57 protein-coding genes (2 of these 57 running past the window's edge) are annotated in these 55,981 nt (G+C 57.3%); 24 read left to right on the top strand and 33 right to left on the bottom strand.

The genetic code is table 11. From position 1 onward, the window contains the following. Both pgm and seqA read right to left on the bottom strand, forming a co-directional pair. Positions 1 to 1,122 carry the 5' portion of a phosphoglucomutase (alpha-D-glucose-1,6-bisphosphate-dependent) gene (gene pgm, locus H598_RS0106850; protein ID WP_028112357.1) on the bottom strand. It extends 522 nt beyond the left edge of the window, so only the first 1,122 of its 1,644 coding nucleotides appear in the window; the start codon lies at positions 1,120 to 1,122; its stop codon lies off the left edge, out of view. Between the two features lie 55 nt (positions 1,123 to 1,177). Continuing rightward, a complete protein-coding gene (gene seqA / locus H598_RS0106845; protein WP_028112356.1) occupies positions 1,178 to 1,741 on the bottom strand; it encodes a replication initiation negative regulator SeqA in 564 nt (187 codons plus the stop codon). A gap of 135 nt (positions 1,742 to 1,876) precedes the next feature. Between seqA and H598_RS0106840 the strand changes: the two genes are divergently transcribed. The 4 genes from H598_RS0106840 (at position 1,877) to fldA (ending at position 3,840) form a co-directional block, all read left to right on the top strand. Further along, a complete protein-coding gene (locus H598_RS0106840) occupies positions 1,877 to 2,653 on the top strand; it encodes an alpha/beta fold hydrolase (RefSeq protein ID WP_035415568.1) in 777 nt (258 codons plus the stop codon). Between the two features lie 100 nt (positions 2,654 to 2,753). After that, complete coding sequence (locus tag H598_RS0106835; RefSeq protein ID WP_028112354.1) at positions 2,754 to 2,975, top strand: DUF2788 domain-containing protein; 222 nt, start codon at positions 2,754 to 2,756, stop codon at positions 2,973 to 2,975. 13 nt (positions 2,976 to 2,988) lie between these two features. Next, positions 2,989 to 3,276, top strand: a complete 288-nt coding sequence (ybfE, locus tag H598_RS0106830; RefSeq protein WP_028112353.1) for a LexA regulated protein — start codon at positions 2,989 to 2,991, stop codon at positions 3,274 to 3,276. A 42-nt stretch (positions 3,277 to 3,318) separates the two neighbouring features. Further along, on the top strand, positions 3,319 to 3,840 hold the full coding sequence (fldA, locus tag H598_RS0106825) for a flavodoxin FldA (protein WP_028112352.1): 522 nt from the start codon (positions 3,319 to 3,321) through the stop codon (positions 3,838 to 3,840). A gap of 47 nt (positions 3,841 to 3,887) precedes the next feature. Here the strand turns inward: fldA and H598_RS0106820 are convergent, their stop codons facing one another. After that, positions 3,888 to 4,367 (bottom strand): DUF4442 domain-containing protein, encoded by a 480-nt coding sequence (locus H598_RS0106820; RefSeq protein ID WP_028112351.1) that lies wholly within the window; start codon positions 4,365 to 4,367, stop codon positions 3,888 to 3,890. 291 nt (positions 4,368 to 4,658) lie between these two features. On the opposite strand from H598_RS0106820, the gene H598_RS0106815 reads away from it, so the two are divergent. Together H598_RS0106815 and yfbR are read left to right on the top strand one after the other, a co-directional pair. Continuing rightward, the gene (locus H598_RS0106815; protein ID WP_028112350.1) at positions 4,659 to 5,873 is read left to right on the top strand and encodes a pyridoxal phosphate-dependent aminotransferase; all 1,215 of its coding nucleotides are present in this window, start codon (positions 4,659 to 4,661) and stop codon (positions 5,871 to 5,873) included. Between the two features lie 99 nt (positions 5,874 to 5,972). After that, positions 5,973 to 6,572, top strand: a complete 600-nt coding sequence (gene yfbR / locus H598_RS0106810) for a 5'-deoxynucleotidase (protein ID WP_028112349.1) — start codon at positions 5,973 to 5,975, stop codon at positions 6,570 to 6,572. A gap of 440 nt (positions 6,573 to 7,012) precedes the next feature. On the opposite strand, the gene H598_RS23575 is transcribed toward yfbR, so the two are convergent. Beyond that, entirely contained in the window at positions 7,013 to 7,873 is an 861-nt protein-coding gene (locus H598_RS23575; protein ID WP_035415566.1) for a cobalamin-binding protein, read from the bottom strand. Between the two features lie 193 nt (positions 7,874 to 8,066). Here H598_RS23575 and H598_RS23570 point away from each other — a divergent pair, with 193 nt between their 5' ends. Then, on the top strand, positions 8,067 to 9,311 hold the full coding sequence (locus H598_RS23570; protein ID WP_051252522.1) for a DUF2325 domain-containing protein: 1,245 nt from the start codon (positions 8,067 to 8,069) through the stop codon (positions 9,309 to 9,311). On the opposite strand, the gene H598_RS0106795 is transcribed toward H598_RS23570, so the two are convergent. Then, positions 9,308 to 10,951 carry a patatin-like phospholipase family protein gene (locus H598_RS0106795; RefSeq protein WP_156896953.1) on the bottom strand — a complete coding sequence of 548 codons (1,644 nt, stop codon included), beginning with the start codon at positions 10,949 to 10,951 and terminating at the stop codon, positions 9,308 to 9,310. The two genes, H598_RS23570 and H598_RS0106795, sit on opposite strands and share 4 nt — an antisense overlap. 198 nt (positions 10,952 to 11,149) lie before the next feature. Between H598_RS0106795 and H598_RS0106790 the strand changes: the two genes are divergently transcribed. From H598_RS0106790 to H598_RS0106775, 4 genes are all read left to right on the top strand, one after another. Next, positions 11,150 to 12,484: an anti-phage deoxyguanosine triphosphatase gene (locus H598_RS0106790; RefSeq protein WP_035415565.1), complete on the top strand. Its 1,335-nt coding sequence runs from the start codon at positions 11,150 to 11,152 to the stop codon at positions 12,482 to 12,484. A 60-nt stretch (positions 12,485 to 12,544) separates the two neighbouring features. Further along, complete coding sequence (locus H598_RS0106785; protein WP_028112346.1) at positions 12,545 to 13,060, top strand: phage regulatory CII family protein; 516 nt, start codon at positions 12,545 to 12,547, stop codon at positions 13,058 to 13,060. 303 nt (positions 13,061 to 13,363) lie between these two features. Next, positions 13,364 to 14,191, top strand: coding sequence for a PKD domain-containing protein (locus H598_RS23565; protein ID WP_051252518.1), 828 nt, complete (start codon positions 13,364 to 13,366; stop codon positions 14,189 to 14,191). 9 nt (positions 14,192 to 14,200) lie between these two features. Further along, positions 14,201 to 15,532: a YfaP family protein gene (locus H598_RS0106775; RefSeq protein ID WP_156896952.1), complete on the top strand. Its 1,332-nt coding sequence runs from the start codon at positions 14,201 to 14,203 to the stop codon at positions 15,530 to 15,532. Positions 15,533 to 15,620: 88 nt separating this feature from the next. Here H598_RS0106775 and gltS read toward each other — a convergent pair whose 3' ends face one another. From gltS to ahpC, 3 genes are all read right to left on the bottom strand, one after another. Continuing rightward, on the bottom strand, positions 15,621 to 16,844 hold the full coding sequence (gene gltS, locus H598_RS0106770) for a sodium/glutamate symporter (RefSeq protein ID WP_028112344.1): 1,224 nt from the start codon (positions 16,842 to 16,844) through the stop codon (positions 15,621 to 15,623). 835 nt (positions 16,845 to 17,679) lie between these two features. Then, positions 17,680 to 19,272 carry an alkyl hydroperoxide reductase subunit F gene (gene ahpF / locus H598_RS0106760; protein ID WP_028112342.1) on the bottom strand — a complete coding sequence of 531 codons (1,593 nt, stop codon included), beginning with the start codon at positions 19,270 to 19,272 and terminating at the stop codon, positions 17,680 to 17,682. A 100-nt stretch (positions 19,273 to 19,372) separates the two neighbouring features. Further along, positions 19,373 to 19,930 carry an alkyl hydroperoxide reductase subunit C gene (gene ahpC, locus H598_RS0106755; RefSeq protein WP_028112341.1) on the bottom strand — a complete coding sequence of 186 codons (558 nt, stop codon included), beginning with the start codon at positions 19,928 to 19,930 and terminating at the stop codon, positions 19,373 to 19,375. A gap of 502 nt (positions 19,931 to 20,432) precedes the next feature. Between ahpC and H598_RS0106750 the strand changes: the two genes are divergently transcribed. Beyond that, on the top strand, positions 20,433 to 21,125 hold the full coding sequence (locus H598_RS0106750) for a M15 family metallopeptidase (protein ID WP_051252514.1): 693 nt from the start codon (positions 20,433 to 20,435) through the stop codon (positions 21,123 to 21,125). Between the two features lie 75 nt (positions 21,126 to 21,200). Here H598_RS0106750 and H598_RS0106745 read toward each other — a convergent pair whose 3' ends face one another. The 9 genes from H598_RS0106745 to H598_RS0106705 form a co-directional block, all read right to left on the bottom strand. Further along, positions 21,201 to 22,115: a DUF7281 domain-containing protein gene (locus H598_RS0106745; protein ID WP_028112339.1), complete on the bottom strand. Its 915-nt coding sequence runs from the start codon at positions 22,113 to 22,115 to the stop codon at positions 21,201 to 21,203. Continuing rightward, entirely contained in the window at positions 22,116 to 23,360 is a 1,245-nt protein-coding gene (locus H598_RS0106740) for a hypothetical protein (protein WP_028112338.1), read from the bottom strand. Further along, positions 23,360 to 23,989: a condensin complex protein MksE gene (locus H598_RS0106735; protein WP_245595565.1), complete on the bottom strand. Its 630-nt coding sequence runs from the start codon at positions 23,987 to 23,989 to the stop codon at positions 23,360 to 23,362. The genes H598_RS0106740 and H598_RS0106735 overlap by 1 nt, the downstream gene beginning before the upstream one ends. After that, positions 23,986 to 27,699, bottom strand: a complete 3,714-nt coding sequence (locus tag H598_RS0106730) for an ATP-binding protein (RefSeq protein WP_028112336.1) — start codon at positions 27,697 to 27,699, stop codon at positions 23,986 to 23,988. The genes H598_RS0106735 and H598_RS0106730 overlap by 4 nt, the downstream gene beginning before the upstream one ends. Positions 27,700 to 27,869: 170 nt before the next feature. Beyond that, the gene (locus tag H598_RS0106725; RefSeq protein ID WP_028112335.1) at positions 27,870 to 28,229 is read right to left on the bottom strand and encodes a putative quinol monooxygenase; all 360 of its coding nucleotides are present in this window, start codon (positions 28,227 to 28,229) and stop codon (positions 27,870 to 27,872) included. A 141-nt stretch (positions 28,230 to 28,370) separates the two neighbouring features. After that, positions 28,371 to 28,889, bottom strand: a complete 519-nt coding sequence (locus tag H598_RS0106720; RefSeq protein WP_028112334.1) for a DUF4823 domain-containing protein — start codon at positions 28,887 to 28,889, stop codon at positions 28,371 to 28,373. A 161-nt stretch (positions 28,890 to 29,050) separates the two neighbouring features. Then, positions 29,051 to 29,794: a spermidine synthase gene (locus H598_RS0106715; protein ID WP_028112333.1), complete on the bottom strand. Its 744-nt coding sequence runs from the start codon at positions 29,792 to 29,794 to the stop codon at positions 29,051 to 29,053. Between the two features lie 113 nt (positions 29,795 to 29,907). Beyond that, positions 29,908 to 30,345: a tellurite resistance TerB family protein gene (locus H598_RS0106710; RefSeq protein ID WP_051252511.1), complete on the bottom strand. Its 438-nt coding sequence runs from the start codon at positions 30,343 to 30,345 to the stop codon at positions 29,908 to 29,910. A 43-nt stretch (positions 30,346 to 30,388) separates the two neighbouring features. After that, complete coding sequence (locus H598_RS0106705; RefSeq protein ID WP_084144360.1) at positions 30,389 to 31,309, bottom strand: LysR family transcriptional regulator; 921 nt, start codon at positions 31,307 to 31,309, stop codon at positions 30,389 to 30,391. 117 nt (positions 31,310 to 31,426) lie between these two features. Between H598_RS0106705 and H598_RS0106700 the strand changes: the two genes are divergently transcribed. After that, positions 31,427 to 32,065: an NAD(P)-dependent oxidoreductase gene (locus tag H598_RS0106700; RefSeq protein ID WP_028112330.1), complete on the top strand. Its 639-nt coding sequence runs from the start codon at positions 31,427 to 31,429 to the stop codon at positions 32,063 to 32,065. Between the two features lie 7 nt (positions 32,066 to 32,072). On the opposite strand, the gene H598_RS0106695 is transcribed toward H598_RS0106700, so the two are convergent. Then, positions 32,073 to 32,393, bottom strand: coding sequence for a cupin domain-containing protein (locus H598_RS0106695; RefSeq protein ID WP_342663224.1), 321 nt, complete (start codon positions 32,391 to 32,393; stop codon positions 32,073 to 32,075). A 272-nt stretch (positions 32,394 to 32,665) separates the two neighbouring features. Here H598_RS0106695 and sstT point away from each other — a divergent pair, with 272 nt between their 5' ends. Together sstT and H598_RS0106685 are read left to right on the top strand one after the other, a co-directional pair. After that, the gene (sstT, locus tag H598_RS0106690) at positions 32,666 to 33,892 is read left to right on the top strand and encodes a serine/threonine transporter SstT (RefSeq protein ID WP_028112328.1); all 1,227 of its coding nucleotides are present in this window, start codon (positions 32,666 to 32,668) and stop codon (positions 33,890 to 33,892) included. Between the two features lie 118 nt (positions 33,893 to 34,010). Then, positions 34,011 to 35,159: a GNAT family N-acetyltransferase gene (locus tag H598_RS0106685; protein ID WP_028112327.1), complete on the top strand. Its 1,149-nt coding sequence runs from the start codon at positions 34,011 to 34,013 to the stop codon at positions 35,157 to 35,159. On the opposite strand, the gene H598_RS0106680 is transcribed toward H598_RS0106685, so the two are convergent. Then, positions 35,156 to 35,752: a DUF938 domain-containing protein gene (locus H598_RS0106680; RefSeq protein ID WP_028112326.1), complete on the bottom strand. Its 597-nt coding sequence runs from the start codon at positions 35,750 to 35,752 to the stop codon at positions 35,156 to 35,158. The two genes, H598_RS0106685 and H598_RS0106680, sit on opposite strands and share 4 nt — an antisense overlap. Positions 35,753 to 35,881: 129 nt before the next feature. Between H598_RS0106680 and H598_RS23560 the strand changes: the two genes are divergently transcribed. From H598_RS23560 to H598_RS0106660, 4 genes are all read left to right on the top strand, one after another. Continuing rightward, complete coding sequence (locus H598_RS23560) at positions 35,882 to 36,295, top strand: hypothetical protein (RefSeq protein WP_245595564.1); 414 nt, start codon at positions 35,882 to 35,884, stop codon at positions 36,293 to 36,295. 101 nt (positions 36,296 to 36,396) lie between these two features. Continuing rightward, on the top strand, positions 36,397 to 37,014 hold the full coding sequence (locus H598_RS0106670) for a peroxiredoxin-like family protein (RefSeq protein ID WP_028112325.1): 618 nt from the start codon (positions 36,397 to 36,399) through the stop codon (positions 37,012 to 37,014). Positions 37,015 to 37,085: 71 nt separating this feature from the next. Next, positions 37,086 to 37,439: a DUF952 domain-containing protein gene (locus tag H598_RS0106665; RefSeq protein WP_028112324.1), complete on the top strand. Its 354-nt coding sequence runs from the start codon at positions 37,086 to 37,088 to the stop codon at positions 37,437 to 37,439. Between the two features lie 30 nt (positions 37,440 to 37,469). Beyond that, positions 37,470 to 37,907, top strand: coding sequence for a PaaI family thioesterase (locus tag H598_RS0106660; protein ID WP_028112323.1), 438 nt, complete (start codon positions 37,470 to 37,472; stop codon positions 37,905 to 37,907). Here H598_RS0106660 and H598_RS0106655 read toward each other — a convergent pair. Then, positions 37,904 to 38,269 carry an acyl-CoA thioesterase gene (locus tag H598_RS0106655; protein ID WP_028112322.1) on the bottom strand — a complete coding sequence of 122 codons (366 nt, stop codon included), beginning with the start codon at positions 38,267 to 38,269 and terminating at the stop codon, positions 37,904 to 37,906. The two genes, H598_RS0106660 and H598_RS0106655, sit on opposite strands and share 4 nt — an antisense overlap. Before the next feature lie 175 nt (positions 38,270 to 38,444). On the opposite strand from H598_RS0106655, the gene H598_RS0106650 reads away from it, so the two are divergent. Beyond that, on the top strand, positions 38,445 to 39,242 hold the full coding sequence (locus H598_RS0106650) for a CLCA_X family protein (RefSeq protein ID WP_028112321.1): 798 nt from the start codon (positions 38,445 to 38,447) through the stop codon (positions 39,240 to 39,242). A 170-nt stretch (positions 39,243 to 39,412) separates the two neighbouring features. Then, positions 39,413 to 40,069: a DsbA family oxidoreductase gene (locus tag H598_RS0106645; protein WP_028112320.1), complete on the top strand. Its 657-nt coding sequence runs from the start codon at positions 39,413 to 39,415 to the stop codon at positions 40,067 to 40,069. Between the two features lie 73 nt (positions 40,070 to 40,142). Here the strand turns inward: H598_RS0106645 and H598_RS23555 are convergent, their stop codons facing one another. The 6 genes from H598_RS23555 to H598_RS23545 form a co-directional block, all read right to left on the bottom strand. Next, on the bottom strand, positions 40,143 to 40,772 hold the full coding sequence (locus H598_RS23555; protein WP_051252507.1) for a NapC/NirT family cytochrome c: 630 nt from the start codon (positions 40,770 to 40,772) through the stop codon (positions 40,143 to 40,145). A 3-nt stretch (positions 40,773 to 40,775) separates the two neighbouring features. Then, the gene (locus H598_RS23550; protein ID WP_035415558.1) at positions 40,776 to 41,222 is read right to left on the bottom strand and encodes a nitrate reductase cytochrome c-type subunit; all 447 of its coding nucleotides are present in this window, start codon (positions 41,220 to 41,222) and stop codon (positions 40,776 to 40,778) included. A gap of 47 nt (positions 41,223 to 41,269) precedes the next feature. Next, positions 41,270 to 43,762, bottom strand: a complete 2,493-nt coding sequence (napA, locus tag H598_RS0106630) for a nitrate reductase catalytic subunit NapA (protein ID WP_028112318.1) — start codon at positions 43,760 to 43,762, stop codon at positions 41,270 to 41,272. Between the two features lie 26 nt (positions 43,763 to 43,788). Beyond that, complete coding sequence (locus H598_RS0106625) at positions 43,789 to 44,031, bottom strand: chaperone NapD (RefSeq protein WP_028112317.1); 243 nt, start codon at positions 44,029 to 44,031, stop codon at positions 43,789 to 43,791. Further along, on the bottom strand, positions 44,024 to 44,512 hold the full coding sequence (gene napF / locus H598_RS0106620; protein WP_028112316.1) for a ferredoxin-type protein NapF: 489 nt from the start codon (positions 44,510 to 44,512) through the stop codon (positions 44,024 to 44,026). Before napF ends, H598_RS0106625 begins: the two co-directional genes overlap by 8 nt. Before the next feature lie 431 nt (positions 44,513 to 44,943). Further along, positions 44,944 to 45,225 (bottom strand): hypothetical protein, encoded by a 282-nt coding sequence (locus tag H598_RS23545; protein ID WP_051252506.1) that lies wholly within the window; start codon positions 45,223 to 45,225, stop codon positions 44,944 to 44,946. Between the two features lie 173 nt (positions 45,226 to 45,398). Between H598_RS23545 and H598_RS25940 the strand changes: the two genes are divergently transcribed. Together H598_RS25940 and H598_RS0106605 are read left to right on the top strand one after the other, a co-directional pair. Further along, complete coding sequence (locus tag H598_RS25940; RefSeq protein ID WP_028112315.1) at positions 45,399 to 45,737, top strand: DUF1904 domain-containing protein; 339 nt, start codon at positions 45,399 to 45,401, stop codon at positions 45,735 to 45,737. Positions 45,738 to 45,837: 100 nt separating this feature from the next. Continuing rightward, a complete protein-coding gene (locus H598_RS0106605; RefSeq protein WP_028112314.1) occupies positions 45,838 to 46,161 on the top strand; it encodes an antibiotic biosynthesis monooxygenase family protein in 324 nt (107 codons plus the stop codon). A 55-nt stretch (positions 46,162 to 46,216) separates the two neighbouring features. On the opposite strand, the gene H598_RS0106600 is transcribed toward H598_RS0106605, so the two are convergent. Then, positions 46,217 to 46,519, bottom strand: coding sequence for a hypothetical protein (locus H598_RS0106600; RefSeq protein ID WP_028112313.1), 303 nt, complete (start codon positions 46,517 to 46,519; stop codon positions 46,217 to 46,219). Between the two features lie 238 nt (positions 46,520 to 46,757). Between H598_RS0106600 and H598_RS0106595 the strand changes: the two genes are divergently transcribed. Next, positions 46,758 to 47,801, top strand: coding sequence for an energy transducer TonB (locus tag H598_RS0106595; protein WP_028112312.1), 1,044 nt, complete (start codon positions 46,758 to 46,760; stop codon positions 47,799 to 47,801). 249 nt (positions 47,802 to 48,050) lie between these two features. Here the strand turns inward: H598_RS0106595 and sucD are convergent, their stop codons facing one another. From sucD to sdhA, 6 genes are all read right to left on the bottom strand, one after another. Then, the gene (gene sucD, locus H598_RS0106590) at positions 48,051 to 48,923 is read right to left on the bottom strand and encodes a succinate--CoA ligase subunit alpha (protein ID WP_028112311.1); all 873 of its coding nucleotides are present in this window, start codon (positions 48,921 to 48,923) and stop codon (positions 48,051 to 48,053) included. Beyond that, positions 48,923 to 50,089 (bottom strand): ADP-forming succinate--CoA ligase subunit beta, encoded by a 1,167-nt coding sequence (gene sucC, locus H598_RS0106585; RefSeq protein ID WP_028112310.1) that lies wholly within the window; start codon positions 50,087 to 50,089, stop codon positions 48,923 to 48,925. The genes sucD and sucC overlap by 1 nt, the downstream gene beginning before the upstream one ends. Before the next feature lie 94 nt (positions 50,090 to 50,183). Beyond that, entirely contained in the window at positions 50,184 to 51,389 is a 1,206-nt protein-coding gene (gene odhB / locus H598_RS0106580; RefSeq protein WP_028112309.1) for a 2-oxoglutarate dehydrogenase complex dihydrolipoyllysine-residue succinyltransferase, read from the bottom strand. A 20-nt stretch (positions 51,390 to 51,409) separates the two neighbouring features. After that, the gene (gene sucA / locus H598_RS0106575; protein ID WP_028112308.1) at positions 51,410 to 54,220 is read right to left on the bottom strand and encodes a 2-oxoglutarate dehydrogenase E1 component; all 2,811 of its coding nucleotides are present in this window, start codon (positions 54,218 to 54,220) and stop codon (positions 51,410 to 51,412) included. A gap of 194 nt (positions 54,221 to 54,414) precedes the next feature. After that, positions 54,415 to 55,122, bottom strand: a complete 708-nt coding sequence (locus tag H598_RS0106570) for a succinate dehydrogenase iron-sulfur subunit (RefSeq protein ID WP_028112307.1) — start codon at positions 55,120 to 55,122, stop codon at positions 54,415 to 54,417. 13 nt (positions 55,123 to 55,135) lie between these two features. Then, a protein-coding gene (gene sdhA, locus H598_RS0106565; protein ID WP_028112306.1) for a succinate dehydrogenase flavoprotein subunit crosses the window boundary here: on the bottom strand, positions 55,136 to 55,981 show its 3' end. The gene runs 909 nt beyond the window's last position; only the last 846 of its 1,755 coding nucleotides appear in the window; the start codon falls outside the window, past its right edge; it ends in the stop codon at positions 55,136 to 55,138.

Genomic DNA, 55,981 nt, shown 5'->3' with positions numbered 1-55,981 from the left:
AAAGCCTACCGGGACTTCCATCAGTTGACGACCATGGCTGGCCACCACCCGGTCGATAATGGCGGAAGACACCAGAGTCTTACCCACGGGCAGATCGCCCCGCCAGTTCGGCCGGTGTCCCAACAGGTAATCGATGGCTACCGCCAGGTAGTGGTTCGGGTTCATCAGGCCGCCATCACGGCACACAATGCCATGGCGATCGAAATCCGGATCATTGCCAATGCTGATATCAAAGTCGTCTTTGAGTTTGAGCAGATTGGTCATGGCAAAGGGCGACGAGCAATCCATACGAATCTTGCCGTCTTTATCCAGGGGCATGAAGGCAAACGCTGCATCCACCACCGGGTTAACCACCTCGATGTCGATGTTGTACTTGGCCGCAATCCGTGGCCAGGTGTGCACACCGGAGCCCCCCATGGGATCGACACCGATCTTCAGTTTGGCACCGCGAATGGCATCAAAATCAATGACATCGGCGAGATGTTCGACGTAGGTGCCGATGATGTCGACCGATTCAATCAGCCCGGAGGCCATCGCCACATCCAGGCTAACCTGCTGCACGCCGCTAAGACCATCGCTCAGGTAAGCGTTGGCCCGTTCGGCGATAAATCCGGTGGCATCGGTATCCGCCGGGCCGCCATAGGGCGGATTGTACTTAATGCCGCCGTCTTGCGGTGGATTGTGAGACGGAGTCAAGATCAGCCCGTCGGCCCGATCGCCCCCCTGGCGGTTATGATTCAGAATGGCATGGGAGATCACCGGCGTTGCTACAAAGCCCCGCCCCTCCTGAACCCGGGCGGTCACACCGTTGGCCGCCAACACCTGCAATACCGAAGTGAACGCCGGCTGACTCAGGCCGTGGGTATCAAACCCCAGGTACATGGGGCCATCAAACCCCTGCATCTGGCGATAATCCACCACCGCCTGAGCAATCGCCAGGATGTGCGACTCATTAAACGAGCGGCTAAAAGCGCAGCCCCGGTGGCCCGAGGTGCCAAAACTGACTCGTTCGGCGCTGTGCTTGGCATTAGGTTTAAGGGTGTAGTAACTGCTGACCAGATGGCTGATGTCGGTGACATCAGCCGGGCTGGCCGTTTGGCCAGCTCGGGAGTGGTGTGCCATAGATTTTTGTCCTGCTTAACGCGTCCGTGCTTCGATGTTCTTTACGTTAGCGACCTTAGATGCGCGCTGCAACGTCCTGAGCCACCTCATCGGGGCACCCCAGCTTAACCGCGACCGATTTCAGCAACGTGCGCTTCTTAGCGGTATTGTTGTTGGACGTCACCCAGTAGGTGCTATCACCGATCTGCTTAGGGTTGGCGGTCTTACTGGCCGACAACAACTCCTCTTTGCTGGTGGCAAAGTAGAGTCGGTCACGGCCGCGAATCTCCAACACACCGGAAAACGCTTCCGGCTGCTGCCGGTACAGGGCATCCAGCAGATACAGGAAACGACCAACCGCCCCTTTCTGCTGGGTCAGCAGCGCATCGTCCAGCAACTCGCTGAACTGGCCCGCTTCGGCGACCCGGGAGCGCACCTCCAGTTGAGGCGCCTCTTCAACCACGACACTGCTGCGCTGTTCCAGTCCCGGCTGACTGATCTGCTCGGGAATGGCCGCCTCAACGTTGCTCGTCTGCAGATTCAGCAAACGACGCAAAATGTCGGAGGCACTCTCGCCAATACGCTGAGTGTTACTGGCAATGTGGCTATACAGTTCGTCGTCGATTTCGATATATTTCATGGGCTTTCCGATCGCCGGGTTGATGTCGACAGGCATTATAACCACACCAGACGAAATCAGGCTACGCCACCGTTTGCATTTTGCCGTTTGCGTCAGCACAATTTGCGCCACCAAAGCACTTCGCATCAGGACGCTATGCTGAACTTCATTGACCAGGGACACGGGCCCGCCGTGGTGTTGATCCACGGGCTATTTGGAAATGCCGATAATTTAGGCCGCCTGGGAGCGGCACTGCTGGCCGAGCACTGGCGGGTGATTCGAATTGACCTCCCCAACCACGGCCGCTCGGTCATGGGGTACCCCATGTCACTGGCCAATATGGCCGAAGCCCTGGAGCAATTGCGTCGGCAACTCAGTCTCGACCGCTGGGCCCTGGTGGGCCACTCATTGGGAGGCAAAGTGGCGATGACCTACGCCCAGGCCCATCCGCAACAGGTGAGCGCCCTGGTGGTGGCCGACATCGCCCCGGTGGGGTATCAGACTCAGCGGCATCAAGCGGTTCTCGCCACCCTGACCGAACTGAATCAGCAGCCGCAACTGACCCGAAAATCCGCCCAACAACACTTCAACCAAGCCGGCATTGACAGTGGCACCAGCGCCTTTCTGCTGAAAAACCTGCGTCCGGACAGTGACGGTGACTATCATTGGCAGCTGGACATCAACACCATCGTCCACCACTACCCGGACATCATCGGTCCACTGCCGGAGCAGCCGCCCTATTCGGGCCCGGTGTTGTTTGTGAAAGGGGAGCGCTCGGATTACCTGCTGCCGGAACACCGGCCGGAGATCGGCCGCCGCTTTCCCCAGGCAAAAGCCCGGATCATTACCGGCACCGGTCACTGGCTGCACGCCGAAAAACCCGATCAGTTCAACCGTCATGTGGCGCAGTTTCTGGCGCCTTATCAAGGGTAAATCCCATACGGTTACTATGATAAGTTACCGCTGAAAACCGTTCTAACCCCAGTGAGGTTATGCTATAGTAGCCCGCCGGTTTCGCCAGGATGGTAAAAGGATGTTAGTCACAGACGTAGCACAGCTCGAAGCAGTAGGGTTAAACCTGTTTTTTGCAGCGGTGTTTTTTCTGATTGGAATGTCGATCCGGGACGTATTAAACAAAGGCGATGTTCCTCCTTTTGGTCGTGGCATCGTCTGGCTCGTGCTCTTTCTCGGCTGTGCCGGCTTTATCGCCAAAGGCATTATTCAGCTGGTATGGGAAGGCGCCGGGATTGGTTAAGTAGCGACAATGCATGGCAGTAGAAAAGACGGATAGAACCACCATGGATCTGTTCGCGACTGAGAAGCGTCGCGGCAGGCCCAGAAGCAACCCGTTGCCTCGAAAAGAGCAACTGCGTGTCAACAAGCGCAATCAGATTCAGCGCGACCGCACCCTGGGGTTGAAACGAATTGAACTTAAAGTTTCCGATGAACTCTATACTGCATTAAATGAGCAGGCGACCCTGGACAATGTCAGTCGCGGTCAATTGATAGAGTCCATTCTTCTGAAACAGTTTCAACAAGTTGGTAAGGCTGACTAGACACTGTCAGCCGCAGTTATTGACGAACAAATAGGTAGATAAATGGCAAGCGTAGGTCTGTTTTTTGGCAGCGACACTGGCAACACCGAAGCCGTCGCCAAGATGATCCAGAAAAAACTGGGTGCAATCTGTGATGTGAAAGATATCGCTAAAAGCACCAAAGAAGAGATTGATGAGTTCAGCCTGCTGCTGTTCGGCATTCCGACCTGGTATTACGGCGAAGCCCAGTGTGACTGGGACGACTTCTTCCCCGAACTGGAGCAGATCGACTTTACCGATAAGCTGGTAGCCATCTTTGGCTGTGGCGACCAAGAGGATTACGCCGAGTACTTCCTCGACGCCATGGGTATGGTGGGTGACATCGTTCGCGATCGCGGCGGCATCATCGTTGGCCACACCTCCACCGAAGGTTTCGAGTTTGAAGCCTCCAAGGCGCTGGTTGATGACAACACCTTTGTGGGCCTGGGCATCGATGAAGATCGCCAACCTGAGCTGACCGAAAGCCGTGTCGATGCTTGGGTTAAGCAGATCTACGAAGAGATGTGCCTGGCGGAGTTGGCGTAAGGCCGACCTTCCACCCGCACAAAAAACGGACCTCGGGGTCCGTTTTTTTATGCCGCTTTTTGGTCTTTACCGGCAAACACCTTACGTACGTACAGCACTCGAGTCAGGCGGCACACCACGTCACCGCGGCCGTCTTTCACCTCCACCACAAACTTGGGCAGGTATTTACTGCCATCCGCAGTCGCTTGCCGTACCTGGCGAATGGTGTCGGCATCGATGACAAACTCCGCCGTCAGTCGCCCTTTGCCGGGCTTAATGAAATCGATGTCGGCGGATTTGTCCCAGACCCGGTAGCCCCGCCCCAACTTTCCCATCAACAACAAGGCATAAAACGGGTCGGTCATGGAAAACAGACTGCCGCCATAATGACTGCGGTTGATGTTGCGATTCCACGGGCGCTCTCTCAGCGCCACCCGACAGTAACTGTAGTCCGGTGCCAGTTTTTCAATCTTGATGCTGCTGAACAGCAGCGGTGGCCAAAGATTCATTATGCGACGAAAGGTTGCCGCCGAAACCGGGATTGCCATATCTCTCCATCTGGTATGACCTGCACAGAGGCCGTGTTATACCCTAACAACGGTGAAAAGTCATCCAGTCAGAAGCCTTTGAAAATCAGAGCATCAGGGAGGAAAATCAAACAACGACCTCAAGGTAACGCCAGCCAGCCCCAAACCAGGCAGTGAAAAACACCATTCATCACCCATCGGCTTACGCCTATCTCTACTCAGGCCCCATTTTGTAAGGCTTTCTTTAGCCAGCATAATCCGCTAACTTAACCACACTCTTCCCCTCCCTGCCGCTAAGAGGTACCTGTGGCCATGCACCCGATATTAAAGTCCGACAAACTCAGCACCGTCTGTTACGACATCCGTGGCCCAGTGGCTCGGGAGGCAAAACGGCTGGAAGAGGAGGGACACCGGGTTCTGAAGCTGAACATCGGCAACCCCGCCCCGTTCGGCTTTGAGGCCCCAGAGGAGATTGTCCGCGACGTCATTCACAACCTGCCGGAAAGCCAGGGCTATTGTGATGCCAAAGGGCTGTTTTCCGCCCGCAAGGCGGTGGTGCACTATTTCCAGCAGATGGGCATCCACGATCTGGATGTGGACGACGTCTACATTGGCAACGGCGTCTCAGAGCTGATTGTGATGGCGATGCAGGGTCTGCTCAATAACGGTGATGAAGTGCTGGTTCCGGCACCCGACTACCCGCTATGGACCGCCGCCGTGCACCTGGCCGGCGGCGCTGCCCGTCACTACCGCTGCGACGAACAGGCAGACTGGTTTCCGGATCTGGACGACATTCGGGCCAAGATCACCCCGCGCACCAAGGCGCTGGTGTTGATCAACCCCAACAACCCCACTGGCGCGGTGTACAGCAAAGCGGTGCTGCTGGAGCTGCTGCAGATTGCCCGAGAACACAACCTGGTGGTGTTCTCCGATGAGATCTACGACAAGATCCTCTACGACGGTGCCGAGCACATTCCCACTTGCACCCTGGCCGACGATTTGCTGATCATCACCTTCAACGGCCTGTCCAAGGTATACCGGGCCGCCGGTTTCCGCGCCGGCTGGATGGTACTGACCGGCAACCGTGGCATCGCCAAGAACTACATCGAAGGGCTGGAGATGCTGGCGTCTATGCGATTATGCGCCAACGTACCGGTGCAGCACGCCATTCAGACGGCCCTGGGTGGCTACCAAAGCATCCAGGAACTGATTCTGCCCGGCGGCCGCCTGCTGGAACAGCGGGATCTGGTGGTGGATCGCCTCAACGCCATTGATGGCGTCAGTTGCACCCGCCCCAAGGGAGCCATGTACGCCTTTCCCAAACTGGATGTGAACAAATTCAACCTGATTGATGACGAAAAACTGGTGCTGGACCTGCTGATGCAGGAGAAGATTCTGCTGGTGCAGGGCACCGCCTTTAACTGGCCCGAACCGGACCACCTGCGGTTTGTGTTCCTGCCCCACATCGAGGATCTCGGCCGGGCACTGGACAAGTTTGAAGCCTTTCTCAGCCGCTACCGGCAGTGATAGACTGAACCAACCCGTTGATCAAAAAGCGCCTCAGGGCGCTTTTTTGTTCATCGACCCAATGCCCAGCGGCAAGGCTGATACCCCAAGGAGCCCAACATGAGCCACAAGTTTTTAAACCTCGCCCTGCGGCAACGACTGCTGAAGCGCTGGAGCCTGATGTACTCGATGCAACCGGAATCCGTTTTGGAACACTCAGCCATCGTCGGCATTCTGACCTTTCTCACCGGCAAAATCGCCGAGCAACAGGGGCGGCAGGTAGATCTAAGCAAAATGCTCTCCCACGCCCTGCTTCACGACATGTCAGAAACCATTACCGGTGACGTGGTCACCCCGGTCAAGCGAGCCAACGACACCCTGTACAGCGAATTCAAACAGCTGGAGCGCGCCGCAGAAAAACGGATTCTACAAACGGCGCCGCCAGCGCTGCACAGCGCCATCGAAGAGGCCTTTAACCCCGGTGGCATTGAACAAGAGCTGGTGAAAGCCTGCGACATCTATTCCGCCTACCTAAAGTGCCGACTGGAAGTGGCCTTTGGTAACGCCGTCGAATTCGGTGACGCCCTGGCGCGCATGGAAGAGAGTGTGAAACAGGTCTGCGATCGCTATCCCGAGATGGCCATACTGCACCAATGGTTCGGTGAAGACAGCGATTGCTCTGTGGATCACCTGATAACCTCAAACGATTCCAACAGTTAGCCGCCGTCGTCAAAAAGTCGTCACCCGACAATTAAATGACGCAAAAACAGCTTCAAAATCAAAGGTTAAGCTTATTCCGAATCGTTCTAGCCACCGACAGGACAAGCAAACTATCTCTCTTATACTTTGAGTGTCATCGCGATGCCTGCAATGGCTCAGGACAAGGAAGTTAGAATGGATTGTCTCGCATCTCCCTGGACGCAACTGCTCCCGTGAGTCAATCCCGTCCCTACCCAGCCCTTCCTCTTGGCCTACAGCCATCGGCACGCGTCCATTCGCTCATCAAGGAGGACCGCACTCACGGAAGAGACCATGCAACACCGTGACAACCGGCTCACACTTCCCGGTTGCTCACTCGTCTTCGGCGGATCAGCGAAGACCCCCATCCCAAGCAGTTCGGTACTCTGATCCAGTTTTACCCAGCCATAATTTAGGCCCCGTCACATCGGGGCCTCTTTTTTGGCCGCCAGCACCTCGCGAGCCTGATCCAACGACTGACACAACTGCTCCATCCCCAGCAATATTCGCGGTCCGGTGCGATGGAGCCAATCACTGTTGACCTCGTACACCAAGCCCTTGTCGATGGCCGGAATCTCCGGCCATTGCTGCCACATGGTAACGTCATTACCACCGAGGCCGTGATTGGTCGGCACAATCAGCACCTGCGGAGAGGCGGTAATGACCTGCTCGGTACTGACCTGGGGGTAGTCGGCACGGGCATCGGCAAACAGATTGACGCCACCACAACTGGCGATCAGCTCGTCCATCCAGGCGCTGGACGCGGTCATCAACGGCGTCGACCACAGCTGATAAAATACCGTCACCTCGGCGCGATGCTGATAGCGGTTCAACAAGCGCTGATGGCGCTCGGTGAAAGCCGCCGCGGCGCGCTGCCCCTGCACGGGATGGCCGGTTTTCTGGCCTAATGACGCCATCAACGGGCCAATCTCGGCGATGCTGGTCACACTGGTATCGACCACCGGTAACCCCAGCGCCTTGAGGCGTTCGACAAAATGCCGCGACGTATCGCTGATCCCCAGCACCACCAGATCCGGCTGCAACTGCACCAGAGCTTCAAAATCCAGCTCATCGTGACGGCCAATGCGCCGAATCTGCTGTGCCGCCTCGGGGTAATCCGCGTACTCGATGGTGGCAATGATTTGCTCTCCCGCGCCAACCTGATACAGCAGTTCGACCGAATGCGGCGTTAAAGCGGCGATGCGCGGCAACGGCGCGCCCTGCGCCCAAGCCACACCACTCTGCACAGCCAGCAACCAGATAGCCAGCGTTCGAGCCAACATGGGGGGTATCCTTACTCTCATGGAAGACAAGCGTACTGTATCAGGGGCCCACTGCCCGGGCCAGCCTGAGCTGGCGCTCTCTTTTTTGCGCCAAATGATAATGATTATCATTGACAACCTATCCCTGGCCGTTACACTGATACCACTAACGACTCAATCCGAATGAATCAGCCAGATCGAATGAGGGAACCGCATGTGTGATGCTCAAACCACCGCCACCGGAGCATTGATCCTAAGCAGCTTCAAAGGCAAGCGCAAACTGTGGGAGCTGACCAGCAAGCTGCTGTGTCCCGTCATCGGTACCTGCCTGACCACCACCGAGATCCGCAAATTGGCGGAGAAAATCGCCGACAAAGAGGTGGCCAGAAAGAGTGACTACTGGCTGCACACCTGGGTGGTCTCCAACTGCGACAGCAAGCACCGGTTGTCTGTGGCCGTTCAAAAACACCTCGACAAAAAGTTTGCCGCCGCCATTAAACGATTTGGCCAGGTGAAATGCCGGGATGAATTAAAACGGGTCTGGCAGCAACACATCGAGCGCGGAGCCAGCGCCGAAGCCCTGTGGGCGTTGCTGACTCATCCCCTATGCGACCTGCCCACACAAGACATGGCCTACGAGACCATCCACATGCTGTCCCACCAGATTGGCGCCGGCCAACGGGCGGACCTGAAGCGACTGCACGACGCCGAAAAAGAGTTACTGGCACTGAAAAAAGCGTTGGAAAAGAGCCAGCAAAAAGCCCATCAGACCATCTCCGACAAAGATCGGCAATTGCAGGCAATGCAGCAGCAACTGGCGGAGCTGAAGGCGGAAAACCTGCGCCTGAAAGAACACAATCAGACACTGGCACTCCAGGAGGCGCCCCACCAGCACGCGCCGCAATTGCAGCAACTTCGCAATGAACTGGCCAGCAAAACCACCGCCGTCGAAGTGCTGGATCGGCAGAAGGTGCAGTGGCAGCAGAAATTGCAGGCCAGTGAAAACAACGTGCTCGACCTGACCCAGAAACTGGCGCAGCAACAGCAGGAAACCCGAGCCCTGGAAGGCTTCGTAAAGCAAAGCCTGTCCCCCTGCAATGGCTGCAGCGCCGACAGTTGCCGTGACTGTCCCGATTTAAAGGGGCAGAAGATTCTGTGCGTAGGCGGACTTCATCGCATGACCGACCAATACCGGGAATTGGTGTCGCGCTGTAACGGCGAATTCAGCCACCACGACGGTGGAGTCGAAGACAGCCGCAAGCGCCTGGATGCGTTGCTGTGGTCCGCCGATGCGGTGATCTGCGCTACCGACTGCATTAGCCACGACGCCTACTACCGCCTCAAGCGCTTCTGCAAACAGCACAACAAGCGCCACTTGTTTATTCCCTCCTCCGGCCTGTCCAGCTTTGCCAAGGCCATGGACGACGTCGCCAATGAGGTCAGCTGCATTAGCCTCTAATCCTCGACCTCACCCCAGGAGTCGGTAATGGCTCGCTTGGCCACGTAACGGGCCAGGCTGGCCAGCAAGTGTGTCTGTACCGGCGTCATATCGATGACCGCGGCATTCTCCATAAAGGTCTCGAAGTGAGGGAAATTGTCCAACCCATAGGGATCCCAATCGTCTTGCCCCTGCTGCCGAATCTCCTGCGCTAACCGCTCATCCGCCAGGGCATTTTCCCAGGCCTGGCTGCGCTGATTGTACACCCAGGTAATGGTGACCTCACGGCCACCGGCAATGCCGTACACCGGGTTGTCCCGAGTGACCAGCGTCTGAGTGGCGAACAGACCTTTGTGGGCGACACTGGCAAACGGTGTGCGCTGAACCCGGGCATCAAACAGCGCTCGAAGCTCATTGAGCTTGCTCTCCCCCTGCTCAAACACTAGGTTATCCCGAAACTGGCCCAGGCCCAGGTTGTCTCGCAGCGGTACAAACAGCGCCTTGAGTGACTTGTTGATGTTGGTCGACTCGATGTCGTCTCCGGGAATGTAGGGACACTTGGTGTTGATGAACACCAGTAACCGCGTCACCCCTCTTGCCAGCAGCGGCATGATCCCCAGGTTCTCCATGTGGCCACCGTCGGAATGAGCATACTCTTCGGCCAGTCGCTGTACCCCGTCCGGCACCTGAACCGGCAGGTGATAAAACTCCGGGAACCCCAGCGCCCCCAGGCCCAGGGCGTTGGTTAGCTGCTGCGGTGCCGCACCGGAGCTGGCCATAATGTCGGACAGAGAGAATGCCTTTTCGTTGGTCCAGTCAAACAAAGTGCGTGGCGACCGCTTAACGGTCATGGTCAGGGTTCCCTCGCCGGATACCACCCGATAAGGCCCGGCGCAGTCGTAACCATAGCTGCTGAGGTAGCCACCACCGAAATGCTCGTCGTCACCTATGCCATCACGATCGCGGTGGGATACCCGAACTCCGCTGTAGTACGGGGTGTACTCCACGTGATAGCGCTGAGTGCGGCCGATGCCATCGCCATTGAGCAGGGTGGCGCCGACCAGCAAATAGGGCACCCCATCCCGTAGCCGCTGAAACTGATCCGGACTGAGGTTGGCGTTAGCGTCACAGGCTTCAGCCACCGAATGCAGATCGTAACTGAAGGCCATTTTCGGCTGATGCAAACCAAACGGCGCCAGGAAGATACGACCAATCACCTCGGCGTAACTCTCGTCCCCCCGGCCCTGCAAGGCGGCACCTAGCAGGCGCGTAACCACCCCGGCATTCACCAGGCAGTATTGAAACGACCGCTCTGGCACCGCCTGAATGTCGCGCTCGCGTAACTGCGATGGCGGCAAGATCGCGCCCCAGAACTGCGGCAGTTGGTGAGCCGGCAGAAAGCCATAAGGCACCGACGCCCAGCTGCCGCCGGAAACCGCCGACAGATAGCCGACCCGCTTCATCACCCCGGTGTCGTGCAGGGCCTTAAGTTGGCCCAGAGTGCAGCAGGCGCTGCGGGTACCGCCTCCTGAAAACGCTACCCCCAGGGGTTTCTCGTTCAAGCGCTGCCGGAACCCAGGCAGTCGGTGCTCGGGAAACTGCTGCGGCTGGGCCAGGTTGTCCATGGGAAAAGCCAGTACCTGATATCGAATCGCCATCATGATCTCCTTATTCCTGACGAACGGCGGCGCAGACGGGCGGCGGCCAGTCCATTTATAGTACGCCAGTCGAGCAAAATCGCCACCGGCAGCGCCGCTCGGGGTGCACAACGGCAAATTTAGCGTCGACGGTTGTTAAGTAATTGAATAACAGCGTCAGTTCACCGACACTAATACAACACCGAGCCATGAGTAGAATGTATGGATATCGACAGCCACTGGTTAGCGCGCCGCTTCGCCGAACATAAGCCCAGACAGGATGACCAGCGCTCGCCACTGCAGCGAGACAAAGCCAGAATCATGCATTCGGCAGCGTTTCGTCGCCTGCAGGCCAAGACTCAGGTGTTGGGGGTTGGCATGAACGACTTCTACCGCACCCGCCTGACCCACTCGCTGGAGGCCGCGCAGATTGGTACCGGCATTGCGGCGCAACTGCGCTGCAATTCACCGGAGTTTGCCGACCTCATCGGCAGCGACAACCTGATCGAGTCGTTGTGCCTGGCCCATGACCTTGGCCACCCCCCTTATGGCCATGGCGGCGAGGTGGCGCTGAATTACATGATGCGCGACCACGGCGGCTTTGAGGGCAACGGCCAGACCTTTCGAATCCTGACTCGTCTGGAGCCCTACACTCGCGAATACGGCATGAACCTGACCCGACGCACCCTGCTTGGCATACTCAAATACCCGGTACTGATGAGCGCCCTGGGCAGCAGCGCCCCCCGTCAGGGGGTGGACAACTTTCGCCAGCTTAAGGCGCAGCAGTGGCTGCCTGGAAAAGGGGTGTTTGATGACGACGCCGACCTGTTGAGCTGGGTGCTTGAGCCGTTCAGCAACGCCGATCGGCAGCGACTGACCCGCACCCGCAGTAACCCGGCGGGTCAACAACGCGCTCAGTATCATTCGCTGGACTGCTCCATCATGGAGTTGGCGGACGACATCGCCTATTCGGTGCACGACCTGGAAGACGCCATCGTGATGGGCATCGTTAACTACCGCAGTTGGCGGGAAAACGTGGCCGACCCCATTGCCGGTATCGATGGCACCTATCTGGCCGGGCAGATGGAGACCATCGGCAAGAAGCTGTTTTCCGATGAACACCACCTGAGAAAAGACGCCATCGGCACCTTGGTCAACGCCTTTGTCACCCACAGCCACATTGTGGCCCAGGGTGAGTTCGAATCACCGCTGCTGTCCCACCATGCGGTGATTGAACCGGCGTACGCCGAGTGCCTCGGCTACCTGAAACGGTTCGTACTGCGGTACGTCATTCAAAAGCCCGAGGTGCAGATACTGGAATACAAAGGCCAGCAGATCGTAATGGAACTGTTCGAGGCCTTCGCCTCTGACCCCAATCGTCTGTTGCCCCGCTCCACCCAGAAGCGCTGGCAGGCCGCCTGCGAGCAGGGCCACAGCGGCCACCGGGTCATCGCCGACTACATCTCCGGCATGACCGACGAGTTCGCCGCCCGCTTGCACCAGAACCTGTTTACCCCCAAAAGCGGCAACCTGGCAGAACTGCATTCGCCATTCTAACCCTCAAGGGGAGCCCTGGCCGAGCGCCGCCTCCCCGCCCCGATTCAAGGAACACACGCAGTGAGTGACGCACAACTGCTTCAACTTCAAAAACTCATCCACGCCCAGAGCAAAACCATGGGCATCGATCACCTCTACTCGGTGGTCGAGGCTCACTTTCGTCAGCACCATGGACGAAGCATCAAAAAGAGTACATTTCACAACAAGATCAACCCAGACCGATCCGAGCACAAGCTGAACATCGAAGAGTTCAGCCTGATTCTGATGGCGTTAAAAGAGCACAATCTTCATGCCCCCATCCTGGAAGAGTTTATGTCGCTGTACCAGATGCGCCCCGAATACCTGCCCAACCTGTCTGCAGCCAAGGAGCACAACTACAAGTCGTTTATGGGCGACTGGATGGATCTGAATAAGGAGCACGGTGACGTTCAGGTGGCACTCACCTCGGCTTTGAATGATTACAAGATTACCGAGCACGAACTCAACGGCATCAAGGTGGAGTTATCAGAGCACATTCAGGCGCTGACCACCCTGCGACAAGCTCTGGACCACGTGGCCGGGAGGACACTGGTGTAATCCGGTCCCCTCCCCTCAATCCACCACCGGCGCCCTAGGGCGCCGTTTTTTGTGCCCTCCCCTCAGTAGGCGCCTGCCGCATCAGTGAGAAAAACCGGCCCGTTTTCTCGTAGATGGGTCAGCGGCGCATTTGTACAGTGTTTCCATCTTGAGAGCGCGGCATTGGTTCAATGCCAAGCCTCTCCGGCAAAGACGATAAAGCCACAGCCGCACCGGCACGCCAATGCGCTGAAAATGGAACTTAACTTGCGATAACTCCGCCGGCCTTATCGACAATTCGTTACCCAGACAATGAGAAAAACCATGATTCAGACAGGTCAAAAAGTGTTTTACCAGGCACTGTGTGGCGTCTCACTGGCACTGTTAGTGGCCGGGTGTAATGACTCCAGCAGCGACTCAAACAGCGACAACGCCAATGCACTGCCCACCGCTAAGATCAGTGCACCCTCATCACTGCTTGAGCGGCAGGACTACACACTGTCTGCCGCCGACTCCGATGACAGCGATGGCCAGATTGTCACCTACCAGTGGCAGTTGGATAGCGGTGACTATCAGGGCGATCAGATCACCCTGACAGGCAACGGCGAGCAAGCTCAGCTCAAGGTGGGTGAGCTGAAACAGGATCAACGTGTAACCGTGATCCTGACGGTTATCGATGACCAGGGCGACAGCAACAACGATTCCATTACCCTCAATCTGCAAGAACGCGACCAGGCGCTTTTGCCGCCTCCGCCCCCTCAGCCGGACGCAACCGTGCCTGGAGTCGATAGCGACCAGGACGGGGTTCGTGACGATGTTGAGATCAAGATTCTGGCGCTGTTTCCGCTGTCAAAACCGGAGCGTGAACTGTACCGGCTGGGCGCCAATCAGTTTGCCGAAGTGGTCATCGCTGGCACCACGGATGACGACATCAAACAGACACTGGCCACTCAGGAACTGGCCAAAATGAGTGCCTGCTTTGTGGAGTTTTACGGCATGGACTCGCCGCGAAATACCGCTCAACTGCGGGCGTTGATCCTCAACACTCGAGAGCGGCAACAGGCCTACGAGGCATTCAACCGCGCCAGAATGGGCACCGTCAGCGACAGTGTCGACCCCGCCACATTGGATTGCCGTTTACCTCAGGAATAAGCAGGAAAGATGATGAACTACGCCCTTATAACCACACTTGCCATCAGTGCAGTCAGTTTTCCTGTGGCGGTGCAAGCCAGCCTCAATGGCTGCAGCACCCCCATTTCCGACAACAAGCAAACCAATGTCTATTTTGCCAATGGCATCAATACCACCCTCAGCGAGGCCCAGGAGGTTACCGCGCTGTTGCTCAAGGTCTACAAGGCGCCGCTGGAACAGACTGAAGCCAACAGCACCTACCACTTTAAAACCGCCTACAACTACAGTCAGGGGTTTGTCACCGATGTGGTTCAGGTATTTCAACAGAAGATCACCGAAGACCCGGACGGTAGCATTGCCTACATGGTGTACGACTTGCTGCGCTCCGGCTTGTCCAACGACGAGATTCGGGCCACCGTCTCCCTTGCCCTTACCAACGGCAACCTGGTCGCTGCCCTGTTGACCAATGAATTGCTAGAGGAGCTCGGAGACAGTCTGGCCCAAACCGCCGCCGACGCCATGGCCGACGGCGATCTGGTCAACACCAACCACAGTCGCCTCTATTCCGATGCCCTGATAAACGGGCGCAGAGTGCTGGTGGTGGCCCACAGTCAGGGCAACCTGTTCACCAACACTGCCATCGCCGCCACCCTGACTAAACACCCGCAGTACGCGGACAGCATCAACTACTACGGCGTGGCTTCACCGGCGGCGACCACCGTCAATGGCGCCGATTACGTCACCGCCGACGATGATCGGGTCATCAACCTGCTTCGGCTTACCGAAACCGTTATGGCCGCCAACATCGACAACGACCCAGGCCTGCTCAACGACCACCGCGAACTGCTCAATCACAGTTTTTTAAGCAGCTACTTTGACAGCCGCCTGGCTTCTCGAGCCCGAATCAATGCCGGCATTACCACCCTGTCTGAGCAACTGGCGTACCCCGAGGTCATTGCCGGCGAAGGGGCCATTCGAGCCACCCTGTCCTGGGGGGATCAACCGGACGTCGACCTGCATGTGTTTGAACCCGGTGGCAGTCACGTCTACTACCGCAACAAAACCGGTCAGGACGGAACTCTGGATGTGGATGACACCACAGCGGTGGGACCGGAAAACTACTTCGTCGCCTGCGACCGGGTCAATGAAGGCACCTACTCCGTTGGCGTCAACTACTTCAAAGGCTACCAGCCAGAAAAAGCATTGGTGACGCTGTATCTGGGCAACGGCACCACCTTCGGCCCCCGCGCCGTTACCCTCAACAAGGCCAGAGGTTCAGCCGGTAACAGTTCACCCGTTGCCGTGTATGACATCGTAGTGAACCAGGACGACAACGGCAACGCCCTGTACTCGGTGCAATAATCGCCACACCGTCGTCCACCGCAGTTCCAAGGCACCCCACACCAAAAGGGCCAGCAGATGCTGGCCCTTTTCTAATCAAAACCGAGTGTTATCGCAGAAAGCTGACGTAGGTCTGCAACACGATCAGGTTGGTGATGTCGATGAAGAAGGCCCCCACCACGGGCACCACCATAAACGCCTGCGGCGACGGACCATGGTGGGACACCAGTGAGCCCATGTTCATCACCGCCGTCGGGGTCGCGCCCATGCCAAAGCCGCAGTGACCGCCGGAGATGATGGCCGCATCGTAACTGCCCCCCATCACCTTAAAGGTAACAAAGTAAGCAAACAGCCCCAGCACCAGCGTCTGCACACACAGAATCACCAACATTGGCAAGGCCAGGTCCAGCAAGTCCCACAGCTTGAGGCTCATCAGTGCCATGGCCAGGAACAACGACAGCGAAATGGTACCGAGGGCATCGACGGTTTCCTTGTTGATTTTATACACCTTGGTGGCTTCGCACAGGTTGGTGATCACCACCCCGACAAACAAGGCGTAGACAAAATCAGGGATCCGCAGCCAGGCGATACCAAAGCCATCGACAAAGGTCTTGATGTAGGCGGCACTGGCGACACACAGCAACAGAATGAACAACACCTCGATGCTGTTTTTAGCGGTGATGCGATCCTCTTCATGATCACTGTAAGTCACCAGGTCCGGATGCTCAATGTGGTGATTTTCGCCATCACCAAAAGCCGATTTCAATCCGTGCTTGCGAATCAGTCGCTGCGCCACCGGACCGCCGATGATGCCCCCCATCACCAGACCAAAGGTGGCCGCCGCCATGGACAACTCCAGCGTCTGCAAACCAAACTCGCTGGCAAACGTCTGCGACCAGGCGGCGCCGGTACCATGACCACCGGACAGGGTTATGGATCCGGCGATAAGCCCCAGCAATGGATCCAGGCCCATCAAAGAGCTCAGACCGACGCCGACGCTGTTTTGGATCAGAATGAACACCGTTGCCAGTCCCAGGAACAGGAACACTCGCGAGCCACCCTGAGCCAGCAGCTTAAAGCTCGCGGCCAGGCCAACGGTGGCGAAAAACATCTTCATCAGGGTGCTTTTGATGGCCAGTTGGAATTGCAGGTCGATGCCATACTGATGCACCACGGCAATGATACTGGCCACGATCAACCCGCCGACAATGGGCTCTGGAATGTTGTACCGTTTCAACACCGGTACCTTGCCATTAACAAAGTATCCGAGGAACAGCACCACAATGGCGATCAGTAAGGACTCAAGCTCATTAATTACAATCACTGAATTCATTTGGTCTTCTTTTCTTACTGTTACAAACAGGTTCACAACCCCAAACATCACGCCCACAGCGCCGTCAGCCTGGATGGCGACAGGTGAAAACGAACGTCCAATTGGGGAAACCACTGGCGACAGGGATCTGTGCCGAAGTTAGCTGAGTTGGCCGGCAATCCGGCTGACTGGCAGGGAGCGGGTTAGCCGCCGCCGTCAAAAAAGAGGAGGTGAATCTTCATCATCATGGTAGTAATTTTACCGACAACCTCCGACCTTGACCATATTGCCAACGCCAGGCTGTTGGTGTAGGCACCCCCCAGGGAGCCATGGCCGAATGCAAGCAAAGGTGGGCGAAAGTGAACATCTGCCAGCATCCTTTGCATCAAGGTTGCCGCCGCGCTGCACAACTGAGCATTACCTCCTTTAACAGGCAGAGTGACGGCGGCAACGACACCTCCGCCGCCAAACCGACGCCACCAAGAGAAATGGCTATTCAATTCAGAAGCTTAAACAATAGAAAAGAAGATATGGTCAATCAAACGCCACCCAAGAGTAAATGCCAGGTTACACCCGGGTTGCATTGCGGATTTTCCGGCAATAAAACCGGATCCAGATAACAACTCTGCCGAAACAGGCGCTTGGCTGAGCAAGAATTGACCACCATTTTGGTAATCTTTCAGAATCGATGGCCAATTGAACGCCAATCAACCTCTTTGAGCGGTTGCGGTTGCCACCAACCTAGGCCAATAGCGACCGACGACACCCCAAACTTGACTACTTTGCCCCCTCCCGGGAATCAAAAAAGAGAGGCGATGCACCTCTCTGATGTTTGAACCCGTCCGGAGTCTGAGCGCTACGCCAGTTCGGCTTGCGCCACCGGAGCCGGATTGCGAATCAGGTGATCGAAGGCTGCCAGGCTGGCCTTGGCGCCTTCCCCCATGGCGATGATGATCTGCTTGTAAGGCACGGTGGTCACATCCCCGGCGGCAAACACCCCCTCCAGGCTGGTGGCACCGCGCGCATCAATCTCAATCTCACCGCGGGCAGACAATGTCACCTGGCTGTCTTTGAGCCACTCGCTGTTGGGCACCAGCCCGATCTGAACGAAGATGCCGGCCAGCTCAAGCCGGTGTAACTCGCCGCTGTTGCGATCCCGATACTCCAACCCGGTCACCCGCTCACCGTCTCCCAGCACCTGAGTGGTCTCGGCCAGGGTAATGATGTCAATGTTGGCGGTGGCATTGGCCTTGTCGATCAGCACTTGGTCGGCACGCAGGCTGTCGGCAAACTCCAGCACGGTGACGTGCTCGACAATGCCGGCCAGGTCGATGGCCGCCTCGATGCCGGAGTTACCGCCGCCAATGACGGCGGTGCGCTTGCCCTTGAACAACGGACCATCGCAGTGGGGACAGTAGGCCACGCCCTTGTTGCGATACGCCTGCTCACCGGGCACCTTCATCTCGCGCCAGCGGGCCCCGGTACTGGTGATGACGCTGCGGGCTTTGAGCACCGCGCCGCTCTCCAGTTCCACATGGAGGTAACCATCCGTGGTCTCTTCGACGCCTTTAATGTTGGCGGCGCGCTGCTCGGTGATCACCTCGACACCATACTCCTTCACGTGCTCCTCCAGGCTGGCCACCAGCTTGGGTCCGGTGGTGGTTTTCACCGAGATGAAGTTCTCGATGGCCATGGTGTCCTGAACCTGCCCGCCGAAGCGTTCGGCCACCACGCCGGTGCGAATCCCCTTACGGGCGGCGTAGATGGCCGCCGACGCCCCTGCCGGGCCGCCGCCCACCACCAGCACATCAAACGGCGCCTGCTGGTTGAGCCTGGCCGCCCGCTTCTCGGCGGCGCCGCTGTCCACCTTACCGAGGATCTCCGCCAGGGACATGCGGCCCTGACCAAACAGCTCACCGTTCACGAACACACTGGGCACCGCCAGAATATCCCGGGCCTTGACCTCATCCTGGAAAGCGGCGCCGTCGATCATGGTAACGGTGATCAACGGGTTGATGGCGGCCATCATGTTGAACGCCTGCACCACCTCGGGACAGTTCTGGCAAGAGAGGGAGATGAAGATCTCCACGTTCAACGGCGTATCCAATGCCGCTATTTGGGCAATGGTGTCATCATCCAGCTTAATGGGATGACCACCGCTGTGCAGCAGTGCCAGCACCAGAGAGGTAAACTCATGGCCCATGGGCAGACCGGCAAAGCCGATGGCGCTGCCCGTCTCCAGGTTCTCCACCAGCATCAGCGGCTTGCGCTCGCTGTGGCTGTCATCCCGCACCACGCTGATGAGGCTGCTCAAAGAGGCGATGTCCGCCGCCAGGGCCGCCAGTTTGCTGCCGGTGTCGCTGTCATCCAGGCTCAGGCGCAGCTGCACATCGGACTTCAGGTTGGACAAGTAAGATTGTAATTGCTGCTTCATCGCTTGGTCTAACATGGTGAAACCTCAGAAATTCGGTGGTGGTTGGGTGGATGGCCAGTGACCACCCCGCCGCACCAGGGCGGCGGGGGACACTGGCAAGAGAACCTGTTGGAATTTAGATTTTGCCGACCAGGTCCAGGGAGGGAGCCAGGGTCTGTTCACCCTCTTTCCACTTGGCGGGGCACACTTCACCTGGGTTGTTGGCCACGTACTGCGCCGCTTTCACCTTGCGCATCAGGTCTTCGGCGTCACGGCCGATGCCCTCGGCGGTGATCTCCATCGCTTGGATGACACCCTCAGGGTCAACCAGGAAGGTGGCACGGTCTGCCAGGCCCTGGCCTTCACGCATCACGTTGAAGTTGTTAGTGATGGTGCCGGTCTGATCCCCGACCATGAAGTAGTTGATCTTACCGATGGTATCGGAGCTGTCGTGCCAGGCCTTGTGGGTAAAGTGGGTGTCGGTGGACACGGAGTACACCTCAACACCGCGGCGCTGCAGCTCTTCGTAGTGGTCCGCCAGATCGCCCAGCTCGGTGGGGCAGACAAAGGTGAAGTCGGCGGGGTAGAAGAAGAACACCGCCCACTTGCCTTTGACATCCTGCTCGGTAATTTCTACAAACTCGCCCTGTTTGAAGGCGGTGGCTTTGAACGGCTTAATTTGAGTGTTGATCATGGCGTATCTCTCTTATTTGCATAGTTTTTGTAGTGACGCTTACCGCGTCGATGGAGCTATAGTACCCCAAGCCAACAAAACACAAAAACAATTACAAGCTATCGCCGCAAACGAAAAATTCGATTAAATGAAATAACAAAGAGAAATACGTTGGCCACGGGTATAACAGAGCCACCCCACGACCGGGGGATTTACCGGCTTCGAACGCTTCGGGAAGGCCAGGCTCGCGCCATCAACAAAGACGATAACGACTCCCCCTGGCAGGCCGTTCGCGGTAAACTGGCGTTTATTGGCTGGTGGACTGTGAATAAGGTGGCCGGTAGCGCCTCACCCTCTGCGAGGACAGCAGCACTGCATGGGAAAACTCAATGCGGCTACAGAGAAAATAACTGATTGATCTTGTCCACATTATCGCCACCCTGCCTCAGAGCAACACACGTGTGAGTATCGGTAACCCCCAGATTCTGGCAGACTACAACGAAACAACAATGGAGACGCTATTGTGCTGACCCAATCCCAGCTCATGGGCCTAGAACAAACCCACCTGATGGAGGTGGAAGACCAGCTGCTGGAGTGCCGCACCGCCGTGGCCTTCCGCCAGATGCAGGAGGCCGCCAGCAAGGTTGGGCTCGACCTGCAGTGCGCCTCGGGATGGTGCAGTTTCGATTCTCAACTGAGCACTTTCAATGGCAAGGTGATGGGCAAACAGCCCCTGGTCGATGAAGAGGGCCGGCCGCTGAACCCGGCTAACCTCAATGACAACGAACTGTTGCGCGCCATTCTGGCCTGGTCTTCCCTGCCTGGTACGTCGCGCCGGCACTGGGGCAGCGACTTCAATTTTTACGACGCCAATGCCATTGGTCGTGACAACCTCAAGCTGGAGCCTCTGGAATACCGTGGCCGCGGCCCCAACGGCAAACTCAACCGCTGGCTGGACGAGCACATGACTGAATATGGCTTCTTTCGCCCTTACACCAAGAACCTGGGCGGTGTGCAGCCAGAGCCCTGGCACCTGAGTTTTGCCCCGGTGGCGCTGCCAGCCCTGGCCGCCTTTGATGAGCGCGCCCTGGCGGAGCACTTGAAACAGAGCAAGCTGGCACTGAAATCCCATATTCTGGAGCGATTACCGGAACTGCTCCGCCGCTACTTCTACCAGGTCACCCCGGCGCCGGCGGCCACGCTGAGAAACCGCTGACCCCATCCTGACTTCAGAACCAAACAATGCGGCTTGCCAGATGGCAAGCCGCATTGTTTTAGCGCTCAGTTGCGATTACAGTGCCCGCAGTTCCAGCGCGACGTCATGGGCCAGCAGGTGCTCCTGCGTGCGGGTCTGTTTGTGTCGGTCCATGGCCAACAATGCCTGCTTCACCGAGTCAGGCAGCTGCGAATCATGCAGCCGCTGTGCCTGGGCCCGTTGCTCAAACCAGCGGGTCTCAGGGCCTTTAAGACCTTGCCAGTCGGCAGACAACAGCGCCGGCCACAGAGACCGGGCTGGAAGCAGCAGCTGTTCGGCACCACAGCCAAGGCCGATTTCCAGCCCGGCGGGATCAAAATCGCCAAAGTACACCAGCGGCAACTGCCCCTTGAACGCCCTGAAGCACTGATAAGCGCGACTGACCTGCCTGTCGGCAGCAACGTCACCTCGGTAGAGAAACAGCGCCTGGTTGAGGCTATCGGGCAGATTCAGGCGATGGAGCTCAGCCATCAGTGCCAGGTTCTCCACCAGCACCAGGTGGGTATGGCCAAGCCGTTGCCCCAACTGCTGTAGAGAAGGCCAGTTCAGTAACTGACCCGCTTGCATCAAGGGTGGCAGGGCCAGGGGGGTGTCGTCGATGTGCCAGTGAGTCAACGGCCGGCACAACACCAGCTCCTCGGTCACGGCCTGGGCGCCGCCCTTCTCATCGGCTTGAGTTTGTGCCTGTTGAATACGGCTTAGACCCTCGCCAACAAAGGCCGGCTCGCAGGGATCACCGAGACCGTCGCGCCTGAGCTCCTGCCGTAACGCACTGAGATGATCGCGACTGATATGAAGCCGGGCTCTGGCGCGGCCATCACCGCGCACCTCGCCAAACCCGTAGTCACGATGCAGCCGGCTTGCCAGGGCGCCAAACGCCACGTCCTGCGCTCTCCAAGGCCGAGCAAACCAGCCTGCCAGAGTTTGACGCTCGCGACGATTCAACGCCATTCAGGCCACCCGAATCCGCACGTCACTGTAGGTAAAGTTGTTGTTGGTGCCCGCCACCAGTTGCTCCTCCATCTCCATGGCAAACAACTGCTGCTGCTGAGGAGAGAGGTTGCAGTAATAACCAAACACCAGCTCAATCCACAACTGCGGATCCAACTGCCACTCGTTACTGAGCCAGGCAGGCTGCTGTCCTTGCCAATGTTCCAGGGCGGAGAGGGCCCCGTCCTTGATCACCGCCAGCTCAAAGAAGTGTTCCACTTCATCCAGTACCCAGTCACTGAGGTAGGCCAGGGTCTCCAGATCGTCGCTTTCGACACTGACGCCGTCCCGGTCGGCCACCACCGGAGTGGTCGGCTGCTGGCGGCGCAGATGCTGGACAATCTCGATCAACTCCTGCTCGACGGCACTGCTGCGCACATCCACCAGGCCGCCCATCTCCATCGCCGGCGCCAGTTTCAGCTCCCGGGGCAGATCGGTGGCAAAAGCCAGGTCTTCACGCAGCTCATACTCGGGGTGCTTGCGCAGGAAGCGGGCCATGCCCCGCAACTGGTTGGCCTGTTTGACCTGGCGCCGCAGGCGGAACAGGCTCTGTCGCATCTTTTCGATGATGTGCGCCAGTCGGCCCAACACCATGCGAAACCAATGCACGAACCCGGTGATCTTGCGAGCAAACTCGGTGGGCGCACCGTCGAAAATCCACTGGTAACAGGTCTCAGGGTCAATCTGCTGCAACTCGTTCAACAGTTTCTGGGCGTAATCCAGCGCCTTCTGGTTTTCCCGCACCTTGGCGGTCAGGGTCGCCACAAAACCAAACTGGCTGGAGATGGCATAGTGCATGTTGTCCAGGCTGGTATTGAGGCTGTCTCTGGCATCAAACAACAGATCGTCAAGCTGATCGAGATAGTGATCGGCGTCGTCCATCTGGCCACCGATGAGGGAGTCGCGATAGTCGATGATCACGTCGTCCATGGCATCGATGACCTTGCCCATGTCGGTCAACTGGCGATAGCCGCTCTGCTGGCGCATCAACTTGTTAAGCAACCGCTTCAGGTCGGCGGTCAGGCGGTAGTTGCCCGGTTCATCGTCGGGGCGCAATAACTTGGCTTTCTGCAGGTTGCGCAGCTGGCCTTCGTTGTCCTCATCGGCACTGACGGCGCCAAAGACGTAAGCCTGGGACAACAGTTCGTCGGCCTGTCCCATCTGTCGCAGCAGCGCGGCGACCTGATTGCTGTCATAGAGGCTCATTACAGCAACAGCTCCTCTTGTGGATCCGGCTCCTGCACTTCCGGCAGCTCCAGCTTCTCACTGTCGTTGAGGAACTCGATCAGCAGATAGATCAAATCAAAACGGGCGGTGGCGTACCAGGTGTTGCTGCCTGGAGCATGGCGCACCAAATAGCCCATCTCCTCCAGCTTGGCCAGCACCGTACCCAGTTGGTCGCGAATCTCCACCCGGTTGGTCTTAAATGGTGCCATGGTGGTCAAGCGGCGCAGCTGCTCCGACAGGGTCTGGTCGTGCTCAAACGCCTCCAGCAACGAGGTAAACTTAATGCTGTCCTTGGCGTGCAGCGGCGCGTCGTGGCCGGTGGCCCGCAGCAACATGTCCAGCCATTCCACCAGCGGCCGGAAATGACTGCGCACCGAGCTGAACAGCTGACTGATGGCGCGGCGATTGCTGTCGTCGATGCTATCAAAGGTGCAGTAGTAGGCGCCGGCCGCCTCGAAGTGGGTCAGGCTGCGATCCAGCTGGCTAAGAAACTCATGCACCCGCTCGGCGTTGGCCGGCGCCTGCAGATACTCGAAGTGGTCCGGGTAGGCCGTCTGACAAATCACGGCGCCAGACAGCAGGGTTTCTACGGTATGTTTGAAGATCATTGTCCGGCTTCCTCGGTTTCAGGCTGCTCGCGGCGGGCACGACTGGCCAGCAGTTGTTCCAGTTTCGACAGCGGTACATGGGCGCTGTAGATTTTGCTGTCTTTGAGCTTGTAGTGAGTTTTGTACAACGCCAGCACCTGCCGGTCGGTGGAAGGCGACGCCGACAACATCTGAATGTGGTTGTCGTTAAACATCCCCAGCAGCAGTTCGATATTCTCTGCCGCCAGCTCACCCAGTTCGTCCACCGGCAGAATAATGGTGCTGGGACGCTCACCATCACCACGCAGCATCCCCAGCAGACCGGCGAACAGCGACAGCATCGCCAGATAAGAGAGACCGGTGGAACTGACTTTCTTCAACTGACGGGCATTGCGGGCCCGTTTCACCTGACCTTTCTCGGTGATCACGAACTCCAAATCAAACAGGTCGTTGTGCTCCAGTTCCAACCCTTCGGCTGGCAATACCCGGGCCAGCTCACGCATGGCCCGAATCAGCTCTTCCGGAATCTCGGCCACCCCATCACGCAACTGGTCCCGCGACTGTTCAAAGCAATCGGAGAAGCTGCGCAGCGGCTGCCAATACTCCAGCTGCTCCAGCTTGGTAACCGTGCCCACACTGATGTCCGCCAAGGCTTCAAACTTGGCCAGGGCGGTCACCCGCTCCGACAGGTTGCGACCGACGGATTTAATCCGGCGATCAAAGTTCTCCAAATGCTGATAGAACTCGTTGATCATGGTGGCATTGACGATCACCAACTGGCCGGTGGACTTGGCAAGCTGAGCGGCACTCTGCAACAGATCGCCAATGGGCATACGGTACTTGAGCACGGTTTCACAGCCTTCGAAACGGTCGTTGTCGGCCACCAACTGAGTCCAGGTGTCAAACAAGCTGCTCTTACCATGCTTGGTTCGCAGTACATTGGAGAAGTGACTGATCTCTTTAGTCAGCTTCTTCTCCAGGTGGCTGAAGCCCTGATGATTCTGCTCAATAAAACCGGGCAGCATGTCCGCCTGGTAACTTTGCAACTGTGAATTGCGGCTCGGCTCCAACCCTAAGGGATCGCACACCGCCTGCACCCGTACCAGCCGAGCCAACAAATCATCACTGCGCTCCTGCTGTTCTTTGTTTCGCTTAAGCACCGCTTTGTGTTCAGCCTGCTGATGACCAAACTGAGTGCGGGCCTGCTCCAGATCACTGCGAGCCTGAGACAGTTGCTGCTGCAGCTGCAAGACATCGGCAGCCAACGGCTCCCGCTGGTTGTACTGACTGGAGAGGAAGTGCTGATACTCACGGGCTTTCTGCTCAAACCTGGCGCAATCATCCAGTGACTGCTGCAACTGTTTGCGCTCCTGCATTCGCTTGTCGATCTCGCCATCGGGATCGATCTTATCCAGCGCCTGCTTCTGCTGCTTCTTGTAATCCCGGCGCCGCTCCTTGACGCTGTCTCGCAGTGCCTCCAGCTGATGAGACAGGGTCTCGAGCTGGCTATCGCGGTCGGTTTCCAGAATCAGGCGGCGCTCCAACGCGGCATTGTGCAGCTCATGCAGTTCCTCTTCGCCCTGCTCTTCCAGCTGTTCCAATTTATGGCTCAACTGCTCCTGCTGCTTCAGTAGCTGCTTGTGCTCCTCCTCCAGTTGCCGTCGCTGTTGCTTAATGTGCTCGTCGGCCTGAAGCTGTTGCCGCTCCTGCTGTTGCCTGAGCTGATCGATCTCGGCACTGACACGGCGCTCCTGCTGCTGCAACTGCCCCAACTGGCTCTGATGCTGCTCAAGCTGACGCCCTAGCTGCTTCAGCAATTCGTTGATCTGGTCAATCTGCTCGCTTTGCTGTCGGCACTGTTGGTCCAGAGTCTCTAACTGTTGCTGTTGTTCCGCTTCGGTCCGGGCCAGTGGGTTGTTGTGCTGCAGCGGGCTCAGATCCAGGCGCACGCCGTACAGGCTCTGAAGACCATCACCACTCCAGTTCGGAGCCAGATCAGTACGAGCCAGCAGCTCTGGAGACAACAGAGTACCGATGGTCTGCTTCCAATCACTGGCTTCGGTGCGCCCCTCTAAAAAGGCCTGCAAAGACCCCTCTTCGGGGTGCAGTTGTTGCTCCAGCGCCTGATGCTGAGCCTTGAGATCATCCAGGCGCCGTTGTTCGATGCTTAGGCGGCTAAGCTGCTGATCACGCTGACGTTCTAACTGAGCGCCATTGTGCCGTTCATCGGCCATCAATCTCAGCATCTCGTTATGACGACTCTGTGCCTCCCCCAAAGACTGGGCGGTAAGCTGTAACTGTTCGGCCATGGTCGCTGGCAAACGGGGATGGGCTCGGTTTTCCCCATTGACGCGCTGAGCATGCTGCAACTGAAGCTGCTCATCTTTCAGTCCCAGGCTCTGAGACGCCAGCCGCTGCTCCATCTGACGGCGATTGGCCTGATACTGCTGCTCCACCTCCGCCAGCTTGTGGCTGTTCTGCTCGCGAATGTCGGCCATCTGCTGCTGCTTCTCACCCTCGCCTCGAGCCAGTTCCAGATCCAGCTTACCCAGCAGTTCCTCGAACTTGCGAGCCACCTTGGCGGTGTCGCCTTCAAAGCTCTCGATGATGCCATTGACCTCTTTCAGTCGCTGGCTGAAGGTGACCTTTTCATCGGCACGCAGTTGATAAGATGCCGCATCGTCATCGTCGTAACGCTGCTTGTCGTCATCCAGGCGTTCAATGGTGATCTGTTTGGCGTGCAGGCGATCACTCTCGGCAGCAATGGTCTGCTTAAAGCCGGTTTCGGTGGCATCGAACTCGCGCTCCAGTTGTCGCAGGGACTCGCGTTGGCTGGCTTTCTCCTGCCCCAACTCCTTGAGTTTGTCCTTGAGTTCGATTTGCTGCTCATCGCACAGCGCCAGCAGATGGCGCAACTGGCCCAGAAACTCCTCCAGCTCACTAAATTGCCCCTGCCAACGCTGAATCTTGTCGGCAACCGCGTGCACTTCACGGCTGGCCTGAATGTCGCTGAGCCAGCGACCAATCTCGTCCTTGTTCAGTTGCATCTGTTCCCGGTTGTCACCGGAGCGGCTGCGGGCCAGATAGTCGGCGGCAATGGCCACCAGCATCTTTTTTACCGCCTCAAAATCCAGGTTCTTCTCGATGGTGCCATTAACCACCTTATCGATGTGAGGCATGGCGACATTGCCGAAGCTGAAGCGGCTCTGCAGCTGGCGAATTTCGCTGGAAGCACGACCGCCACGCAGGTTTTGAATCACCTGGCGGTATTTGTCCACTCCCAGGTAGTTGGAGCAATAGGTGCCATGGGCGCGTTTGTAGTTACGCTCGATCTCCCCCACCTTAAACGGCTTGTGATCCGAGCCGATAAAGTGCTGCTGGCAGTAGGGGGCATCGATCAGTTTATAGTGCACGCTGCGGCCATCGGACGAGGCCACCATGCAGCACAGCTGCGGCTCGGCCAGACCGGGGCGCTGATATTCGTACACCAGCAGGCTGGATTCCCTGGGCAGGTAGTAGTTGGCAAAGTTCTTAGCCTGATCGACCTTGGAAACGATGTCTCCAGGGCGCATGCCGTAAAACAGCGGCAGCAATCGCATCAAGGAGGTTTTACCGGCGCCGTTGGTGCCCTCTAACTGGGTGTGACCATCAAAATCGATCTCATTGACCTTCCCTTTCCAGAAACTGTCGATAATGATGATACGACGCAGTCGAAACGCCTCTTGAGCCATAGGAGATACCTTTCAAAACCGGGGACACTCTGGCGCAGGGCCAAAGTCAGACACTAAGCGGGTTAGAGTACCGTAGCCTAGGGGCGGGAACAACAAATTGGCGGGTGTGCAGGCCCGGGAGTCCGCCGACTGATTCCAAAATCATCAGTCGGGGGCCAGATTCGGGCGCGTTAACGGCCTGACTCGAGGTGCGGGGCATCGTAATCCGCAGGCTGATCGCTGTAGACACAGACATTGGACTCGGCCACCAGCCCCTCGTCGGCCACGCAGTGAGCTTCGAAGAACGCTTGAATCTCGCTGCGCTGACAGTGCGCGGCAAACGCATCGTGATCGGCCCAGATCTCATTAAACACGATGGGGTAGCTGTGGCCCTGAGCAAAGGGGCTGTCGATGTGGCGAGTGACGATGTACTGCAGACAACCGGGCTCCCTCAGAGTATTGGGCTCCAAGGCTTGCAGCACTCGAAATAACGCCTCCTCTTTACCAGGCTTGGGGCGAAATTGGGCGAGACAGTAGATACGCTGTGACATGAGTTCCCTCTTCATCTATCAACCGATACCGCTCTACTGTATGCCCGCACTGACCGATGTGCCAGTGGGGAATACTCAAAACTCAGAGGTTAAAAAGGTGTTGCCTGTCTTCAGCCACAGTCCGGGGTGCAGTCTAAATACCTATTGATAGAGAGACGTGACATAGCTGTTGGTAGGACCGGGCAACAGATCTTGAGGGTGATCACCGCCAAAGGTGAGCCACTTACTTTTGCCGGTGTATACGTTGGAAGAGATCGGTTTGGCGGTCTTCATATCATAAATCGTAAGCTTAATTTCAATACGATCGGGAAGTCCGGACCATTCAGTCGCCCTCTCTTCCCAGTGAAGAATCTGTGGTTTGACGTAATAGCCGTATTCACCCACACCTTCCAATGATAAACAGCTTTCACCTTTACATCTGTCCGTTACCGTGACTTTAGACGCATGTTTCATAAATGCAGCCCGCACGGCATTAGCTGTCATTCGGCCGGAATTTCTATAGTTCTGAGTGTCATACCAACCGTCTTTGGGTACAGAGATGAGCACTGCTAACTGGGGGTCGAGCACCCCCTCGAACACCGATATAGGAGTGTGCTGATAGGTGGAAGAGCACCCGAAGAGCAAGGTGCTGCCTAAAAAAAGTGCTGCTATTGTTCTCATTATCATCCTTATAAAATCACCGGCATCAAACCACAGGGTTTGGGTATCGAAAAACATCAAGATAATGATTTAGATGAAAAAAACTTAGACTAAACACCCAAAAAACAAACTATTTTCAAGTCGCTATTATCTAGCCGAACTATCACATTTCAACTAATGGCCTAACCCCAGGGCTCCAGTCGCCCCAGACTGTCGGTCAACGGGTACCCCAGTTTGCTGCTGAGCTGCTGGGCCTGCTCCCGCAGTTGCGACAGTGAAGCGCTCAGCGGCGTGCGTCCAGCCAGAATCACCAGGTTGCCGTCTGCGGTCGGACAACTATGACAGTGGGGAAAGTGGGCCGCCAACGCGGTTTTAAGCCCATCATGGTGGCGGTGCTCTTCCCAGCAGTTAAGCACCAGCATCCCCTGCTCTTTGACCAGGGCGGCGGCGTCATCGATAAAATCGGATTGCAACTGCACGTCATCCACCGAATCGGCGCCATAGAGATCGGCAAACAGCAGATCCACTTTCTTGTGCTCGCCGGCGGCCAGGAAGGCGCCGGCTTCCTGATGAACGATGTCGATGCGCTTGCTTTGTGGCATTCGAAAATGGGCCAGCGCCATCTCCGTCACCAGAGGCCGCAATTCAACCCCGGTCATCTTGATGCCCTTGACCACATGCGCCAACGCCGAGATCAAGCAACCGCCGCCCACCCCCAGCACCAAGGCCCGCTTGGGCTGGCAAAACAGCAGAGCCAACATCATTGCCCGAGTGTATTCATGTTGCAGCACCCAGGGCTGCTTGGTAATGATGCGGCTCTGCTCGTCAGACGGACCAAAACACAACAACCGCTGTGGCCCCTGCTCAATCACCTGAACCTGGCCCCATTCATCGTGGCCGTCAAAAAGAATGTTATCGCTGTTCATGCTGCCCTCATCATTAAGGGGCGCATTATGAGGGAGACACTTTAGGGACTCAAGAGAGGGCTAACGCACACGGCATCGACTACCGTCGGCCTAATGCAGCTACGCAATATGAATCAACGCTCGCCGGTGACCGCCAGTTTGGTCTGAATAAACTCGCTATGGCGCAGATACAGCAGGTCCGAAACCTTGCGAATCATCGCCTCTTCATGGGGCTCAAGGACGTTGTCTTCGTAGGCCACCCGCCACAACCCTTCGACCAGTTGCAGCTTCTGTTTCAACTTGAGGTTTTTCTTCACCACATTGGTAAAGTTGTGGATGGAGTTGGCCTGCTCAGTCTGCACCAGCGCTTCCTCTATCAGCTCCCGCGCTTCCCTATCCGACAGTTGATGCAGCCCTTTGACCAGGTGCCACACCGCCTCTTTCTCTTCATGGCTGATGTGAGAATCGGCCCGGGCCACCTCCAGCAGCAACGCGGTGCTGGCCAGCTCCACATTCAATGCCTCGCCGCAATCTGGCTGGTCAGTAAACAAGGATTTAAACCGGCTGATCATAAACATCTCCTTCTGGGCTAACCTGATTTTTGACCCTTGAGTCCTAAACAGGTTCCCGTACGGTGGTTGAGTTGGAAAAATAACGCTTCACCGTCGCAATCACTGCCTCCACCTTTTCCGTGCGTTGTCGATTGGGTGTCACCAGATAGAAAGGCATTCCCGGTAACTGCCAGCCCGGCAGCACCGGCAGCAACGCCCCACTCTCTAACGCCTCGCTGGCTTCGTGTTCTGGTAACACCGCCATTCCCAAGCCCTGACGAGCAAAACGATGCACCACCTGCAGGTTGTTGGTCTGAATACGAGGGGTAATGCGCACCCGCCTCTGCCCCAGTGTCGGGTGCGTCAATTGCAATCGGCCGCCCCCATGCGTCTGGCTTTGCACCAAGAATGCGTGCGTCTGCAACGCTTCCACCGTCTCTGGGATACCCTGTGACTCCAGATAGGCGGGCGAGGCACACAGCCGAGCCGGAAAGTCACACACCGGCGTAGCCACCAGAGTTGAGTCCTCCAGCGGTCCGGCTCGAAACGCAATGTCGAGCCGATGCTCCACCATATCCAGGCGCTCATCGGAAGCCAACAGGGTCAGATTCAGCTTCGAGTGCTGGGCCAACAGCGGCGCCAACGCCAGGGGCAACTGTCTGGCCGCCAGCCCCACAGGCGCCGTCATCCTTATCTCTCCGGCCAGTTGATGCCGAACCGCCGCCAGCGCCTGCTCGGCCTCTTGAGCCGATTGCACCATCTGCTGACAATAGTAAAAGTACGCTTGCCCCGCCTCAGTCAGGCTGAGTTTACGGGTGGAGCGGTGCAACAGCCGGGTATCCAGTTGGGTCTCCAGCTGACCAATCTGCTGACTGACGGCCGCCGGCGTCATCCCCAGCGACAGGGCGGCGCGACGCATGGCACCTTCCTCAATAACCCGAACGAATATTGCCATGGCTTTTAGTCGGTGAATCGAAGTCTGCATAACCTTGCCATTATAAAGTACAGGTTAATAAAGTATGTGAATTTCCGGGGCTAATCAACGAAACCATTCCGAGTTAACTTATCAATCAACCCGTTCACACTCTCTCGGAGTAACATTATGAAGTTGTTTATCATTGGCGCTACCGGCTTTGTCGGCCACGCTCTGGTTAACGAAGCAGTGGCCCAGGGCCATGAGGTTACGGCGCTGGTTCGCCAAACCGGCAAACTCCCCAGCCACACCGGCTTAACCGAAATCATCGGTGATGTACTGGATGTCCACTCTACCGCCGCCGCCATGGCTGGCCACGATGAGATCCTCAGTGCCTTTAACGCCGGTTGGAGCAACCCCAACCTGTACCAGGACTTCATCACGGGCTCCGACGCCATTATCGAAGCGGCCAAATTAAGTGGCGTGCGTCTGCAGATGGTCGGGGGCGCCGGCAGCCTGTTCGTCGCCCCAGGCGTGCAACTGGTGGACACCGACGGCTTCCCTCAGGAGTATCTGCAAGGCGCCCGGGCGGCACGCGACGTACTGACCCAGCTGCAACAGCGAACCGACCTTAGCTGGAGCTACGTATCACCACCGGCACTGCTGGCTCCCGGTCAGCGAACCGGCAGCTTCCGCGTCGGTGGTGACAGCCTGCTCATGGACGGCGACACCCCGGCCAATGTGTCGGTCGAAGATCTGGCCCTGGCGGTAGTCAACGAAGCCGAGCAGCGCCAGCACAGTGGCCGCCGTTATACCATCGGCTACTAAGCGGTCATTACTCAGTCCAGTGCACCGCCAACCAGACGGTGGTCTGCTCCGGGTCGGTCCAACTGACCCGGTGTCTGCGGTGCGCCGGCAGTAGCAGGTGGTCTCCCGGCCCCATCACGACCTCGTTGCCATCCTCAAAGACGATTCTGGCCGCACCGGCCACCACCATCACCCATTCGTGCTCATCCTGGTCATACCATTCATCGGCGGGGGTCTGCTGGCCTTTCGATAAGATTCTTTCGATTTTTACCGATTTGGAATCAACCAGGGTTTCAAACAGCTCATTTGTTAAGTTTTGTGGCAGATTCGTTAGCAAGTTTTGCAGCACATTGTTTCTCCTTTTGATTTAACTCATAGCATTGGCCATGGCGGTCAAACTGGCGTGCAATGACCATCAGCAGTGAACTGATCCGACCTATGGCATCGATTTTTAAGATGCTGCCATAAGCAAAGGTTGTTTCAGTTTCGGGTCGCAGTAAATAAACAGACAAAGATCAATCTAAATCCAGTTTCCGGTGGACAAATCACTAACAAAATTGTTAAAAACCCATGCAACGATGGCGCAGTCATCGACTATAAAAATAATGCACTAGGCAAATCATGAAAAAGAAGCAATCAATCATCGCAAAACTGGCCAGCGGCAGTCTGGTACTCCAGATTCTCGTCGGCATCCTCGCCGGTATCGCCCTGGCAGTCATGGCACCAGAGTTCGCTCTGTCCATCGGCTTCCTTGGCAGCCTGTTCGTCTCGGCCCTGAAAGCGGTCGCGCCGATCCTGGTATTCATTCTGGTGGCGTCTTCCATCGCCAACCAGAAACGCGGCGAGCACACCAACATGAAACCCATTGTGGTGCTGTATCTGTTTGGCACCCTGGCCGCGGCCATGACCGCCGTGGTACTGAGCTTTATGTTCCCAACCACTCTGGTTCTGGCAACCAACGAAGCCGCCCTGGCACCGCCTGAGGGGATCGCCGAGGTCATGAGCACCCTGCTGTTCAAGGTTGTCGACAACCCTGTCAATGCGCTGATGACCGGTAACTTTATCGGCATTCTGGCCTGGGGCATTGCCCTGGGGCTGTCGCTGCACAAAGCCTCTGACGCCACCAAGAAGGTGTTTCACGACATCTCCGAAGGGATCACCAGCATCGTTCGGGTGGTGATTCGCTTCGCCCCCATTGGTATCTTTGGCCTGGTTTCCAAGACCATCGCCGAGACCGGTTTCGATGCTCTGGCGGGTTACACTCAATTGCTGGCGGTATTACTGGGTGCGATGGCCATCATCGCTCTGGTGATCAACCCGATCATCGTGTTCGTGAAAACCCATCAAAATCCCTACCCTCTGGTATTCCAATGCCTGAGAGAGAGTGGCGTCACCGCCTTCTTTACCCGCAGTTCGGCCGCCAACGTGCCGGTGAACCTGAACCTGTGTAAGAAACTGGATCTGCATGAAGACACCTATTCGGTGTCGATTCCTCTGGGTGCCACCATCAACATGGGCGGAGCCGCCATTACCATTACTGTGCTGACCCTGGCCGCAGTTCACACCATGGGTGTACAGGTAGACATGGCCACCGCGCTGCTGCTGAGTGTGGTGGCCGCGGTGTCCGCCTGCGGCGCCTCGGGCGTTGCTGGCGGCTCACTGCTGCTGATTCCACTGGCGTGCAGCCTGTTTGGTATCTCCAACGACGTCGCCATGCAGGTGGTGGCCGTTGGCTTTATCATCGGCGTGATTCAGGACTCCGCAGAAACCGCTCTGAACAGTTCTACCGACGTGATCTTCACCGCCGCGGCCTGCCGCGAAGCGGAGCGCAAAGCCGAACTGGGCTAACCGCCACCGCAACGCACGCCACCCGTACGGGTGGCGTGCCACTCTCCTCGTGTCATTGGCTTTTCTGCCACAACTGCTGTTATAACATCCTCAGACACTCTGATCTTTGGATGCGATCATGCCGCCCCCATCCCCATTTGAACTGCAGTGGCTCAGCCGCATCGATCAACTGAGCGCCGAGCAGTGGGACGCCCTGTTCACCGACGCTCCGCCCTTTTGCCGTTACGCCTTCCTGCATGCGCTGGAGCTCAGCGGCTGTGTCGGCGGCCAATCTGGCTGGATGCCCTACCACCTGTGCATACGCCGTCAGGGACAGATTGTAGCCCTGGCACCGGGATACCTGAAACGTCACTCCTATGGGGAATACGTCTTCGACTGGAGCTGGGCCGATGCCTATCAACATCATGGCCTGACTTACTACCCGAAATGGATCAGTGCCGTCCCCTTTTCTCCGGTTACCGGCCCCAGACTGGCGCTAGCCCCAGGGATACAACGCCAAGCGCTGCTCGCCGCCATCACTCCGCAACTTCACCAGCATGGGCTGGCGCTGGGGTTATCGGGTATGCAGTGGCTGTTTCCCGGCCGGGAGGAAAGTCTGGCGTTATCCAGACAGCAGTGGCGCCAGCGGCTGGACATTCAGTTTCACTGGCACAACCGGGGCTATTCCAATTTCGAGCAGTTTACCGACACTCTGACCGCCCGGCGTCGCAAGGCGATCCGAAAAGAACGCCGTTGTGCCGAGGGCCTGAGCATAGAGCGATTCGAAGGCGCCTCCATTACCCCGGCCCTATGGCAGCAATTTTTCCTGTTTTACCAACTGACCTACGCCAAGCGCTCCGGCCATGGCGGCTACCTGAATCAGGCCTTTTTCGACGCTCTGGGGCGAACGCTAACCGATAACCTGGTGCTGATCATGGCCCGGCGGGGCAGCCACTGGCTGGCGGGCGCCCTGTATCTTAAACACCAAGGGTGTCTCTACGGCCGCTACTGGGGCTGTTCCGAAGCCATCGATGATCTGCATTTTGAGTTGTGCTACTACCAAGGCATTGACTACTGCATCGACCACCGCCTGTCCCGATTCGATGCCGGCGCTCAGGGGGAGCACAAATTAAGGCGGGGCTTTGAGCCGACGCTAACCTATTCCAATCATTGGGTGTTCCAGCCCCAGTTTGATCAAGCTATCGCCGCCTTTGTCGACCAGGAAACCGAGCGAGTGCAGCAACGCCTGCACGAATACCGTCGGCTGCTTCCGTTTAAATCCACCTAGGCTTCAGCCTTGGTAAATTGCAGCAAGCGGTTATTGGCTGGCATGGCGTAATTGACGCTCAGTTGCAGGCCATGGCGCGCCGCCAAAGCCACCACCGCCTCCAGGTCACGAATGCCGCTATCAGGATCCCGCTGCTTCAGCCACTGATCAAACCTGGCGTTGCTGTCACTGGTAAAGCAGCCCCCTTCATTGAACGGCCCGTAGACACAGAATGTGCCACCGGACTCCAGGCTGCGGGCCACGCCGGCAAACAACTTTTCAACCAACGACCAGGCCATGATGTGGCAGGTATTGGCCGTAAACACGGCGTCAAACCCCTGGCTTGGCCAGCGTCCCCCGACATCCAATTCAATCTCCGCGGCCAGGTTCGGCAAGGATGACGTCGCCAGCCGCAGTGCCAAGCCAGCCAAGTATTCGCCCTGGTCGCTGGGTTGCCAGTGCAGGTGAGGCAAGTGCTCGGCGAAATACACCGCATGTTGACCGGTGCCGCTGCCGATCTCCAGCACTCGGCTGGCGTCGATAAACGCCTGTCGCAGGCAGGTTAAGATGGGGTCTTTATTGTTTTCGCAAGACTGAGAAAAAGGCAATGACATGCTGTGGCTCCGTCAAAATAACCAGTGTGCCGCAGACCATGGCGATCCGCATCACAATTCAATCGGATTTGCGATTTTGGTCAAGGTTTATTAGTGTCAGAAAACAGACGTAAATTCAGGGAAGACGCAATGAAAAGCCCACTCATCATCCTAGGCACTCTCTTACTTGGCATCGGCGTCGCCGGGTTTGTGCTGCTCAGCCAGCCTCAAGCCGGTGACCACAGCGCCGCTAACTCGGCACCCTTGGCCCCGAAGGAGCAGGCGCTGCACGACCAACTGGTGCAGTGTGCCGCCTATTATCAGATCGCCTCCGAAGCCATCGCCGGCATGAATGCGCCGCAGATGAAAGCGGTGGGCGAACGACTGGCCCAATCCGCCGTCACCGCCGAGAGCCGGATCAGCGATCTGAGCAGCACTCAGCAGGCCGCGGCCCAGATCGCTTCAGCCAAGCAGGCGCAACTGGCCAGCCTCCCCTCCGCCAACTCGTTGGGACCACTGATGGGCCGCTTCAAACAACCCTGCCAATCGCTGCTACAGGGATAACCGCAGGCCGGTGCAAACCGGCCTACCCTTTCTGAAAGAAATCTCCAGCAACTCCGGTCTCCTTTGTCACTGAGCATTCACTCTTTGAAAAGGACCTCGTAATGAAACTTTGGGGAATTCTGATTACTCTGTTTTTATCGCTGCCGGTTCGGGCTGTCATCGCCCCGTCGGCCACCGAACTCACCCCGCTGCTCAACGGCATGCAGGTGCCCTCGCCGCAACTGACCAGCCCCGAAGGCCAGCGCCAATCACTGACCCAGTGGCGGAACGGCAAACCAGCGCTACTGGTGTTTTACCGTGGTGGCTGGTGCCCCTACTGCAACGCGCAATTGTCCGGTTTGCGAAGCATCGAAGCGGAGCTGAAACAGATGGGCATTGGCATCATCGCCCTGTCACCGGATCCGGCCGAGCAACTGCGAGATGGTCCCGATGACGTCAGCTACCAACTGCTGTCCGATCGGGACCTGCAAGCCAGTGAAGCCTTTGGTATCGCCTACACCCTGGACGCCAAGCTGTCCGACGCCTACAAGGGAAAGATGGGCAAACGTCTGGTCACCGCCGAAGGCAGCGAGCGGGTGGTGTTGCCGGTACCGGCGGTGTATCTGGTGGACGCCGATGGCCTGGTGCATTTCTCCTATCTGAATCCCAACTACAAGGTTCGAGTAACCCCGGAGCTGATCCTTGCAGCCGCCAAAGGGATGATGGGCCAACTCAGGTAGCGGAATCCCTCGACAGATATGTTATTCAGTGGTCGGATCTGATAGCTTGGGGATAGTACCGCAATAGGAGTATGCCCTTGCTATCTTCGCTGTTTAAAGTGGTCAGCCTAAGCGACTGGCAACACACTCAGAAAACCGATACCGTGCCGCTGTGCGCTTCCGATCGCCAGCATGGTCACATCCACCTGAACCAATTCGATTCCCTTGAACAGGTAACCAACCACTATTTCAGTGAACAGGACCAACCCCTGGCACTGCGCATCGATCCGGATGCCATTGCCGACAGTCTCAGCCATTACCCGCCCAGCGCCGACAAGCCCTGGCCACAGCCCTGTGCCAATATCGATGCCCTGACGCTGTCCATGGTCACCGAAATCCTGCATTTCGACTACCACCCGGAGAGCGGATTTACCCTGCAACCCTAACCACCGCCTACGCCAGCCAAGGAGTTTAGGATGAACCCCATGAACCTCACCGGACTGCAATTAATGCAAGCGATGATAGACGGCCAGTTGCCAGCGCCGTCCATCAGCCACACCATTCCCATGGTGGCCACCGAAGCCGAAGCAGGAAAAGTCCGCTTCGAAGTGCAGGCGGATGATCGCCACCTTAACCCTTTAGGGGGCGTTCATGGCGGCTTTACTGCCACGGTGTTGGACTCGGTCACCGGCTGCGCCGTGCATACCCTGCTCAGTGCCGGTGTTGGCTATGGTACCGTCGACCTCAATGTCAAAATGGTTCGCCCGGTACCTCGAGGGGTGACCCTGATCGCCGAAGGCAAGGTGATCAACCTGTCCCGCTCGCTGGGGATCAGCGAGGGCACCCTGACCGACCGCGACGGCAAGGTCTACGCCCACGCCACCGCCAGCTGCCTGATTCAGGCCATGGCCTAGCCAGCCTGGGCCAGACCATGGGGGGCCGGGCGCCCCTGTTCATTGAGGTTCACAAACACCATCTTATCGATGACAACAATTACCCTGGCGGTCAGCTTGTTGCGCACCTGACAGCGGACGGTGACCGAAGTGCGCCCCTGCTCTGCCAGCTCAAGGCCAAACTCAATGATGTCCCCCAACTCTCCGGCAGAGACGAAGTTAATCTCAGAGATGCATTTAGTCACCAAACGGCGGCTATTCATCTGGCAACTGGCAAAAATGCCGGCCTCTTCATCTATCCAGGCCAGCAACCGACCACCAAATAACCTCTGGGCCGGATTTAAGTCTTCCGGTTTCACCACCCGTCGAGAGTAATACTTCATCATGCTCTCCTTCAGTCTGCGAAAACAAACACTAAGCCAGCAGCGTGCCAAAATTGTAAATTATTGATAAAACAAAGCATTAGATAATTACTGCTGAGTCGAAGCCGAAGTCTTGCGCCAACCTGGTGCAATGGCTGCCCTTGAGAAAGCCCTGTCTATGGGGTATAGATCCGCTATGACTCGCCCTACCCCCTCTTCAGCCCTATCCCGTGACTACTATCGACGCGGCCCGGATTACCGCTTTGGTGACGACGTATCCTTTGCCGACATTCGAGATCAGTTTGGCCTCGCAGGCGTGCGGCTGGGGCGCTGGGTAAACAAGCAGGAACAGCAACTGGCCGCCAACCTGGTGTTCGATGCCATGGCCGACCTGGCCTACATTCTCAACGTACCTCCGGTGGTGATTGGGCTCAGGGGTAAGCTGCATCTGGCTTTTGGCACCGAAGGCAGCCGCCACAGCCAGGCCCATTATGAACCGGCCGCCCACACCCTCGCCCTAGCCAAAAATGCCGGTGCCGGCGCCCTGGCGCACGAGTATTGGCACGCATTCGATCATCACATCGCCACCAAGGCGTTTATCCCCCCCACCAAGGCCAGCGCCTTTGCCAGCAATCTGTGGCTGTTGCAGCAACCGATGCAGCCTCACCCGCTGAACCAGAGGCTGTCAGAGCTGTTCAATGCGGTGTTTGCGCCGGACCACGATGACCACGGCGATTTTGTCGAGCGCGCTCTGGCACTGGATGATCAACTGGGACGGCGCTACTTCAGCCTGCCCACCGAGTTGATGGCCAGAGCTTTTGAGGCCTGCATTCAGGCCCACCCTCAGGTGCGAAACCACTACCTGGTTAATGGTACCCAGGCTGGCAAATTGGCCGGCGCCGGTGCCTACCCGTCTTCAGCGCACCGACAACAGATTCAATGCCGACTCCATGACTACTTTTCCCCATTGGGAAAAGCCCTTTACTCACAGTGATCCCGATCACGTGACCAAGCTCAAAAAAACGATCGAAACGACACTTTTGTGGCCTGCGGTGATCCTACCAGCAATTGCTGTTTTTTATGCTTTGATAAGCATTGGTCACTGATTGACCCCCCGAAGGTTACTCAGTAGTGTGGAGCTTCGAACATGATTTGGTGATGGACATGACCCAACTTCGTATCGATATCGTTTCCGATGTTACTTGCCCCTGGTGCATTATTGGTTACCAGGCCCTGCAACAGGCACTGACTCAGCTTCAGGGAGAGATTGACGCCGAGCTTCACTGGCAACCTTTCGAGATCAACCCGAACCTGGGTCCGGAAGGCCAGCCCAAAGTCGACAACCTGAAAACCAAATACGGCTACACCGACGCCCAGATCGGCCAGAATCAACTGGTGATCACCAAGCGCGCCGCTAACCTTGGCTTTGACATGTGCCTCGACCGCCAGCCCAATACCTTTAACACCTTCAAGGCCCACCGGCTGCTGCACTGGGCCGAGAGCCAGGGCAAACAGACCGAACTGAAACTGGCTCTGTTCAGCCTCTACTTTACCGACGGCGGCAACCCGGATGACTGCGACACCCTGCTGCAGTGCGCGGTTGAGGCCGGTCTGGACAAGGCCGAGGCTGAGGGAGTTCTGGCCGGGGATGCGTTTGGCGAACAGGTTCGAAAGCAGCAACAAAAATACGTCCGCATGGGCATTACCTCGGTGCCGGCTTTCATCATTAATGATCAATACGCCATCAACGGCGGCCAACCGGTGGACACCTTCATCAATGACCTGCGAGAAATTGCCGGCCACCTGAAACAGGCCAGCTGAGCCACTGCATCACCATAAAAAAAGGGGAAACGCCTGGCGTTTCCCCTTTTGAGTTTGTTTGCTGTCAAGATGATCAGTGACTGGCGCCCTGAGGCATCACCTGCAATGCCTGAGAGATGGCATCATTGCCGGCGTAATCTTCCGGCAGTCGGTGGGCAATGCCTTTGTGGCAGTCGATGCAGGTTTTACCCAGCTCGCTGGCCGAGGCGTGCATGCGACCGGCGACGCTTTTCTGTTCGGTAAAGTCCATATACTCGAAGTTATGACAATTGCGGCACTCCTGAGAGTCGGTTTTGCGCATCCGCGCCCACTCCCGTTCGGCCATTACCAGACGGTGATCACTGAATTTCTTCGGCGTATCAACAATCCCTATCGCCTTGCCCCACAACTCTTTTGATGCCTGGATCTTGCGGACAATCTTGTGGGTCCAGTCTTTAGGTACATGGCAATCCGGACAGGTGGCTCGCACCCCACTGCGGTTGTTGTAATGCACCGTGGTGATGTACTCCTCGTAGACGTTCACCTGCATCTCGTGACAACCGATGCAAAACTGCTCCTGGTTGGTCATCTCCATGCCGGTGTTAAACGCCCCCCAGAACATAATGCCGCCGACAAACCCCACCAGCAGCAAGCTGCCCAGGGCCCGGCCGCTGGGCCGGCGCAGCCAGCCCCACAACCCGGTAATAAAGCTAGGTAGTTTCATGCCCTACTCCTTGTCCTTGGCAAACTGGCCCATGCCCTCAAAGGTATTGGCCACTGGCGGATTCACATCCGCCTGGGTCACGTGACACTGCAGACACAGATAACGCCGGGGCGCCACATGAGGCTGAACCACCCCATCACGGTCGGTGAAGTGGGTCGGGCTGACCCGAGGTGCACCTGTGGTCAGGTAGTTCTCCACATCGTGACACTGCAGGCAGCGGTTGGTGGATTGAGAGATCTGGTAACCCTGAACCTTATGAGGAATCAGCGGCGGCTGATTCACGTAGTTCAGCGGCTGCCGATCCATCTCCTTACGGATTTTCTTCAGATCAGGCGCCTTATTGGTTTGCTCCAGCGGCACATCGGCGCGCATTCCAAATTGTGTTTCTTCGACAGCGGTGGCCAGCAGCGGCAGCACCAGTGCGCCCAGTACGGCAAATCGCAGTTTCATGGTGTTCTCCAACTCTTCAGATACGGGCCCAACCGGGCCCATCACAATCAGGCTTTACGCACTTTGACGGCGCACTTTTTGTAATCGGTCTCTTTGGACAGCGGGTCGGTGGCGTCCAGGGTCAGCTTATTGACCAGGGTGCTGGCGTCGAAGAACGGCATGAACACCAGGCCCTGTGGCGGCTTATTGCGGCCTCGGGTTTCCACCACGGTCTCCACTTCCCCGCGACGAGAGCTGACAATCACCTTATCGCCCCGTCGCAGGCCCCGCTCCTTGGCATCCAGCGGATGCATAAACACCACGGCGTCTGGGAAGGCCCGGTACAGTTCGGGAACGCGCTGGGTCATGGTGCCGGTGTGCCAGTGTTCCAACACCCGGCCGGTGGACAGCCACAGGTTAAACTCCTGGTCCGGTGACTCGGCCGCAGGCTCGTACGGCAGGGCAAAGATCACCGCCCGGCCATCCGGCTTGCCGTAGAACTGGAAGTCGCTGCCGGCTTTAACGTAAGGATCGCTGCCCTCTTTAAAGCGCCACTTGGTTTCCTGACCATTGACCACAGGCCAGCGCAAGCCGCGCTCCTGGTGATAGCGTTCAAACGGCGCCAGGTCGTGGCCATGATCGCGACCAAAGATGGCGTACTCCTCGAACAAGCCCTTCTGCACATAGAAGCCGGCCGCCCGGGCATCGTCATTCAGGCGCTGCTCCGGCACCTGATCCAAGCCATACTGATCGACCTGACCGTTGGCAAACAGCACGTCGAATAAGGTTTTGCCTTTGTATTCTGGCGCCTTCGCCAGCAAATCGGCGGGCCACACCTCCTCCATCTTGAAGCGCTTGGAGAACTCCACCAGTTGCCACAAGTCTGACTTGGCCTCACCGGGAGCCTGAACCTGCTGATACCAGAACTGGGTCCGGCGTTCGGCATTGCCGTAGGCGCCCTCTTTCTCCACCCACATGGCGGTAGGCAGAATCAGGTCCGAAGCCATGGCGGTCACGGTCGGATAGGGGTCAGAGGTCACCACGAAGTTGGCCGGGTCCCGGTAGCCGGGCAGGCGTTCTTCATTGATGTTGGGGCCAGCCTGCATGTTGTTGTTGCACATCACCCAGTAGGCGTTGAGCTTACGATCTTTCAGCATCCGGTCTTGCAACACGGCGTGGTAACCGGGCTTCGGCGGGATGGTGCCCTCAGGCAGTTTCCAGATCTTCTCGGCGTAGGCGCGGTGCTTGGGATTTTTTACCACCATGTCCGCAGGCAAACGGTGAGCGAAGGTGCCCACTTCACGGGCGGTACCACAGGCGGAAGGCTGACCGGTCAGGGAAAATGGACCGTTGCCGGGCTCGGAGATTTTGCCGGTCAACAGGTGGATGTTGTACACCAGGTTGTTGGCCCACACCCCACGGGTGTGCTGGTTAAAGCCCATGGTCCAGTAGGACACCACCTTGCGATTGGGATCGGCGTACAGCTCGGCCAGGGCGATCAGCTTGTCAGCCTCGACTCCGGACAGTTTGGCGACACTGTCGACATCGTAATCGGCCACGTAGGCTTTAAAGGCTTCAAAATCGATAGCCTCAGAGCTGCCCTTACCCGGGTTCTTGGCCGCCTGCTCCAGTGGATGTTCGGGGCGCAGGCCGTAACCGATGTCGGTGGTACCTTTGCGGAAGTTGGTGTGCTTGCTGACAAAGTCGTGATTTACTTTGTCGTTTTGAATGATGTAGTTGGCGATGAAGTTAAGAATCGCCAGGTCGGTTTGCGGCGTGAACACGATCGGGTTGTCTGCCAACTCGAAGCTGCGATGTTGATAGGTGGACAACACCGCCACCTTCACATGCTCGGCTGACAACTTACGGGCACTGAGTCGCGACCACAGAATCGGGTGCATCTCGGCCATGTTGGAACCCCACAGCACAAAGGCATCCGCCTGCTCGAGGTCGTCATAGCAGCCCATGGGCTCATCGATACCAAAGGTGCGCATGAAGCCGCCCACCGCCGACGCCATACAGTGGCGGGCATTGGGGTCGATGTTATTGGAACGGAAGCCGGCCTTAAACAACTTGGCGGCAGCGTAGCCTTCCCACACGGTCCACTGGCCGGAGCCGAACATGCCCACCGAAGTCGGCCCCTTGTTCTTCAATGCCTGCTTGAACTTGTCGGCCATCACGTCGAAGGCTTCGTCCCAGGAGACCGGGGTAAACTCACCATTTTTATCGTACTTGCCGTTACTCTTGCGGAGCATCGGCTGAGTCAGGCGGTCTTTGCCGTACATGATTTTAGGCAGGAAGTAACCCTTGATGCAGGTCAGGCCTCGATTCACCGGGGCTTGGGGGTCACCCTGCACCGCCACCACCTTACCCTGGTTGATGCCCACCAGTACCGAACAGCCGGTACCGCAGAAGCGACATGGTGCCTTGTCCCACTGAATCTTATCGTCACTGCGGGTCGCAATAATGCCCTTGGCAGAAGCGGGGACGGAAAGCTCCGCGGCCACCGCACCGGCGGCAATGGCCTGTGCCTTTACAAATTCTCGACGAGTTAATTTCATCATCCATTCCTTGAAGCGAGTAATGGTCAGTCGTTAGAAAGCCGTTGGTGATAGATCAATGAGGTGGCGCCCACCCCGTCCAAGCCTTTAATGTGGTCAATACACTCCACCTGAGGCTGCTGTTGCCGGTGCTGCAGCAGCACCACCAACTTGCCGCTGGGGTCGTTAATCTCGACACTGACCCCATCAAGCTGATTCAGTGCGGCTTCCACCTGAAAGCGCGCCTCGGGGACCGCGTTCACCACCAGTGAACAGATGTGTTCAGTCATGGCTTGGCTCCTTAAGCTCTTGTTTTAGTGAGAGGGATTGACTGGGACAACGAGATAGGCAGGCACCACAGCCTGTACAAGCCGTTGAGAGAATAGGATGAGAGATGCCAATGGCAGGCTTGAACACGATGGCGGCTTCTTCGCATGCGTCGGCACAACTGCGACACTCAATGCCCTTGAAGGTCAGGCAAGAATCCGACAGTGCGACCGCGTAAGGCCAGGGTGCGTCTTCCGCTGGCAGAAACAGGGGCTCGGGACAGGCCGCGGCACATTGGCCACAAAAACTGCACTCCGCCTTATCAAAATCGAGTTCAGGAAAGCCCCCGGTACCAATGACGATGACCCCGGTTTCGCAACGCTCAACACACTTCTGGCAGCGACTGCAGCCATCGGTGAAGCGCGTTTCAGAAACCAAATGCGGCATTCGAATCACCTCGGCAGGCTTGCCGGTCATTCGTCGCCACAAAGGAGCTCGTCCCATCTTGTTGTCCCAGTCAAAAAAAACAGACAATAATCTGATAAATCTTCATTGTTTGTGAGAATGTAACTTCAGGGTTAACGGGGTGATATACCCAATAGGAAATAGATGGAAGTTCGATTGATCCTTATCAATAAAATGCACCGTTTTGGTTGCTTTTTATCCTCACGTTTTTACTTCAGAATTTGAGCTAACGCACACCCACCTCATCTTTTTTAAAGCACTGATAAAAAAGGTGAAAGAAAAGGATCAAACAGAAAAACACTCGCGGTCGACTGCAGCCAACGGCCAAATCGATACGTAAACAGGGCGGTGCGTCATGTGCATAGGGGACGTTGAACAATGACGACGCGCTTAGAAGGTGGGGTTGAATTGATTCAACGACCGCACCAGTTCCAGCCAGAAACTGGCGCAATCGGACGCTTAAGGCTGACTCAGTTGAGGATTGCCAGCACTTCGCCGCTGAGCTTATTGATCCGCAACCGGCCACCATCGGCCTCGATGGTCACTGAATTGGCGGCCTTGTTGCGCTCAACAACGGTACTGCGCTGGATAATACGGGCATCCAGAGTGTCGCCGACCTTAAGCTTGCGCTGCCACCCCGGTGGCAACGGCTCACCACGCGCCAGTTTTTTTTCCAGGCCATAGGGCAACGGCGTGGTTTCCCCTGGAATATGCTGCTGCCGGTGCAGGGCAGACTTCCCCTTCTGCTCCACCGACTTGTGCTCACTTTTAGGCCCATTAGCCAATGCCAAAGGCGATAAAAAAAATCCTACTATCAACAAATAACGTAAAGGCATCACTCTTCCTCCCTTGGCCTCAGTCTAGATCATCAAGGAAAAGCCTGCCGATTGACACTAAAATGTGTTTACTCAACGGGAGAGTCCAGATGCCTCATCTTCGAATCAGCGGTATGGAACGCCAACACATCATGCATATGAGCACCGCGCTCATCGACGCCTTGGCAAAATTGGTCGAGTGTCCACGAGATCATTTCACCATCGAGTTAGTGCCGACGCAGTTTATCTTCGATGACCAGATGGATGCCAACGGCTACCCCATGGTCGAGGTGCTGTGGTTTGCCAGAGACACGCTCATTCAAGACGAAGTGGCCGCTCAAATCACCGATGCCATACGCGCCCAACTGGCCGACGACGACATCGACATCGGAGTGCGTTTTACGCCGCTAAGCCAACGTAATTATTACGAAAATGGTCGCCACTTTTGACCTCTCACCGGGGGTAAGATAGCCTGAGCGCCTCATCGATACCGGCGTTGTCCACAACTTCGCCAGTGTCATTGCTATTTTGACCCACTCAGGAGACCCCATGCTGGCCGTCATCTTTGAAGTTACTCCCAAAGCGCAAGGTAAACAGGCGTATCTGGACCTCGCGGCCTCCCTGCGCCCCTTGTTGCAGCACCAACCCGGACTCCTCTCCATCGAGCGATTTCAAAGTCTGGTCGAGGAAGGCAAACTGCTGAGCCTGTCGTTCTGGGAGAGCGAGGCTGCCATCGCCAGTTGGCGCCAGCAGATGGATCATCAGTTGGCTCAGAAACAGGGACGTGACTCTCTGTTTCACTCCTACCGAATTCGAGTCGGCCAGATTGTCCGGGATTACACCCACGATGAACGCCAGCAAGCTCCGCAGTAATCATCAGGCACAAAAAAAGGACCCTCAGGGTCCTTTTTGTAAACTTGAAAGCGCCTTATTTAACGGCGATTTTCCCGGCAAAGATGATCGGTGAGAAAGTTCGCTTCAGGCTCTTGCTCTCAAAGCTAGGCAGGTTCATCTGCTCATCAAACTCGACGGTGTCGCCCTTTTTAACCTGAGTCTGAGGCGCAGCCGCCCAAACCAGCTTGCCCTCTTCCTTGATCTGGACATAGGTGTAGCCACCGGCGTTCATGGTCTCAACCACTTCACCTTTATGCAGTTCCGCCGCCTGAACGCCCGCAGCCAGGCCCAGAGCCAGAATGGCGGAACCCGCTACCTTAACCAGTGTCTTAAACATGTTCATCCCTTATTTGGATTCAGATATGTGATGGTGCAATTAAAGCAGTTGAGATGCCACAAAACCACTCTTCCTCCATCAAACGTTATCTGCGCCCCAGAACTGAAATATTTTCGCCGCTACGGGAACTCGTCGAGGTTGGACAGATACAATCACCCAAGGATTAAAACTGCTTGTGTCTATCAACTACGGCTTTTAGACTTGTGACGCTTTTGTTGTAAAATCAAGGATGTTTAAGATGAAAAAGCGACTATGGGCCTCGCCTTTACTGCTGTGTTTGTCTCTCGGAGCCTTTGCCGGGAACGATGCTTCCGAGGCCTATCAAGCCTATCTGTCTGCCGTTGAAACCGGCAACTCGAAACAGATCGCCGAAACCGCCAAGCTGGCCTACGAGCTCGGCAGTAAAGAGTATGGCGACGACTCCATTAACACCGCCACCCTGGCACTGAATCTGGCCAACCAGACTCGGGACCACCAAGCCGCCACCCGGCTGCTAAAACCCGCACTGCCGGTATTTATACGCACCTATGGTGACGACGCCGTCGAACTGCTGGATCTCTATCTGGCGCTGCAGCAACACAGCGACGGCCAACACAGCAGTTACTACCGCAATTACGTTCGCATCAGCGAGCGTCATTATGGCAAGGACAGCTTCAGTCACGGCCTAATGCTGATGGACCTGGCCAACGCCATGACAGGCAATAACGCTCGTCAGGGGCGTACCTATGCCCAACAGGCATTGCCACTGATTGCCCAGCAGGCGCAAGGCAACACCATTGAGCGGGCCGAGGCCGAATTCCTCAATGGCGTCTATGCTCAGGGGTTTAACGATTCCGAGCAGGCCATCGACCACTATGAGAAGGTGGTGGGGCTGTTTCAAACTCTGGACTACTCTCACCCCTATGCCCTGGCGGCCCACTCTCGACTGGTTCCCTTGCTGGAGAAACAGGGCCAGAGCGAGGCGGCCACCACCCACTGCTTGGCCATCGGCCAGATGGTGCCCTGGCAAGACGATATCGAGGCCAGCCCTCTGTATCGCGTCGAGCCCCACTGGCCAAGAAGTACCCTTAAACGCCATCAGGAGGGCACCGTGGTACTGAAATTGACCATTGACGATAACGGCTTTGTCTCTGGCACTGAACTGGTGGAAAACCGCGGTAGCCGCCTGTTTGTCAAAGCGACCGAGAAGGCGGTCAGCCAGTGGCGCTATGCCCCCAAATTTGAACACGGCCAGGCGGTAGAAGCGGTCACCATGGTCCGAGTCGATTTCAAAACCCAGTAACTGCCCTGCCGGCAAAGCCCAGATCTTTACCCATAAAAAAACGGGCCCCGAGGGGCCCGTTTTGCTGTCAGCCAGTGAGTGAGCACTGACTCGGGACAGCGGAAACCAATGTCACTCACTCTCGGTTCACGACTGCCGGATGAAATTGTCCCAACTGACGGTAAGCGCCACCAGCAGCGGCGTCTTACACCTTAATTGGAACAGTTTCTCCTTCGCAGTAGCTTGAACGTCTGGCTAGTGAAACTGGCCTTACCAACCGGTGATCTCGCGCAGCGCGCTGCCGATCTCCGCCAGGGAGCGTACCGTCTTGACGCCGGCGTCTTCCAGGGCGGCGAACTTCTCATCGGCGGTCCCTTTACCACCGGCGATGATGGCACCGGCGTGGCCCATGCGCTTACCCGCTGGGGCAGTAACACCGGCGATGTAAGAGACCACAGGCTTGGTAACGTTGGCCTTGATGAACGCCGCCGCTTCCTCTTCGGCGGTACCACCGATTTCACCGATCATCACGATGGCCTCGGTCGCCGGGTCGTCCTGGAACATCTTCAGTACATCGATGAAGTTGGAACCCGGAATCGGGTCACCGCCAATGCCGACACAGGTGGACTGGCCGAAGCCTTCGTCGGTGGTCTGCTTGACCGCTTCGTAGGTCAGGGTACCGGAGCGGGACACGATGCCCACCTTGCCAGGCTGGTGAATGTGGCCAGGCATGATGCCGATTTTGCACTCCCCCGGAGTGATCACACCGGGGCAGTTGGGGCCAATCATCCGCACACCGGCTTGATCCAGCTTCACCTTCACGTCCAGCATGTCCAGGGTCGGGATCCCTTCGGTGATGGTCACGATCAGCTCAATGCCGGCATCGATGGCTTCCAGGATGGCGTCTTTACAGAACGGCGCCGGTACGTAGATGACGGTTGCGGTTGCGCCGGTGGCCGCCACCGCTTCACGAACGGTATTGAATACCGGCAAGCCCAGGTGCTCGGTGCCGCCCTTACCGGGGGACACGCCACCCACCATCTGAGTGCCATAGGCAATGGCCTGCTCGGAGTGGAAGGTGCCCTGACCGCCAGTGAAGCCCTGACAGATGACCTTGGTGTCTTTATTGATTAGAACGCTCATTACTGACCCTCCGCGGCTTTTACTACTTGCTGCGCGGCGTCGGTCAGACTGGTGGCAGCGATGATGTTCAGACCCGACTCAGCCAGACGCTTCTGGCCCAGCTCGGCATTATTTCCTTCCAGACGCACCACCACGGGGACGGCGACGCCAACCTCTTCCACGGCACCAATCACGCCGTCGGCAATCAGGTCGCAGCGAACGATGCCGCCAAAGATGTTGACCAATACCGCTTTGACGTTGTCGTCGGACAGGATGATCTTAAAGGCTTCGGTCACCCGCTCCTTGGTGGCACCACCGCCCACATCCAGGAAGTTGGCAGGCTGACCGCCATGCAGGTTGACGATGTCCATGGTGCCCATGGCCAGGCCGGCACCGTTGACCATGCAACCGATGTTGCCATCCAGTGCCACGTAGTTCAGCTCCCACTGCGCCGCATGGGCTTCACGAGCGTCTTCCTGAGACGGGTCGTGCAGTTCGCGGATGGAGGACTGACGGTACAGCGCATTGGAGTCGATGTTGATCTTGCCATCCAGGCAGTGCAGGTTGCCTTGATCGGTGATCACCAGCGGGTTGATCTCCAGCAGGGCAAAATCCAGATCGATGAACATCTGACCCAGACCCATAAAGATTTTAGTGAACTGCTTGATCTGGTCACCCTTGAGGCCCAGCTTGAACGCCAGTTCACGGCCCTGGTAGGCTTGCGGCCCTACCAGAGGATCGATGGCGGCTTTATGAATCAGCTCCGGCGTCTCTTCCGCGACCTTTTCAATCTCGACGCCACCCTCGGTGGAGGCCATAAATACGATGCGTTGACTGCCACGATCCACCACGGCACCCAGGTACAGCTCCTGATCGATGTCGGTGCAGGACTCCACCAGAATTTTGGTGACCGGCTGACCATTGGCGTCAGTCTGGTAGGTCACCAGGTTCTTACCCAGCCAGTTCTGTGCAAACTCGCGGATCTCATCTTTGCTGGAGGCCAGCTTTACGCCACCGGCCTTGCCCCGGCCACCGGCGTGCACCTGACACTTGACGACCCACTTGTCGCCGCCGATCTTATCCGCCGCTTCGGCCGCTTCCTGAGCGGTGGAGCAGGCGTAACCCTCTGAAACTGGCAGCCCGTATTCAGCGAACAGCTGCTTAGCTTGATACTCATGCAGATTCATATGTTCTATCCATATAACGTCTTGTTATTCCGGCCTAAACTCCGACCGGGCATGGGGTGGTCGCCCCTGTGTCGAGGGCGACCGCTTTTTTTGGTTAGATGTCCAACAGCAGACGCGTAGGATCTTCCAACAACTCTTTAATGGTAACCAGGAAGCCGACCGACTCCTTGCCGTCGATCACCCGGTGATCATAGGACAGGGCCAGGTACATCATCGGCAGAATTTCGACCTTACCGTCCACCGCCATCGGCCGATCCTTGATGGCATGCATGCCCAGGATCGCACTTTGAGGTGGGTTGATGATTGGGGTGGACATCAGGCTGCCGAACACGCCGCCGTTGGTAATGGTGAAATTACCGCCGGTCAGCTCTTCCACGGTCAGCTTGCCGTCTCGACCTTTGATCGCCAGCTCTTTAATCCCCTTCTCGATCTCCGCCACCGACAGCTTGTCGGCATCGCGCAGTACCGGCGTCACCAAGCCTCGGGGGGTGGACACGGCGATGCTGATGTCGAAGTAGTTGTGATACACCATGTCATCGCCATCCAGCGACGCGTTGACCTGAGGATAACGCTTCAGCGCCTCGACCACGGCTTTGACGTAGAAAGACATAAAGCCCAGACGAATGCCGTGGCGTTTTTCAAAGATGTCCTGATACTGCTTGCGCAGCACCATGATCGGCTGCATGTTGACCTCATTGAAGGTGGTCAGCATGGCGGTGGAGTTCTTCGCCTCCAGCAGTCGCTCGGCGATGCGCTTTCGCAGACGGGTCATCGGCACCCGCTTGTCGGTGCGACCCGACAGCTCGACCGCCGGTGCTTCGGCCTGGACCACTGGCGCCGCCGCGGGCTTGCTCTTCAGGAAGGCTTCCACGTCTTCCTTGCTGATGCGGCCACCGACACCGGTGCCGGTGATGGCCGCCGCGTCCAGGTTGTGCTCGGCAATCAATCGACGAACCGAAGGACTCAGGGCGTCGTTGCCCTCGCCGGCTTCTGCAGCCACGTCGGCAGGGGCATCGGCCTTGGCCTCGGCTTCCTGCTTGCTGACCTCGGCACCCGGAGCGGCACCGGCCTTGAACAGGGCAATGACTTGCTCGCCGAGCACGGTATCGCCCTCTTCATGCTTAATTTCGCTGATGACGCCGTCTTCCGGTGCCGGAACTTCCAACACCACTTTGTCGGTTTCAATGTCGACCAGTACCTGATCGCGGCTAACGCTGTCGCCTGGCTGAACGTGCCATGTGGCGATGGAGGCATCGGCGACTGACTCTGGCAGTACGGGAACCTTAATTTCGATGCTCATCTGAACCTTTCCTTGTGCAATTATTCTTTAATATTCAGGGCGGCATTCACCAGCGCCTGTTGTTGTTTGTTATGAACGGAAGGATACCCCACCGCCGGAGCTGCCGAGGCCTCGCGGCCGGCGTAGGTCAGGTTGGCCCCGGAAGGGATCGCCTGCCAGAAATGGTGCTGACTGGAGTACCAGGCCCCTTGGTTTTGCGGCTCTTCCTGACACCAGACAAAGTCGGTCACGTGCTGGTACTGGTCGAGAATCTTAGCCATCTCGTCATGGGGGAAGGGGTACAACTGCTCGACCCGAATCAGGGCAACGTCGGTGATTTCGTTACGGCGACGCTTGTCCAGCAGGTCGTAGTAGACCTTACCGGAGCAGAACACCACCCGGTTCACCTGACTCGGTTCCAGCTCATCCATCTCACCAATCACGTTCTGGAAGGTGCCATTGGCCAACTCCTCCAGGCTGCTTACCGCCAGCGGGTGACGAAGCAGGGATTTCGGCGACATCACCACCAACGGCCGCCGCATCGGGCGCACCTCCTGACGGCGAATCATGTGATACACCTGAGCCGGCGTGGACGGTACACACACCTGCATGTTGTGGTCGGCGCACAGTTGCAGGAAGCGCTCCAGGCGTGCTGAAGAGTGCTCCGGTCCCTGGCCTTCGTAGCCATGGGGCAACAGCATGGTCAGGCCACACAAACGGCCCCACTTCTGCTCACCTGAGCTGAGGAACTGGTCAATCACCACCTGGGCACCGTTGGCAAAGTCACCAAACTGGGCTTCCCACAGCGTCAGGGTCGCGGGCTCGGCGGTGGTGTAACCGTATTCAAACGCCAACACCGCTTCTTCCGACAACACCGAGTCGTAGATCTCGATCGGTGCCTGCGTGTCACTCAGGTGGCGCAGTGGCATATAGGCCGTCGCGTCGTTCTGGTTGTGCAGCACGGCGTGGCGATGGAAGAAGGTGCCCCGGCCGGAGTCCTGACCGGTAATGCGGATGCGGGTGCCGTTATCCAGCAGCGTGGCGTAAGCCAAGGTTTCGGCCATGCCCCAGTCCAGCGGTTTCTCGCCGGCAGCCATCAGTTCCCGATCTTTGTAGATCTTGGCAACCCGGGACTGCAGTTTGTGGCTGGCGGGAATGTCGCAGATCGCTTCGCCCAACTGCTGCAGCTTGGCCGTAGGAACTTTGGACTGATAGTCACAATCCCAGTCATGGCCCAGGTACGGGGTCCAATCCACAGAGTGCTGGGTCATGGTGCGCCATTCCGGCACCACACACTCGCCCTGGTCCAGCAGATCCCGGTAACCGTTCACCATCTCGGTGACCTCGGAATCAACCATCACGCTTTGCTCCACCAGACGATCGGCGTAGATCTTACGTGGTGTCGGGTGCTTCTTAATCTTTTGGTACATCAGCGGTTGAGTGGCGTTGGGCTCGTCCGCTTCGTTGTGACCATGGCGGCGGTAACAGATCAAATCAATCACCACATCGCGGCCAAATTCATAACGGTAATCCACCGCCAGTTGCGCCACAAAAGCCACCGCTTCCGGATCGTCGGCATTGACGTGGAAAATCGGTGCCTGGACCATCTTGGCGATGTCGGTGCAGTATTCGGTGGAGCGGGTATCTTCCTGGTTGGAAGTGGTAAACCCGACCTGGTTGTTGACCACCACCCGCACGCTGCCGCCAACACTAAAGCCACGGGTCTTGGACATGTTGAAGGTTTCCTGCACCACCCCCTGACCGGCAATGGCAGAGTCGCCGTGGATGGTTACCGGCATCACCTTCTGGCCGTTTTCACAACCGAGGCGATCCATGCGGGCCCGCACCGACCCCATCACCACCGGATTCACGATCTCCAGGTGCGACGGGTTAAACGCCAGCGCCAGGTGGACGTTGCCCGACGGAGTCGCAAAGTCGGAAGAGAAGCCCTGGTGGTATTTAACGTCACCACTGCCCAGGGTTTCATCGTGCTTACCGGCAAACTCGTCAAACAGATCGGCGGGCTTTTTGCCCAGCACATTGACCAGCACGTTGAGGCGGCCCCGGTGCGCCATGCCCACCACCACCTCTTTGGTGCCGTGGTCGCCGGCGCGATAGATCAGTTCGCGCATCATCGGAATCAGGGCATCGCCGCCTTCCAACGAGAAACGCTTGGCACCGGGGAACTTGGCACCCAGGTATTTTTCCATCCCTTCGGCGGCATTCAGACCGGACAGAATCCGCTTCTTATGCTCAGCGTCAAAGCTGGCTTTGCCCGCCACCGGTTCCAGGCGCTGCTGAATCCAGCGCTTCTCGTCGGTGTCGGTAATGTGCATGTACTCGGCACCAATGGAGCCGCAGTAGGTGGATTTCAGTGTCGACAACAGGTCAGCCAGCTTTAGGGTATCGCTGCTGGACACGAACGAGCCGATGTTGAATTCCCGCTCCATGTCATTGTCGGTGAGGCCGTGAAACTCTGGGGTCAATTCCACGACCGGTTCCCGTTTCCACAACCCAAGCGGGTCAAGGTTGGCGGCCTGGTGGCCCCGGAACCGGTAGGCGTTGATCAGCTGCAGGACTTTTACCTGCTTGGCGGTGATCTCAGGATCGACCGCGGTTTTCACTGAACTGGTTTGCTCCATGGCCACCTGACGGAAGTAGTCCTGAATGCGACGATGATTCGCTTCCTGGGCCGTTCCATTTTTAGGCAGGTGGTCGAAGATGTCTCGCCACTGTACGCTGATGCCATCCGGATCATCCAGATAGGCTTCATACAGCTCTTCGATATAACTTGCGTTGGCACCGGCTAGATGGGAGCTATCCAGCCAATCCTGCAGTGAGCCTTGTTGCATCTGTATTCCTTTATAAAACCAAGCCTGGCTATACCTGTTGCCTTTCTACGGCATTATTGTTGTGTTTTCCACTGCCCTTTAGTCGTAATTATGGCGGGCGGTGTCAGGGGCACTATACAAAAAGGTCACACTCTTCGCAGCCGAAGAGGTGACCTTAAATTCAAATACAACGATAACCAACTCGTTGCATATCGCTACACGGCCCGTTGCAGCAGCATGGACTTGATGTGACCGATGGCCTTGGTGGGATTCAATCCCTTAGGGCACACGTTCACGCAGTTCATAATGCCATGACAACGGAACACACTGAACGCATCATCCAGATCACCCAGCCGCTCTTCGGTAGCAGTATCGCGACTGTCTACCAGGAAGCGGTAGGCATGCAGCAGACCGGCCGGACCGACAAACTTATCCGGGTTCCACCAGAACGACGGACAGGAGGTGGAGCAACAGGCGCACAGAATGCACTCGTACAGGCCATCAAGCTTGGCCCGCTCCTCCGGCGACTGCAGGTTTTCACTGCCTGCCGCACCCTGCTCGTTGATGAGATACGGCTTCACTTTCTCGTACTGCTTGTAGAACTGACTCAGGTCCACCACCAGATCCCGCACCACCGGCATGCCGGGCAGCGGACGAATGGTCAATTTCTTGCCTTTAAAGGCAGAAATTGGCGTGATGCAGGCCAGGCCGTTCTTGCCGTTCATGTTGAGACCGTCCGAGCCACAGACGCCTTCTCGGCAGGAGCGCCGGAATGCCAGCGCCGGATCCTGCTCTTTGAGCATCAGCAGAATATCCAGCACCATCACATCCGAGCCTTCGGGCAGGTTCATGGTGTAGTCCTGCATCCGCGGCTTGGCGTCGGTCTCCGGGTTGTAACGGTAGACAGAAACTTCAAAGTTCATTCTCTGCCCCTCCTTAATAGGTACGCTTTTTCGGCGGGAAGGCGTCCCGCAGTTTGGGAGTCATGTTGACATCACGCTTGGACATCTCGCCGTTGACCGGGTTGTAGATGCTGTGGCACAGCCAGTTGGCATCGTCCCGCTCCAGATAGTCTTCACGGGAATGAGCACCGCGGCTCTCGGTACGGAAATTGGCCGCCTCGGCGGTTGCCAGCGCCGTCTCCATCAGGTTGTCCAGCTCCAGGCACTCGATGCGGTTGGTGTTGAACGCCTTGGAGCGATCATCGAGCTTGGCGTTGTCCAGGCGGGCCTTGATGGCTTTCAGCTCCTTGAGGCCTTCGGCCATGGAGTCACCCTGGCGGAACACCGAGAAGTTCAGCTGCATGCACTGCTGCAGATCTTTGCGAATCTGAGTCGGGTCTTCGCCATGCTCGTTGCCTTCCCAGCGATTCAAGCGAGCCAGAGAGGCCTCGATGTCCGCTTCGGTGGCTTCTTTATGAACCTGCTGGGCAGACAGGGTCTCCCCCAGGTGCTTACCGGCTGCCCGGCCAAACACCACCAAGTCCAACAGCGAGTTGCCGCCAAGACGGTTGGCGCCATGCACCGATACACAGGCGATTTCACCCACCGCCAGCAACCCTTGCACCGGCTCTTCGTTGATGCCGATCACCTGGCCGTTCACATTGGTCGGCACACCACCCATCATGTAATGGCAGGTTGGAATTACCGGAATCGGTTCCTTGACCGGATCGACGTGGGCAAAGGTACGGGACAGTTCACAAATGCCTGGCAGGCGAGACTCCAGTACCTCCTCGCCGAGGTGATCCAGCTTCAGCTTGGCGTGTGGTCCCCACGGGCCATC

Origin of the sequence: Ferrimonas kyonanensis DSM 18153 (genome assembly GCF_000425405.1) — a bacterium.
Classification (GTDB): Bacteria; Pseudomonadota; Gammaproteobacteria; order Enterobacterales; family Shewanellaceae; genus Ferrimonas; species Ferrimonas kyonanensis.
The sequence above is the reverse complement of the archived record's forward strand: the minus strand, read 5'-3'. Positions and strand labels throughout refer to the sequence as shown.

What these genes read in the sequence shown, in the direction of transcription:
- seqA (WP_028112356.1), bottom strand. Translation starts at nt 1,741, where the DNA reads ATGAAATATATCGAAATCGACGACGAACTGTATAGCCACATTGCCAGT.
- H598_RS0106840 (WP_035415568.1), top strand. Translation starts at nt 1,877, where the DNA reads ATGCTGAACTTCATTGACCAGGGACACGGGCCCGCCGTGGTGTTGATC.
- H598_RS0106835 (WP_028112354.1), top strand. Translation starts at nt 2,754, where the DNA reads ATGTTAGTCACAGACGTAGCACAGCTCGAAGCAGTAGGGTTAAACCTG.
- ybfE (WP_028112353.1), top strand. Translation starts at nt 2,989, where the DNA reads ATGGCAGTAGAAAAGACGGATAGAACCACCATGGATCTGTTCGCGACT.
- fldA (WP_028112352.1), top strand. Translation starts at nt 3,319, where the DNA reads ATGGCAAGCGTAGGTCTGTTTTTTGGCAGCGACACTGGCAACACCGAA.
- H598_RS0106820 (WP_028112351.1), bottom strand. Translation starts at nt 4,367, where the DNA reads ATGGCAATCCCGGTTTCGGCGGCAACCTTTCGTCGCATAATGAATCTT.
- H598_RS0106815 (WP_028112350.1), top strand. Translation starts at nt 4,659, where the DNA reads ATGCACCCGATATTAAAGTCCGACAAACTCAGCACCGTCTGTTACGAC.
- yfbR (WP_028112349.1), top strand. Translation starts at nt 5,973, where the DNA reads ATGAGCCACAAGTTTTTAAACCTCGCCCTGCGGCAACGACTGCTGAAG.
- H598_RS23575 (WP_035415566.1), bottom strand. Translation starts at nt 7,873, where the DNA reads ATGTTGGCTCGAACGCTGGCTATCTGGTTGCTGGCTGTGCAGAGTGGT.
- H598_RS23570 (WP_051252522.1), top strand. Translation starts at nt 8,067, where the DNA reads ATGTGTGATGCTCAAACCACCGCCACCGGAGCATTGATCCTAAGCAGC.
- H598_RS0106795 (WP_156896953.1), bottom strand. Translation starts at nt 10,951, where the DNA reads ATGATGGCGATTCGATATCAGGTACTGGCTTTTCCCATGGACAACCTG.
- H598_RS0106790 (WP_035415565.1), top strand. Translation starts at nt 11,150, where the DNA reads ATGGATATCGACAGCCACTGGTTAGCGCGCCGCTTCGCCGAACATAAG.
- H598_RS23565 (WP_051252518.1), top strand. Translation starts at nt 13,364, where the DNA reads ATGATTCAGACAGGTCAAAAAGTGTTTTACCAGGCACTGTGTGGCGTC.
- H598_RS0106775 (WP_156896952.1), top strand. Translation starts at nt 14,201, where the DNA reads ATGATGAACTACGCCCTTATAACCACACTTGCCATCAGTGCAGTCAGT.
- gltS (WP_028112344.1), bottom strand. Translation starts at nt 16,844, where the DNA reads ATGAATTCAGTGATTGTAATTAATGAGCTTGAGTCCTTACTGATCGCC.
- ahpF (WP_028112342.1), bottom strand. Translation starts at nt 19,272, where the DNA reads ATGTTAGACCAAGCGATGAAGCAGCAATTACAATCTTACTTGTCCAAC.
- ahpC (WP_028112341.1), bottom strand. Translation starts at nt 19,930, where the DNA reads ATGATCAACACTCAAATTAAGCCGTTCAAAGCCACCGCCTTCAAACAG.
- H598_RS0106745 (WP_028112339.1), bottom strand. Translation starts at nt 22,115, where the DNA reads ATGGCGTTGAATCGTCGCGAGCGTCAAACTCTGGCAGGCTGGTTTGCT.
- H598_RS0106740 (WP_028112338.1), bottom strand. Translation starts at nt 23,360, where the DNA reads ATGAGCCTCTATGACAGCAATCAGGTCGCCGCGCTGCTGCGACAGATG.
- H598_RS0106735 (WP_245595565.1), bottom strand. Translation starts at nt 23,989, where the DNA reads ATGATCTTCAAACATACCGTAGAAACCCTGCTGTCTGGCGCCGTGATT.
- H598_RS0106730 (WP_028112336.1), bottom strand. Translation starts at nt 27,699, where the DNA reads ATGGCTCAAGAGGCGTTTCGACTGCGTCGTATCATCATTATCGACAGT.
- H598_RS0106725 (WP_028112335.1), bottom strand. Translation starts at nt 28,229, where the DNA reads ATGTCACAGCGTATCTACTGTCTCGCCCAATTTCGCCCCAAGCCTGGT.
- H598_RS0106720 (WP_028112334.1), bottom strand. Translation starts at nt 28,889, where the DNA reads ATGAGAACAATAGCAGCACTTTTTTTAGGCAGCACCTTGCTCTTCGGG.
- H598_RS0106715 (WP_028112333.1), bottom strand. Translation starts at nt 29,794, where the DNA reads ATGAACAGCGATAACATTCTTTTTGACGGCCACGATGAATGGGGCCAG.
- H598_RS0106710 (WP_051252511.1), bottom strand. Translation starts at nt 30,345, where the DNA reads ATGATCAGCCGGTTTAAATCCTTGTTTACTGACCAGCCAGATTGCGGC.
- H598_RS0106705 (WP_084144360.1), bottom strand. Translation starts at nt 31,309, where the DNA reads ATGCAGACTTCGATTCACCGACTAAAAGCCATGGCAATATTCGTTCGG.
- H598_RS0106700 (WP_028112330.1), top strand. Translation starts at nt 31,427, where the DNA reads ATGAAGTTGTTTATCATTGGCGCTACCGGCTTTGTCGGCCACGCTCTG.
- sstT (WP_028112328.1), top strand. Translation starts at nt 32,666, where the DNA reads ATGAAAAAGAAGCAATCAATCATCGCAAAACTGGCCAGCGGCAGTCTG.
- H598_RS0106685 (WP_028112327.1), top strand. Translation starts at nt 34,011, where the DNA reads ATGCCGCCCCCATCCCCATTTGAACTGCAGTGGCTCAGCCGCATCGAT.
- H598_RS0106680 (WP_028112326.1), bottom strand. Translation starts at nt 35,752, where the DNA reads ATGTCATTGCCTTTTTCTCAGTCTTGCGAAAACAATAAAGACCCCATC.
- H598_RS23560 (WP_245595564.1), top strand. Translation starts at nt 35,882, where the DNA reads ATGAAAAGCCCACTCATCATCCTAGGCACTCTCTTACTTGGCATCGGC.
- H598_RS0106670 (WP_028112325.1), top strand. Translation starts at nt 36,397, where the DNA reads ATGAAACTTTGGGGAATTCTGATTACTCTGTTTTTATCGCTGCCGGTT.
- H598_RS0106665 (WP_028112324.1), top strand. Translation starts at nt 37,086, where the DNA reads ATGCCCTTGCTATCTTCGCTGTTTAAAGTGGTCAGCCTAAGCGACTGG.
- H598_RS0106660 (WP_028112323.1), top strand. Translation starts at nt 37,470, where the DNA reads ATGAACCCCATGAACCTCACCGGACTGCAATTAATGCAAGCGATGATA.
- H598_RS0106655 (WP_028112322.1), bottom strand. Translation starts at nt 38,269, where the DNA reads ATGAAGTATTACTCTCGACGGGTGGTGAAACCGGAAGACTTAAATCCG.
- H598_RS0106650 (WP_028112321.1), top strand. Translation starts at nt 38,445, where the DNA reads ATGACTCGCCCTACCCCCTCTTCAGCCCTATCCCGTGACTACTATCGA.
- H598_RS0106645 (WP_028112320.1), top strand. Translation starts at nt 39,413, where the DNA reads ATGACCCAACTTCGTATCGATATCGTTTCCGATGTTACTTGCCCCTGG.
- H598_RS23555 (WP_051252507.1), bottom strand. Translation starts at nt 40,772, where the DNA reads ATGAAACTACCTAGCTTTATTACCGGGTTGTGGGGCTGGCTGCGCCGG.
- H598_RS23550 (WP_035415558.1), bottom strand. Translation starts at nt 41,222, where the DNA reads ATGAAACTGCGATTTGCCGTACTGGGCGCACTGGTGCTGCCGCTGCTG.
- napA (WP_028112318.1), bottom strand. Translation starts at nt 43,762, where the DNA reads ATGAAATTAACTCGTCGAGAATTTGTAAAGGCACAGGCCATTGCCGCC.
- H598_RS0106625 (WP_028112317.1), bottom strand. Translation starts at nt 44,031, where the DNA reads ATGACTGAACACATCTGTTCACTGGTGGTGAACGCGGTCCCCGAGGCG.
- napF (WP_028112316.1), bottom strand. Translation starts at nt 44,512, where the DNA reads ATGGGACGAGCTCCTTTGTGGCGACGAATGACCGGCAAGCCTGCCGAG.
- H598_RS25940 (WP_028112315.1), top strand. Translation starts at nt 45,399, where the DNA reads ATGCCTCATCTTCGAATCAGCGGTATGGAACGCCAACACATCATGCAT.
- H598_RS0106605 (WP_028112314.1), top strand. Translation starts at nt 45,838, where the DNA reads ATGCTGGCCGTCATCTTTGAAGTTACTCCCAAAGCGCAAGGTAAACAG.
- H598_RS0106600 (WP_028112313.1), bottom strand. Translation starts at nt 46,519, where the DNA reads ATGTTTAAGACACTGGTTAAGGTAGCGGGTTCCGCCATTCTGGCTCTG.
- H598_RS0106595 (WP_028112312.1), top strand. Translation starts at nt 46,758, where the DNA reads ATGAAAAAGCGACTATGGGCCTCGCCTTTACTGCTGTGTTTGTCTCTC.
- sucD (WP_028112311.1), bottom strand. Translation starts at nt 48,923, where the DNA reads ATGAGCGTTCTAATCAATAAAGACACCAAGGTCATCTGTCAGGGCTTC.
- sucC (WP_028112310.1), bottom strand. Translation starts at nt 50,089, where the DNA reads ATGAATCTGCATGAGTATCAAGCTAAGCAGCTGTTCGCTGAATACGGG.
- odhB (WP_028112309.1), bottom strand. Translation starts at nt 51,389, where the DNA reads ATGAGCATCGAAATTAAGGTTCCCGTACTGCCAGAGTCAGTCGCCGAT.
- sucA (WP_028112308.1), bottom strand. Translation starts at nt 54,220, where the DNA reads ATGCAACAAGGCTCACTGCAGGATTGGCTGGATAGCTCCCATCTAGCC.
- H598_RS0106570 (WP_028112307.1), bottom strand. Translation starts at nt 55,122, where the DNA reads ATGAACTTTGAAGTTTCTGTCTACCGTTACAACCCGGAGACCGACGCC.